This is a genomic window from Salinisphaera aquimarina (genome assembly GCF_042643355.1).
Taxonomy (GTDB): Bacteria; Pseudomonadota; Gammaproteobacteria; order Nevskiales; family Salinisphaeraceae; genus Salinisphaera; species Salinisphaera aquimarina.
In genome coordinates this window covers 342584-399896 of the sequence record NZ_JBHRSS010000004.1, presented here as the reverse complement: position 1 = coordinate 399896, position 57313 = coordinate 342584, and the positions used below count along the sequence as shown (strand labels likewise).

Genomic DNA, 57313 nt, shown 5'->3' with positions numbered 1-57313 from the left:
CCAGCACAGCGACGACCCCACGCCGGTGCTGATCCGCTCCAGCCTGCACCGGTCCGATGGTAGCTGGCTGCCGGCATTTCTTACTTTTCACGCCTTTACCACCCAAGCAGGTGATTTTGCCGGCGCTGTCTTAATCGTCACCCGGCGATCGCTGGGCGACTCCACGGCTATCAGTCTTTCCGAACGTCTGGAAATGGCGCTGTCGGCGGGCGCGCTCGGGGCCTGGAGTCTGGATCTGCGCAGTGGCGCGGCCTGGCGGACCGCGTTACACGACCAGGTCTTCGGCTACGACGACACATTGCCGCACTGGACCTACGAAAAGTTTCTCGAACACGTTATCGATGAGGATCGCCCGGCGGTCAAACGCAAACTTGCGGTCGCGATCGAGACGAATTCGGCATGGACGTTCGAGTGTCGTATCCGCCGGCCCGACGGTGTGATTCGCTGGATATGGGCGCAGGGCCGGCCGGAATTCGATCTGCAGGGCGAGCCGGTGGCGCTGTTTGGCGTGGTCAAGGACATAAGCGAGCGCAAGGCTGCTGAAGAGCAGATCCAGTTTCTGGCCGAATACGATCCGCTGACCCGATTACCCAATCGGCGGCTGTTGATCGATCGGCTCGGGCAGGCTGTACGCGGGGCGCAACGCAGTGGCCAGGCGGGCGCGGTTTTCTTCATCGATCTCGACGACTTCAAGACCTTGAACGATACCCTGGGCCATCACGTCGGCGACCAGATGCTGCTCGAGGTGGCGCGGCGACTGCTGTCCTGCCTGCGGGCACAGGATACCGTTGCACGCTTCGGCGGCGACGAGTTCGTCGTGATCATGGAGGGCCTGGGCAGCAGTCAGCAGGATCTCGTGGCTGGCGTTCAGCAGTTGGCCGACAAGATTCTTGCGGCCATCGACCAACCCTACGACTTCAGCGTGCTCCAGCACCGACGCATGACGTGCAGTATTGGCGCGGTAACGTTTGATGATTCGAACGATACGCCGGACTCATTGCTGCGACAGGCGGACCTCGCGATGTATCGCGCAAAGTCGGCCGGCGGCCATGCGGTGCAGTTCTACGAGCCCGAGATGCAGATTGCGATTGACGCACGGGTGGCGCTGGAAAGCGAGATACAACTGGGACTCAAGCACGGCGAATTCGAGCTCTATTACCAACCGCAGATCGATATCGCGGGGGAAACCGTTGCCGCGGAAGCGCTTATTCGCTGGCGACATCCACGGCGAGGGCTGGTCAGTCCGATCGAATTCATTCCGACGGCCGAGGATTCCGGTCTCATCATGCCGCTCGGGCGTTTTGTGCTGCAGGCCGCCTGCGAGCAGCTGGGTGCGTGGGCCGGCGATCCGGAATTGGCGCAGATATCGATCGCGGTCAATATCAGCGCGCGCCAGTTCCACCATCCCGACTTCGTGGATGATGTCTTTCGGGTGCTCGACAGCAGCGCTATCGACCCGTCCCGGCTGGTGCTGGAACTGACCGAGAGCGTTCTGCTGGACAGCATCGACGACGCGGTTGGAAAGATGGCCATGCTCAAGGCCCGCGGTGTGCGGTTCTCGCTCGATGATTTCGGCACCGGCTATTCGTCGTTGTACTACCTCAAACTCCTCCCACTGGATCAGTTGAAGATCGACCAGCGGTTCGTGGGGGATCTGCTGACCGACGCAAACGACGCCGCGATTGTGTGCACGATCATTGCGTTGGCTCAGTGCCTTGGATTGGGGGTGATTGCCGAGGGAGTGGAGTGCGAGCAGGCCAGCGACTTTTTGCTTGCCCATCAATGCCATCTCCAGCAGGGTCATCTCTTCAGCGAGGCCCTGGAGCGCGAGCACTTCGAAACATTCCTCCAATGCCGAAGGGCTGATGTCTGTTCCCGCTATAACGGCCAGGCCTCGGATTCGGCGCTCTATTGAGACGAGCCGGTCGGGCCCGCCCTCCACAGTCGGGCATGATCCACTTGGGCGGCTGTGCCGGCTCTCCGCAAGCGATGCAACCTATTCAACGTCCCCGCGCGCGAAAGCGCGCACATCGTCCCAGGCCAATGCAGGTTCAAGGAAGTGTCACGGGTCGAGGCTAGACTGTGGTGTGCGACGTGTGAGCCGCCTGATCATCAGCAGGTCCGATATGTTCGAGTTCCAGATCCGCAAGGCCGACATCCGGCAGCATCGCGTAATCCCGATAGATGCGGCTGCTGATGAATCCGGTCTCACCGACGGTGAAGTGCTCGTCCGGGTCGAGCGGTTCGCGTTTACCGCCAACAACATCACCTACGCGACTATGGCGGACCGGCTCGGCTATTGGCAGTTCTTCCCGCCGGCGGGCGACGATGCCGACGGCTGGGGCGTCATTCCTGTCTGGGGATTTGCGTGCGTGATCGCGTCGCGGGCAGGCGATATTCCGGTCGGGGATCGTCTGTACGGCTACTTCCCGCCGGCGACATGCCTGATCATGAAGCCCGTCGGCATAAAGCCCCAACGCCTGATCGATGGCGCGGCCCACCGGTCACAGTTGCCGGCGGCCTACAACAGCTACAGCCGCGTCGCGGCCGAGCCGGGATACGACCGCGCGATGGACGACGAGCGCATGCTGCTGTGGCCCCTGCACATCACCTCGTTCTTTCTCTGGGACGTGCTGCAGGACCGACAATGGCATGGAGCGAGGCAGGTGGTCATCGTGAGCGCGTCCAGCAAGACCAGCATCGGTCTGGCCTATGCGCTAAACGTCGATGTCGATGCGCCGGTCGCCGTCGGCGTCACGTCGGCCTCGAACCTGGATTTCGTCGAGAATCTCGGCTTGTACGAGCGCACGGTCGCCTACGACGCGTTGACCGACATCGACGCCGATATCCCGGCGGTGATCGTCGACATGTCCGGCAATGTCGATGTGCTTGGGCATCTGCATGCCCATCTGGGCGAGAACATGCGCCGTTGCATCAACGTCGGCCTGACCCACGGGTCGGAAACCGGCATGGGCGAGGGCGTGATCGCCGAACGTAGCGAGTTCTTCTTTGCGCCGAGTCATATTCAAAAACGCGTCAAGGAGTGGGGCGCGGACGATTTCGGCCACAGAACATCGACCTTCCTGCGAGACGCGACGGTCGCTACCCGGGATTGGCTGACACTCAAGACGATCGATGGCCTGACGGGCCTTGCCGAGGTCTATCCGGAGGTGTGCGCGGGCCGGATTCCGGCGGATCAGGGCCTGATCGTCAAGCTCTGAGCGTCCGCACGCCACGGGCTGGCCGTTGGCGAGTGAGCTGATCCGCTTGGCGGGCAGAGCCCCGATGACCGCTCAAGAGTCACTCGGCGGTCATCGGGGTTGCAGCGCGGGACGTCGACATAACGCCGATACGGTTTACATGCTGCTGTCGTCGCTGTCGCGCAGCGTCTCGTGGTTGCTCTCATCCTTGCTTTCGTCGTGGGTGACGGGCGATTGGCCCTTGTAGCCACCGGCCGAGTCTTCCTTCACCGGCGACTGCACGCCGTAGCCGTGTTTCTGCGCTTCATAACCGCCGGCCGCGCCCGCGCCGGCCGCCGCCGCGATGCAGCCTTGCAGTGCCAGACATCCAACCAGAGCTGCGGCAACGACCGAAAGACGTATCAGATTACCCATCAACAAACTCCTGAGGTTCTAGGAACATCGTTTGAGTATATAGACCTGGATATGACCCATATCACCGAGCGCGCGACTCGATCGCCCAGCTTCCATGCCGATGGACAGCAGTGCGACGCAAAAGTGCGAGCCCGCCGGCAGGTCTGCTCGCGGGTGTCGACCGGCCGATGGATAGCCCGCCAGGTCTTCTGGCCAGGTTCTATCCCGTCAACGCCCGCGAGACGAAACGAAAGATCGAGATCAGGCGGCTTGTGCCGTCACGCACTGCACCGGCTCGTCGAACAGACCGAGATCGATCGATTGCGCCATGGCTTCGTAGCCCGCGTCGCTGGGGTGCAGATGGTCGCCGCTGTCGTACGCCGGCAGCAGGGTGGTCGGATTGGCCGGATCGCGGACGGCGGCATCGAAATCGATCACGCCGTCGAACTCCCCGCTGTTACGGATGAAATCGTTCACGGTCTGGCGTTTGGTTTCGCCGGCGGCCGTGTAGTAACCCGCGCCTTCGAAAGGCGTCAAGGTGGCGCCGTAGATCGTCAGGCACGCCGTATGCGCGCGGGCGATGATTTCGCGATACCCCTGAATGATGTCATCGGCGGAGACTTCCTCCTGGCCGAGTTCGGGAAAACCGATGTCGTTAATGCCCTCCAGGAGAGTGACGAACGTCGCGCCCGGCGGCGTCAGCACGTCCCGGTCCAGGCGCGAGAGCGCATTGGGCCCGATGATATCGTTGAGTACCCGGTTGCCGCTGATGCCTTCATTGACGATGGTCAGATCGCGCCTGCCGATCTCCTGGAAAAGTTTTTCGGCGAGTTGATCCGGCCAGCGGTTGTTGGCGTCCACCGTCGATGCGAAGCCGTCGGTTATCGAATCACCGAGCGTCACGATTGCACGCGTATCGGCTGTTGTTTCGACTTCGATGCCAGACAGGAAATAGCGTGAAGTAGACGTGCTGGCGACCGGAAACGTCGCCGCCGAGCTGAAATCGCCGGGCGTCGAGACATAGGTCGTCTGAACGCCGAGGGAGTGGCCGCTGGTCGCTGTCGTCATCTCGGGGAGATAAAGACTCACCACGAGTTCCGACAGATCCGGCACGTCCAGGTCGATCGGGTCGCTGAGGATCGACTCGCCCACCGCGACGGTCACGTCCGTACTGCCGTCGAAACGCAGGGTCTGGTCCGTGCCGTCGACGATATCGGCCGCGTCGGCGTGCAGGGCCACGTGGGCGGCGCCGACCGACAGCGGCGCGGTACCGAATGTATTGTCGAGCCGGACGCGGATACGCGGCCCACCCTTGCTGATCCGCGCGATCATGCGAATCGTCTGATCGGTGAACTGGGCCGGCATAACATCCGGCCCACTCAGAAGAATCGGCAGAACCTGCGGGCTCGCGCCCCAGGTGGCCACCCATGTCATCGCCTCCGACGAGTCGGCGCCACCGATATCGACCGATTTCTCGGAATCGCTGCATGCCGCGACCGCGAGAAGTGCGGTCGCCATGACGAGCGCCATCGAAAATCGGCGTCCTGCTGTTTTGGCCATCGTGTCGTTGTAACGTGTCATAAGAAGCCTCTTTTCTAATTAGTATGAGTAACGGCGTCTCGGGTGACCGAGGGTCACGAGTCAACTTATAGTCGCGTCTGTTGGGAAGGACAATCCGCCTGCGACCAATTACCGATGCGTCGCGAAGCGTGTCGGGAATCCGACGTTAATATCGGTGGCTCTGATATGAGAGCGATGAAGAGGGTGTCGTGTGTCCGCTTTGCAAACCGAGCCCCGGTTTCAGGGCGCGTGAGCCTTCACACAAAAGTTTTACGCCTGACCTGCGCGGCGGACGTGATCGGCACAGACCGTCCACGCAAACTGCTGTTAAGGTTTGTCCGATCCCTTGTATGCCGCGCTCCGGCTAGTCCATGCCCATGAGAGAGTTCGCCGACGAACTGCTGCTGCCCAATCGCCGCGAACTGCCTGCCGAGGTCGCATTCCTGCGCGAACACTACCCGGCGCCGCAGTGGCGCGAGCACGAGAATTTCGGCGAGCTGGCGGCCTTCTGGCTGCAGGTGCATGACAGCCTGCGCAGGCACGGCCAGGCGCTGCAGCAGGCCACGGAGGCGTTTCGCGAGGGGCGCTGGGATGTGGCCCGTTTCCAGCAATACTTCGCCCCGCGCCTGGATCATTATCTTCAGCATCTCGAAGGTCACCACCACATCGAGGACGCCCATTACTTTCCGCGCTTTCGCGGGCTCGACAGACGCATGGTGCGGGGTTTCGACCTGCTCGAAAACGACCACGAGATCATCCACGACACGCTGCTTGCTTCTGCAGCCAGCGCGCGCCGCCTTATCGAAGGCATGGTGCGGGGCGGCGATGCACCGCGCTACGCCGCCGATGCCTACACGGAAGAAGCGGACCGTCTGCTGTCGCTGCTCGAGCAGCACTTGTCGGACGAAGAGGATCTGGTCATCCCGGCGATGCTGGAATACAGCGAGCGGCCGTTGCGCTAACGCGGCGCCACCCGGCGCAGCAGCGGTCAACGCTCTGGTTTTTGGGCCTCCTGGCCTGGTCCGGCCGGATGCCGTGACATCAGCGGTGGCGCGGGCATCGTTCCGGGCGCGGCGCCACCCGCGGGTTTCGGGGGATCGACGACCACTCTGTTGCGACCCGCGCGCTTTGCGCTGTACAGGCATCGATCGGCGCGCGAGAGCAGGTCTTCGAAGGTCTGACCGGACGCGACCAGCGTGGCCACGCCGAAGCTTGCGGTCAGGTTCAGAGCCTTGTTCCGATGACGGCAGCCACAGCGTTCGACAGCGCGGCGCAGTTCTTCGGCTATTGCCTGTCCTCGACGCTTGTCGCTGTTGCACAGCAGGATGGCGAATTCCTCGCCGCCCAGACGACCCACGGCATCGCCCTGGCGCACGTTATCCCGCATGGCTGTTGCGATATCGCGCAGGGCGGCATCGCCCGCCTCGTGGCCGTGAACGTCGTTAACCTGTTTGAAGAAGTCGACATCGACCATGAGCAACGACAGGGGCAAGTCGTGTGCCACATGCTCTTGCTTCTCCTGCTCGAAGATCTGCTCGAAGTACGCGCGGTTGGGCAGGCCGGTCAGTGCGTCGGTCATGGCCATGCGCGCGAGACGCCGTTCGGCCTGTTCCCGGCTGGCCTCGTAGAAATGCGCCAGAGCGAAAACCGTGGCTGTTGCCATCGTGACGTTCGCAATGGCGCCGGGCGTCTGCACCAGGCTCGCGCCGCCGAAACGGTGGTAGAACAACGCGCCGGCACAGCCAATGAAGAACAGCGACAATACGGCGCCGAGGCGCCGGCCGAGAAGCAGGTGCGCCAACAACGGTATGACCATCACCCAGCTGTAGACCGTGACCTCGGTATTGGGACTGTAGAACCCGTACATCATCACCGCGTAGAACGGAATGATGAAGGCGATCGTCCATTCGGTGAGACGCCGCGTCCCGCGCACGATCACGATAAGCGTGGCAGCGAATACCGTCATCGCCAGTTCCATGCCCGCAATGATGTATTTTCCGGCCTGCAGATTGATGATTACGTAGGCCGCGCCGAAGAGTGCCGTCAGCGTCACGAGCACCAGCAGCACGGTGCGGCGATGACGCGCCGCAAAGCCATCGTACGAATTGCTGCGAGTATCTCGCATCGCCTGACGCCCCCGCTGTCCCCTATGGCCACCATACACCCGCGGAACCGCGACCGTGGCGGCGCGACAGGCGAGCCCGCACGACCGCCTTCGGTAGAAGACGTGCGGCGAGTAGGCCGCGGTGTCGACAGAGCCGGGCTGCATCCTTTTCGACGCCGCCGAGCAGAGAGGCGGTCAGGCGCGCGTTTGCATGGGACACCGCATCCAGGTGGTTGCCCGGGGTCGGCTCGCTAGACAAAAAAAGCTGTATAGCGCACCCTCCGGCCAGCGCACCCAGCCAGGCTGGGGCGGAGCGACCTCGAACGCCCCATGCCCGCGCTCAATCCTATCTCTTATATGGAAAACAGCCCATGAGTTCCCGTGTCACACCGCAACGCTCCGTCGTTGCGAATGCCATCTATGGTGTTCTGAACCCGATCCCGTTCGGGTTCTTTGTCGCCGCACTCGTCTTCGACATCATCTACGCCCGCACTGCCGTCATCCTGTGGGGCAAGGGTGCCGCCTGGCTTATCGCCATCGGCCTGGTCTTTGCGATCGTGCCGCGCCTGGTCAACCTGGTACAGGTCTGGATCACGTCCCGGCGCAGCGCCACGATGACCGACAGGTTCGACTTTCTGCTCAACCTGCTGGCGATCGTCGCGGCGATCTTCAACGCGTTCGTGCACAGCCGCGACGTTTACGCGATGGTGCCCGCCGGCATCTGGCTATCGGCCTGTACGGTCATTCTTCTGGCCATTGCCCACATCATCATCGCCGTGCAGTACACCGCTTCGAGGAACGCCGTCCATGCTTAAGATCAACCCCCGCAGCGCGCTTGCGCTGGCATGTCTGCTCGTACTTGTTGGGTGCGGCGAACAGGCCTCGTTCACGCCCAAGCAGCAGTCGGGCAGCGACCCGACCCTGCCCGAATCGCAGAATTTCCTGTTTCCGCCCATGAAGGTGCCGAACGGGGTGGGCTGGCAGCAGGGCCAGACGCCCACGGCGGCGGACGGCCTGCAGATCGAAAAGATCGCCAGTGATCTGCAGCATCCGCGCCAGCTCTACACGCTCCCGAACGGCGATATCCTCGTCGTCGAGTCCAATGGCCCCGGTACGGAAGCGGTGACCACGCCGAAGCAGCTGGTCGCGGGCTTCATCAAGGGCCGTTCAGGCAAGGGCGGACACGGCGGCAATCGCATCACGCTGCTGCGTCATACCGATGGCGCGAACGGCGAGTGGGAAAAGCATGTCTTCGTCGACGGCCTGAACTCGCCTTTCGGCGTGCAGCTCATCGGCGATTCGCTCTATGTCGCCAACACCGACGGCATCGTGAAGTTCCCGTACGAGACCGGCGAAACCGAGATTACCGCCCCCGGCGAGCCGTTCGCGGATCTACCGAGCACGATCAACCATCACTGGACCAAGGCCTTGCTGGCCAGCCCGGATGGCAGCAAGCTCTATGTGGGTGTCGGCTCCAACAGCAACATCGGCGAGAACGGACTGGCGGTCGAATACCGGCGTGCGGCCGTGCTCGAAGTGGATGTCGCGACCGCATCCAGCCGTATCTATGCATCCGGCATCCGGAACCCGACCGGGCTGCATTGGCAGCCGCAGACCGGCAAGCTCTGGGCGATCGCCAATGAGCGTGACGAGATCGGCGCCGACCTCGTGCCGGACTACCTGACCTCGGTCCAGGAAGGCGCCTTCTATGGCTGGCCCTATAGCTATTATGGCCAGCACGTGGACACGCGCGTGAAGCCGCAGCGGCCGGACCTGGTGGAGAAGGCCATCAAGCCGGATTATGCGCTGGGTTCGCATGTCGCACCGCTCGGGCTGTGGTTCTCGGCGGACAACGCGCTGCCGGCGAAATATCACGGCGGGGCATTCATCAGCGAACACGGCAGCTGGGATCGTTCGCCGCTGAGTGGCTATCAGGTGGTGTATGTGCCGTTCGAGCAGGGCAAGCCGACCGGTGAGCCGCAAACGGTAATCAGCGGCTTCTACTCGGACGACGAGTCGAAGCTGTACGGCGCCCCGGTGGGTCTGACGCAGGATCAGGACGGCGCACTGCTGGTCGCCGACGATGTTGGCAACAGCGTGTGGCGGGTGACGTCCGCCGATCGCTGAGCACTCTCGGCAGACAGCTAGACGATGAAAGGGGCGCGGTTTTCCGCGCCCCTTTTTTTGTGGGATGTCTCTACGGGTGAAATGCGGTCGATCTGATATCTGTGCGGCCCGAGCAATTGGCGTTCTCGGGTTTCATCAGGAATTCAGGCGAGCTGCAACACGCCAGCCATGAGCACCGGCGCGGCGCCATGCGAAACGCTCGAGCGGGCGGTTTCAGCCGTCGACACGCGTATCCATTCGTCACAAGGCGTGACAACAGATTGAGCCGGCATCCAGTAGAACGCGCGAAAGGCCGGCCGAGAAGGCAACAGCAGAAGCCACATGGCTGCCCGACGCATTGATCGGCAATCGCCTCGGTGCCCGGTGTCAATGCGCCGCTGGCACCGGTCGGTAATCTGTGATATCAAAAATAATCGCCCGCAACCGAATGCGATGAATCACAAGGGCGATGCGTTTATACAACAGAGCGATCCATGCGAGGAGAACATCATGGCTGAGCAAACCCTGTACGAACGGCTGGGCGGCGCCTATGCGATCGCCGGCGCGGTCGATTACCTGATCGATCGACTGCATACCAACGCCACGCTCAACAACGCCAATGACAAGGTCCGGGAATTTCACAGCGATCAGTACAAGGCCGGCTACAAGTTCATGGTCACGGCCTGGAGTATCGAGAAGACCGGCGGTCCGGCCTGCTATCCCGGCCGCGACATGTTCGAGGCCCACAAGGATCTCGGCTTGTCCGACTACGAATTCGACGTCACCGCCCACGAAATACGCAACACGCTCTACCAGCTCGGCGTGCCGCGCCAGGAAGTCAACGAGTTCATGGACATCATCGAAAGCTATCGCCGCAAGGTGGTCGCGGCAGCTGCCTGACCTCCGCTCCCGAGCCGGGGCGGGCCTGCGAGCCCGTCCCATCCTCTATCACGCGGACCGGCGCGGCGGACAGGCCGAATTCCGAGCGCGACGAAGATACGGCTTGGCCGGGTTTGAGCGCCGGCCGATCGGTAAGCGGGCAGGGTCGTTCCTGGCGATTGCTGAATCGCGGGTTGGCCGTTAGCGACCGCGACCTGATCTTCCTTGTTGCCCGGTGTGTATAGCCATGCGAACCGTGAAAGCACCGCGGAGGTGTAGCTCTCAGATCGATTCGTAGCTGTGGACTACTCCATGTCCTCGATATCGAAACGCAGGGGTTGCCTGTCGAACATCTGGTCTGTATTCATGTTCGGCAGAAAACGCGCGAGATAGCTTTCGACCTGGTGATTGGCCCGCATTTCATGCACGAATACATTCAGCAACTGCAGCCATTCCAGATCGCCCTTGCGGGTGGCCATGCCGTAGAAATCCGGCTTGATGGGCGGATCGAGAACAACCATCCGAAAACGGGCTCTGGACTCGTTGGCCTGCAGCCACACTTTCAGAAAGACCTCGTCATGAATCATCAGATTGGCGTCGCCCTTGAACGTTGCTTCGGCGGCATCTTCGTTGGTCGGATAGCCGGTGATCGTTGCATCCGGAAATAGACGCTTGGCGACCGCTGCGGGCGACTTGCCTTCGGTGACCGCGATCTTGAGCTGACTCTCGTTACCGCTACTGCGCAATTGCTCGATCAACTGGTCGGCATCCTTCACGTTCCCGATTCCAAGCTTCGCGGAGTGGCCTATGTTCATCAGCATCGAGGTGCCGGTGTCGAAATAGGGGTCGGTGAAATTCACCTGCCTGGCGCGGTCGAAGGTGATGCTCATGCCCGCGATCACGACATCCACCTTGTCGTCGGTGAGCATGGGTATCAGGTCGGCAAAATTATCGGGGGCCACGATCTCCAGCTCGACGCCGAGTGCGTCGGCCAGTTTCTGCGCGATCCGGATATCCACACCGACGCGCTTGCCGGATTCGTCGACAAACGAGAACGGTCTGAAGTCGGGATTGACGCCGACACGCAGCTTGCCGCTGTCGATTACCTCGTCGAGCCGGGATGGTGTGGCATCGGTTTGCCCCGTGCCGGATTCTGCGGGTTGCGCATGGAGTGGCTGCAACAGCACGCCCGCCGCCAGCACAATGCACAGAAGCGCTTTCGTGAGTTTTTCTTTCAACATAGCTCCCTCTCGAACCGTTCGAACCGCTGGCCGGCGAATACGGGCCATGGATAACCGACAGTGATCTGCAGCCGCTTCTAGATCAGGTCGCGGGCTGCGCATTCGTCTGCACCTCGACCTCATCGAGATCGCCCTCCAGGCCGGCGTTCGGGTCCTTATAGACATCGATGTCCATCTTCCCTTCGCTCTTCGCCACGATGCAGCTCACCGCGGCATCGCCGGAGACGTTGACAGCGGTTCGAATCATGTCGAGCAGGCGGTCCACGCCGAGGATGAGGCCGATACCTTCCAGTGGCAGGCCGACCTGCGAGAACACCATCGACAACATGATCAGCCCGACGCCTGGCACGCCCGCGGTGCCGATGGACGCCAGTACCGACATCAGGATGACGGTCAGGTAGCCGCCGATGCCCAGGTCGACACCGTAGATATTGGCGATGAACACCGTCGCGACGCCCTGCATGATCGCAGTGCCGTCCATGTTGATGGTCGCGCCGAAGGGGACGGTGAACGAGGCCACCGAGCGATCCACGCCGAGCCGCTGCACCACGGTGCGCAGGGTGACGGGAATGGTGGCGTTCGAGCTGGACGTGCTGAATGCGAACACCTGGACGTTGCGCATCTTCTGAAGAAACGTGATCGGGCTCAGGCCGGAAAAGACCTTCAGTAGCACTTGCAGTACCACGAACAGATGGAACAGCAGGATCGCGATCAGCACCAGCACATAGCCGACGAGCTGCACGAACAGATCCAGCCCGAGATTCGCCATGGCCTTCGCGAGCAGGCAGAACACCGCATAAGGCGCGAGCGCCATGATGATCCCGACCATCTTCATCATCACTTCATTCGCGGTTTCCACGCCGTCGATCAGGCTCTTGGCCCGGCTGCCGACCATCAGCAGGCTGATTCCGACGAGGATGGAAAAGAAGATGATCGACAGCATTTCCCCTTCTGCCATCGCATTGATCGGGTTCGACGGCACAATGTTGACCAGTACGTCGGCCAGCGGCGGCGCATCGGCCCCGGAGAACTCGGCCGCTGATTTGATATCCATGCCCGACCCGATGCCCGTCAGTGCCGCTCCGGTAATCGCCACCGCAATTGCAATCGCGGTGGTCAGGAGATAGAGCACGAAAGACTTGCTGCCGATACGCCCCAGCAGACGAATGTCCCCGATGCCGCAGACACCGGCAATCAGCGACAGCAGAACCAGTGGCACCACGAGCATCTTCAACGCATTGACGAACATCTTGCCGACGACGCCAAACACACCGTTGGTGAGAAAGGTATTGACGAAGGACCCGTCGGCGTTCAGACCGAGAAGATTGATCCCCAATCCGACGACAATACCGAGTCCCATGCCGAGAAGTACTTTAGTTGTTAGTGTCATACAGGTACTCCAGATGATTGGCGTCAATGGACGTCAAAAGTCAAAACTGTATTGATTGATATACCCCGAACGACCAGGGGTTGTCTATTCCATATACTGGTTACCAACAGCAAGATTCCACGTGCTGACTTGCCAGAAAAGCGTGAGCGCTTGCGGCCGTAGAACCGGGCGCGGCTGCATCCGCCGACAGCGATCGCGATTCGGTGAAAATACGCCGCGCTGTGCCGATGACTACCGTTTCGATCGCGGATGGTTTCTAGAATAAGCAAAGCACGAGTCGTGCCGCTTTCGAGCAATACGAGCTTGACCTCTTATGACTGGACGAGATCCGATGGTGGACGATCGATAATTACGTGCTCGGCGCCGAAAGTCTCGAGATCGAGGTGCTAGCGGCCGTCCTGCGCCACCGATGAAAGTGGCCCGACGAAGAGCGGCAAATCCGACGACTCGGCGGCATCCGTGATCCCCAGCCTGTTAGTCCTTGATACCGCCCAGGTTGGCGTCGTAGAGCCCAGCAAAATGTGTGCGGCCGATCTGCAGTGCCATTGGTGCCGGAGGAGGCGGGCGTATCGGCGTGGCCTGTCGGCCTGGCCGGGCACAGATCGTCATCTCCACGGTTTCCAACGTCGGCAGATGATGAAACGCTTCGCCCAGCAGACGAAACGCGGCGCTCGCCACGTGGCCGGACCTGTCGGCGAAGTCTTCGGACTGGTTATTCGAGCCCTTGACGAGACGCAGCGCCGCTGGGGCTTTTGCAGGCGGATAGTCGGTCAACGCGTCCGAAGACAGCGTCACGTCCATCAGCAGCGTCGACGGGTCCACTATATCGCAATCGACGTCCGCTCGGCCGGGCCAGTCGATCGCGGTCAATGCCACCTCCAGCGCATACTCCATGGCGAACACATCGCCACGCGCCGCAACCGTGATTGCCGCACTCAGGCAGTTCTCGACGGCAGCATGCGCTCGTCGCTCCGCGCGCCATTGCGCAAGGGCCTTGTTGTAGGAATCCCTTTGAGCGCGCTCGCGTGCACGCCGAATCCGCCAGGCTCGGGGACTAAGCCAGCGGAACGGGTGAACGCTCGATACGGGTGGCTCGGGCCTGGGCTCTTCTGGTATCGCCCGCTCGGTTACCGGCGCGTGGTCGGGTGCCGGCGTATCCAGATAGAGGCGTGCCAGGCGACTTGCCCGGTGCTTGGCAGTATCTTTGCCGCATGCGGCACTCTTGCTGGGCGCAAGCGCGATCGTCTGTCTCGGCACAGCGTTCAAGGGTGGCAGTGTGCCGTGCATGGTTGCTGAACTCGTCACCGATTCGCCTTACCGTCGTCCCATCTGATGCCAGTTCACGGCACTCCGAATCGCCGCGCCCGAGCCTGCTATATGCACCGATTCGGCCGCCCAAAGTAACTGTTATAGTTGACAGATCGCGACTCGGATAGATCGCATCTAGCTGATCTTTATGCAAAATAATTTTCTGTTAATACTTTCGCCGCAGCCACGACAGAGCGCACTGCGAGGGCATTCTGGCTCGTGCCTGCGCCGCGGCCACGAGCCGGGAATTGCCAGCCGATAGACGGGCGCGACATCCGGTAGCTGAGGACCGCGTGAATCAGCGCCCTGTAATCACCGCTGTTGAATAGATAAAATCAACCGGCGCGGCTTCGCGTAGGGGGCAAAATGTGAAAGATCCAAAGTTATTCCTCGAATCTGTCGATGCAGCTCAAAGTATTGACGAACTCCTGGGCGTGATCGACGTGCTGGTACCCACTCTTGGGTTCGACCATTTCTCGTTCTTTGCCAGAAAACCGGTGCCGGTCGCCAATCCCGCGGTCTTGATATTCGATCGCTATCCCGCGGGCTGGATGGATCACTACCACCGACAGAGTTATCTCGAACAGGACCCTGCCATCATCAACGGGGCAAAAACCACGGATGTCATGCGCTGGTCGTCCGAGATGTTCGCCTCGGCGGGCGAGCTCTGGAGCGATATTCAGGACGTCGGCTTTCCCCACGGCATGGCCAAATCCTCGTGGGCGCGGCATGGATCCTACGCGCTGCTCTCGCTGGCGCGCTGCAACGACGTCGTATCCGACGCCGAACTGAACCGGCTTCGGCTACCCGTCACCTGGGCTGCATCGACCATTCATGCCCGTTTCGATTACCTGCTGGACGCGCAATCGCTTTCCGGCCTGGATATCAGGCTTTCCAACCGTGAGCGGGAAATGCTCCTTCGCACGGCCGAAGGGCGCACAGCGGCCAATATCGCCGAACTGCTGGGCCTGTCGAAGCGAACCGTGGATTTTCATATCGCCAACGCCTCGAAAAAACTCAATGCGACATCCAAGCCCCAGGCCGTGGTGAATGCAATGGGCCTGGGCCTGATCGACCCCGGCTGAGCGCCCACGCCACGGGCGACACTCCAAACATCGGACAGGAGTCTTCTCCAGCGCGCGCCCGCGGTCGCGGCTATGTCGGCCTGCGGGAACGGGTCCGGGCGGCGACGGCAGCCGCTGCGCCTGGCCCTGATTGGCCCGGGGTCGCCTGCACGTGTCGTCCGCTGCCACGCCGCGCCGTGCAAGGGCTCGGATGTTTTTACCTCACCCGGTCGCGGCCAGCGCCTGTTCCAGGTCCGCGATCAGATCGTCGATATGCTCGATGCCCAGTGACAGGCGGACCATGTCAGGCGTCACGCCGGCGCTCTGCAGCTCTGCTTCGTTGAGCTGGCGGTGGGTGGTCGCGGCCGGCATCGACGCGCAGCTTTTCGCATCACCGATATTCACCAGTCGGATAAACAGCTTGAGCGCATCGTAGAACTGCACACCGGCCTCCAGCCCGCCATGAATACCGAAGCTCAGGATGCCCGATGCCTTGCCGCCCATATAGCGCTGCGCCAGGGCGTGGTCGCGGTGGCTGGCCAGGCCCGCGTAGCTTACCCAGCTCACACGCTCGTGCGCTTCCAGGTATTGGGCCACACGCTGTGTGTTCTCGCAGACGCGCTCCATGCGCAGCGCCAATGTCTCCAGCCCCTGCAGGAACAGCCAGGCGTTGAACGGGCTCATCGCGCCGCCCATGTTGCGCAGTGGCACCACCCGCGCACGGGTGATGAACGCAGCCTCGCCGACGTCCTTCGCGTAGTTCACGCCGTGGTAGGACGGATCCGGCTCGGTGAGCAGGGCAAAGCGCTCGGCGTGTTCCAGCCAGGGAAAACGTCCCGAATCCACGATCACGCCGCCGATCGTCGTGCCGTGACCGCCGATATACTTGGTCGCCGCATGCACCACGATATCGGCCCCGTGTTCGATCGGGCGCAGCAGCGTGGGCGAGGGCACGGTATTGTCCACGATCAGCGGCACGCCGTGGTCGTGGGCAATTCTCGCCAGCTGTTCCAAGTCCGCCACGTTGCCCGACGGGTTGCCGATCGACTCGCAGTAGATCGCCTTGGTGCGGGCATCGATCAGCTTGGCCATGCCCTCGAGATCGGTCTGGTCGGCGAAACGCACTTCAATGCCCTGGCGCGGCAGCGTATGCGCGAACAGGTTGTAGGTGCCGCCATAGAGTTCGCTGATCGACACCAGATTGTCGCCGGCCTCGGTGATCGTCTGGACCGCGGCGGTGATCGCCGCCATGCCGGAGGCCATCGCCAGCGCGCCCACGCCGCCTTCGAGTGCGGCGATACGCTGCTCCAGCACCGCACAGGTTGGATTCATTATCCGGCTGTAGATATTGCCCTGTACCTTCAGATCGAACAGATCCGCGGCGTGCTGGGCATCGTCGAACGCGTACGACGTGGTCTGGTGGATCGGCACGGCCACGGCGTGCTGTTCGTCGGGGGTATAGCCGGCATGCAGGGCAATGGTTTCGGGTTTCATGGATATGTTTCCTGGCCGTGGTGAATCGCAGCAATATCGATGACGGGCAATGGCTGCAGGCGTAGCCTTCCAGGCCAGCGAGCGCAAGGCCCACAATCGAAGTTAGCACCACAGGCGACGGCAATGTGGATTACGCGGGTGCCGGGAGCGGCGAACGCGTTCTTGCTGCGCACCCCGGATCGGGCAACCCGGAAACGAGCGCTCGCTGCAAGGCCGCTATAGTCCGCGCTGTAACGACGCCATGCCGGGCAGGGCGCAGGCAGCACGTTGGCTGCCTGCGCCTCGGGCTTTCTAGAGCTGATCCGCCCGCGGCGGCTTGCCCACGGCGACGTTGCTGAGGTCTTCCTGCGCCAGTCCGCGCATGAGCGCAAACATCATCCCGAATACCAGGATGAACATCGGCAGGCCGACCACGGTGATGACCTGTTGCAGGGCGGTCAGTCCGGCTTCGCCGGCAAGCACGATCAGCATGGCTGCCAGCACGCCCTCCGAAATGCCCCAGAACATGCGCTGGTGCACGGGGCCGGGATCCGCCTCGCCCGTACAGAGCATATCCACGACCAGCGACGCCGAGTCGGATGAGGTGGCGAAGAAGATCGCCACGATCACTACCGCCAGCCCCTTGATCAGGGTCGCGAACGGGAAGTGCTCGAAGAATGCGAACATGGCCAGCGGCACGCTATCGGCAACCGCGGCCGATAATTGGCCGGCCTGGGCGCCGAGCGCGGCCCGGGCTTCCTCGCCGATGCCGTCGATCTGCATGGCGGACCAGCCGAAGATGGCGAACCAGATCAGGGTAAATATCGACGGCGCGAACAACACGCCGAGCACGAATTCGCGAATCGTGCGGCCGCGCGAGATACGGGCCACGAAAATGCCGATGAACGGCGACCAGGTTACCGTCCAGGCCCAGTAGAACACGGTCCAGCTGCCTTGCCAGCCCCAGCCGCCTTCCTCGTGTGTGTACTCGGCCAGCGCGTCGTTCCAGAACGCCATCGGCACGATATTGGAGATATAAATGCCGAAGGTCTCGATGATCGAGCGCAGCAGGAACACGGTCGAGCCGGTGACCAGCACGAACAGCATAAGGGCGACGGCCATGCCGATATTGATGTTCGACAGCAGCTTGACGCCGGCGTCAAGACCGGCCGTGATCGAGGCCACCGCCACGGTGGTGAGCACCGCGATGATGATGACCTTGGTGGTCACCGAATCGGACACACCGAGCAGCTCGGTCAGGCCGGCATTGATCTGCTGGGTGCCCAGTCCGATCGATACGGCGACGCCGAACAGGGTGCCGAGAATGGCGAACACGTCGAGCGTCTTGCCCACCGGCCCATAGATACGGTCGCCGATCAGCGAATAGAACACCGAACTGAAACGCATCGGCAGATCATAACGATAGATGAAATAGGCAAATGCCAGACCGGGCAGGGTGAAGATCGCCCAGGTGTGCAGGCCCAGGTGATAGATGGCGAAGCCCATCGCATCGTCCGCGGCCTCTGGCGAGAACGGCACGACTTCCGGTCGTGGCGGCGTGGAAAAGTGCGAGATCGGCTCGGCCACGCCCCAGAACATCAGCACCGTGCCGATGCCGCCGGCAAAGAGCATGGTGAACCAGGAGATGTTGCCGTAATCCGGTTTGGCGTCGTTGCCGCCGAGACGGATCGTGCCGAAACGGCTGAGTGCGACCCACAGCAGGAACGCCACCCACGTGGTCACCCCGAATATGAAGAACCAGCCGAGGTTGGTCACGATCCAGGCGCGGCCCGCGCCGAAGGCGTCGCCGATGGGTTCGGGTGCGATCAACAAGGCGATCAGAAACACCACCATGATGCCCGCAGATACAAAAAAGATAGTCGGATCCGTCTTCAGTCCCAGCTTTCTCGCCAAGGCTTCCATGGCCTTCTCTCCCTGATGGCTGTAATTCAACATACCTTTAGCGATCGCGCGGCGCAAAAACGTCCATGCCGCGATCGAAGTGCGCCCGAGACCCAGAGACGGGCCGGGTTGAGTCCTAGCCCAAAAATAATGTTTACCGCACGACGCAGGCGTTGCGCTCGATCTGCCCGTCGTCCAGTGCAGGTCGAATGTTGACGAGGTGGTGGATTGCCAAGGCTTCTCAATAACTTCCGAACAAGAAGCCCAAGGTGGTGACGCGACAGCTCCGAGTGCGGAAGCCGTAGCCTCGGGGCACATGACAGCGATCGACGCGCCGACGGCATGGATGTCACACCGAGCATAAGGGCCGATAGCCAGTAACGCGCTGCAAGTCTGGCGGAGCGAACACCCTGTGGAAGAGTTCGCACCTTTGCGGCAAGGTGCGAGTCGCAGGGCGTAGAAAAACAGGGGCAGGGTCGATGATTGCACGATGGCTTCGGCGCGCCGGCCTGGCGCTCAGCGCGGTCGCTACGACGATCGGTCTAATCTGGTTCTGGAACCTGCGCGACCCGCATCTGCTGCTCGTTCGCGACTACGAACCGCTGCTGCTGTGTGCGTTGCTCGCTCTTGGTTTCATTACCGCGGCCTGCGCGGCACGACAATTCTCGAGAAATACGCTGCAGATCGTCTGCGTGTTGCTCGCCACTCTCACGCTCGTCGATAGCCTCCAGTTCCACCGGCTCCAGCGACGCCTGCTTTCATCGCCGAGCCCAGCGGAAATTGCGCTCAATAAGCGCCTGATCGTTGGCTTCGACGACTACGCCGTGGTCCGTCAGCTCGCGCGCAGCGGCATTGCCGGCGTATTTCTCAGCAGCCGGAATGTCGTCGGGAAAAGCCGCGCCGAGATCAAGGCACAGGTCGCCGCGCTGCAGCGCATCCGTCGCGACGTCGGCCGGCCGCCGTTGATCGTGGCGACCGACCAGGAGGGCGGCCTGGTATCGCGATTGTCGCCGCCGCTACCGTCCATGCCGGCCCTGTCATCCGTGCTTTCGGCCACCAACCCAGCACAGGAGGCCCGAGAATACGGGCGCGAGCAGGGCGCCGCGCTCGCGTCGCTGGGCGTCACCGTCAACTTCAGCCCGGTGGTCGATCTCAAGCCGAACGCAAAACCCGGCACGCTCGACTTCAACACGCGTATCGAAGAACGCGCGATATCGGACGACCCGGACATGGTCCTCCAGATCGCCAGACCATATATTCGCGGGCTCCAAGAGGCGGGCGTGACGGCCGTGCTCAAGCACTTTCCCGGCTTGCGCCGCGTCGCCGCCGATACCCATCATTTCGCGGCCCATCTGCCGACGCCCGCAGCGACACTCGAAAACAGCGACTGGCGGCCGTTCGAGACACTGCCCGCGCAGACCGACGCATGGATCATGCTCGCTCATGTCGTGCTCGACGCGGTCGATGCCGACAGGCCCGTCTCGACGTCCTCGAAAGTCATCGACTCGATCCTGCGCCAACGCCTCGGCTTCGACGGCACGCTGGTCACCGACGACCTGACCATGGGCGCCACCTACAACCGCGGCTTCTGCCAGAGCGTGCGGGACGCGATGGATGCGCAGGTCGATTACCTGCTTATTGCCTATGATTACGACAAGTACTACAGCGTCATCGCCTGCCTGACTAGCGGTCGCAGCGGCACGTAGGCGGGACCCGCACTCGGGGGACAGATTGAACGGGACCAGCTCAATCTGCCCCGATTGTTCTAAAGCGGAAGCGGGGCGCTATCGGCAATTTCGTAGCGGGTCAGCTCAGGTGGCGCGGCGATCAGCTTTGGCAACTCGCGGTTGAGCTCGGCCATATGATCGGTGGTGAAATGCGCGTCCAGCGCCTCCTGTGATTGCCACTGCTCGAAGACGCGAAAAACGTTTTCCTTATCGATGTCGATGTAGAAGTGGTAGCTGATATTGCCGTCTTCTTTCACGGTCTCGTTCGTCAGCCGTCTGAACAGCTCGATGGCTTGTTGGCGCTTGTCGGGCTGCACTTCAGCGGTTCCGGATACAACGATCATTGCGTACTCCTTGTTATTGATTGTCACTGACCCAGCCAGCGTGGAACAGGATTCGCCATGGGACCGTACGTTTTGCTGCATGTCCTCGAATGAGAAAGCACACCCAGCGACAATATTCGGTCGCCTCGCCAAGCCATTCAACAATGCTCGAGCCGACCCCAGGGGCTGTCGGTGCCACGCTCTCGATGTCGACGTTGGTTGCAAAACGAGCAGGCGAACTACTGCGGCCCCGGCTAAAGTAGCAGATACAAGAAATGTCCTCGGTTGTGCCGGTGCACTCTTGCGCTCGGCGGAGCTGACACATACCGGCGTGCCTTCTCTGAGGGCGTTACCTTCGGGGGGGATGTAGGAGCAGCGCCACTCGTGGCGATCACCTGCTTTTGTGGCCCCCGGCATTTGAATCACCTCGCGAATGTGGCTGAGCAAGACCTGAACTGAAATCCTCTTTGGGCTCGCGTTGAAAATGGGAGGCTGCGCCTTCGCGTCCTTTGGTCGCTTGCCATATAGTGATGCCGAGAGGGGCAGCTCGGGGGAATCCAGTCGTGTTGATCAACTGCGTCGCCTACCAGGAAGGCAGAAAACTTCGCGATATCGGCGTTGACGAGATCCACGCGCATGTGGAGCGCCCCGACTGCTTTGTGTGGGTCGCACTGCAGGATGCCGATGCCGACGAACTCGACCGCATGAAGGCCAACTTCGGCCTGCACGAGCTGGCCGTCGAGGATGCGCGCGACGGCCATCAGCGCCCCAAGATCGAAGAATATGACGACTCGCTGTTCGCGGTGATCCATACCGTCGATCTCGTCGAAGATGCCTTCATCTGGGGGGAGGTCGCCGTGTTCGTTGGCGAGCGCTACGTCCTGTCCGTGCGCAACCGCAGCCCACGCGGCTTTCTCGGCGTTCGCGCCCGCTGCGAACGGGAGCCGCATCTGCTGCGCAAGGGATCGGCGTTCGTGCTCTACGCATTGATGGACGCGGTGGTGGATCGCTATTTCCCCGTGGTCGACGCATTGGAGACGGAGCTCGAGGCGTTGGAGGAGCAGATCTTCGTGCGCGGTTCCGAACGCGCCAATATCGAGCGCCTCTACCAGCTCAAGCGTCAGGTCATGCATGTGAAGCACGCGGTGGAACCGTTGATCGAAGCGTCGGCGCACCTGCATGGCGGGCGCGTGCCGGCGGTGTGTCTCGACACGAAAGAGTATTTTCGCGATGTCTTCGACCATCTCTACCGCATCAACGGCGCCCTCGACAGTATTCGTGACACCATCACCACGGCCATCCAGGTGAATCTCTCGATGGTCGCGATCGAGGAAAGCGAGGTGAACAAGCGCCTCGCGGCGTGGGCGGCCATCTTCGCAGTCGCGGCCGTTTTCGCCGGCATCTGGGGCATGAATTTCCGCCACATGCCCGAGCTGGACTGGCGCTATGGCTACCTCGTGGCGCTCGCTGTCATGGCCAGCGTCTGTGGCTTGCTGTACTACCGTTTCCGCCGCGCGGGATGGTTGTAGCGACCCTACCTCGATTTTAGTAGCGTTTCGATCCGAAGCCCAAGGTTTTAGATTGCCGTATTTGTGATGATCTGCGCGGCATAGTCAGCGGGCGTCAGCCCGCGCAATTCTTTCTTCGGGCGTTCTTCGTTGTACTCGCGATGCCAGCCTCGGATGATCGAACTCGCGTGAGCCAGGCTCACGAACCAATGCTCGTTCAAGCATTCGTCTCGAAGTCGACCGTTTAAGGACTCGATGTAAGCGTTCTGGTTCGGCTTGCCGGGTTCAATCTGCTCGAGCTGGATTGCGTCAAATGCGATCGAGGGGCGCCTCGGGATCCCTAGCACCTGGGCGCAGCCGAGCGCGGCGTGACCGGGCAAACACGGGCCAGTCGCCCGACCGGACTTCGGGAATAGAGCGTTGCGAAGCCGGCGGGCTGCCTACTGACGACGGCACCGACGACACAGGCGAACACCAACAGTGCCGCCAATATCGTCAGGACGCGATCTTATCGACTAGGGGCGCGGCGAAAGACAATCACCCCAGCGCGGTGTATGCGCGATTGTGGATTGGTCGACGAGACCCGATAGGCGACGCAGTAACAACGACGCGTGGGTGCCGAGCGTTTCGAGACCCAGGTGTCGGCCGAGCCAAGTGCCGATCCAGGCGGTTGCAGAGACGTCCGCCCAAGCCACGACCTGGCCGTCGCGACCCGACAGTGAGCCAATATGTCAATTTTCCTGAAGATTGAAGTGTCCAGCCATTTCATGGCCACTTCCAGACTAATTGGGCCCGCTAGCTCAGTCTGTCTCCCATCGATCTGCCGGACAGCTGCTCCTATTCTTTGTATTATCCTCCCAGGGACATCAAGAAGCGCGTCATGAACCAAGACGTTATTTTCGACGGATTCAACGGCGTTTCGCGGCTCGATCTGTGGGTTCTCTGTCTCAAGATCACGGCCACCGGTATCACAACGACGCTGCTGATCCTGCTTGCCGTATTCACATTGTCCCTGCGTAAGCATGGCCAGAGCGAACGCTGGGCGGCCTATCATTTCATTTTGGCGAGCCTGTTCGCGACGCTGTACATCGGTGGGGATACGATGGTGCGCATCAGCGTCGCAATGGGCGATGCCCAGGAAGTCCTCATAACGTATCGACTGATATTGAGCGCTATCGTGCTGTCCGTGGCTGCTTATATCAATCTGTCCTGGGCACTGGAACCTGAACGTACTGTTTTCCGTGGCGCGATCCTTGCCGTGTACGGTGGCACCGTCGCCGTTGCCGCCTTGGTATGGGTCAACCATCCCGCTCTTATAATCGCGAGCGATGCCATCACGGTGAAGGGCAGCGCGGTCTACGCCGACTACGGTGCCGGCGCGCCGGTCTTCTTTGCGCTGTGTTTAACGCTTTTCGCGGTCGTATGCCTGCGACTGACACGTCTGGCTTATCGGGTAGGCTCAGCCATGGCATGGCGGCTGACGGTTCTGGCTGTCGTTGTGCTTTTCGCGACCGGCGTGCATGACGCGCTGCGCGAATTGGAAATCGTGTCATCGCCGGTCGGTCTTCTGTCCCTGGCCTATGCCTGCTTCCAGGTTGGTGCCTTCGGGGTACTCGCGATGCACTATTCGAGAACATTGCAGGATCGTCAGCACCAGAACCGGAAATTACGTCGCCTGACAGACGCGGTCACGCGCGACGCCAACTCAGGCCTGTTCACCCGCGGCCACCTGGAAAACAGTCTGAATCAGCTTGGTACAGCGGCGCGGGGCGGACTGTTGTTCATCGATCTCGACCGCTTCAAGATGATCAACGACCGCTTCGGGCACAGCTGTGGCGACGAACTCATCCGTGCCGTGGCCGATCGTATACGCAGTAATATGCGCGACGGCGATATCCCCTGCCGCTGGGGCGGTGACGAGTTCGTCGTGTATCTGCCCGGCACCGACTTCGAGATGCTCCAGGCCCTGACCCATCGTTTGCAGCAGACGTTCAGGACGATCGCGCTCGCGAATGCTGCGGACGCCGAGATCAGCGTGAGCATGGGCTTTGCCGAATTGTCGGACGGCGACTGGCATCTAACCCTCGAACGGGCCGACCAGGCCATGTATCACGCCAAGCACGCGGGTCGCGACCGACTCGTTATCGCCCCGCAACAGATGCCGGCCGACTCCACTCCGGCGGCGCGACGATCCGCTCTGGCAGCTCGTGGTTGAGTTCGGCCATGTGCTCGGTGGTGAAATGCGCTTCCAGCGCGTCCTGCGACTGCCAATGCTCGAACACGCGAAAAACTTTCTCGTTTTCGATGTCGATATAGCAGCGGTAGCTGATATGGCCGTCTTCTGTCACGGCCTCGTTCGTCAGCCGTTTAAAAAAAGCGTGCCGATCGGCCTGGCGCGAAAAGCGACGCTCTGGAGACGACCGCCGCCGCGGTACAAATCAGAGCGCGCTCATTTCCCGACCCGGGGCGCCGGCAGATGCCAGCCGCGGCGCAGCGCCATCAATCGCAGGAAGAAACACAGCACGGCCGCGCCGATCACCGTCGGCACAAACGGCCAGTCCAGGGTGACGCCCAGCACTGTCAACGCAGATCCCGCCAGAGCTGCCGTGGCATAGAGCTCGACCTGCTGGAGCACGGTCGGGATACGTGCAATCAGCACGTCGCGCATTATGCCGCCGCCGATACCGGTCACCATGCCGAGCACTGCGGCCATTACCGGCGAGATACCGAAGTCCAGCGCGCGGATCGTGCCGGTCACCGCGAACATCGACAGGCCCGCCGCATCGAACAGCGCGACGGGGCTCTGGATGCGATCGACCAGGCGATGGCCGAAGAAGACCACGATCGCCGCGCCCAGCGCCATCAGCGCATAACGCGGGTCCGCGATCGCGAGCGGCGGCGTCGCGCCGATCAGCAGATCCCGCGTTATGCCGCCCACCGTACCCGTGGCAAACGCCAGCACCGCAATCCCGAAGATGTCGAGGCGTCTGTGCGCCGCTGCCATCGCACCACTGATCGCGAACACGAAGGTACCCGCCAGATCGAGCACGGAAAGCAATAAGTGCATGACGGTACGGCTCGTTGGGAAAGCAGAAGACGGGAAACCCGCGGATTGTAATGGCGACGGCCCACGCCAGGCCACGACCATCCGCCTCGCCGCCGAGCACGGCCCGCCGCTCGGCACGCCATCGTCTGACATTACCGGCTGATAAGATCACCAATCAGCCGAGCAGAGCAGCCACCACATGACGGGCACAGACGAATTCGCAGGTTCGAAAGCAGAAGCGTTGCTGGATGCCCATGTCGCCTGGGTGATGGAAAGCCTGCAGGGTGATGCGCTGCGGATCGGGCTCGGACGCCGCGTCGACTGGTTACTGGAAGACGCCGCCCGCCTGCGCCTGAGTGATGTCATCAGCGTGGAGTCGGTCCAGCGCACCGCGGTCGACTACGCCGTCGACATGAAAGTGGGCGGCGCGATCCCCGCGCTCGTGGGCGATATCGCGGCCGCGCTCTACGCACATCCCATCGAGGACGAAACCACGCTGGAGGAAGTCCTCCCGGACCGCGAGTTCGAGGAATTGCTCGACAAGCTGCTGGAAATGCAGCATCTGCGCGACGAGGTGATCCACCAATCGGTATCCAATCCGGTCTTCGCCAATCTGGTGGCCCAGCTGCTGTATTCGGGTCTGCGCGGCTACGTGGCCCAGAGTAAACAGCTCGCCGCGCGGGTGCCGGGCGGCCGTACCGCGATGAAGCTGGGGCGCGCGGTGATCGACCGTGCGCCGGCGCAAATAGGCGACGCGATAGAGCGCGGCATCCAGCGCTACGTCAAGCACAACACCAAGGCCGGCATGCGGGCCAGCGAAGCGTTTCTGCACGACGCATTCGAGTCCGAAGAACTGCGCCGCGCCGTGCTCGATTTCTGGGACGATCACAAGCATCGCTCGGTCGCCTCCGTGCGCGACTTCGCCGGCCAGCTGGATATCGACGAACTGTTCGTCATCGGCTATGAATACTGGCAGCGCCTGCGCCGCACGCCGATCTACCGCCAACTCATCGAGAGCGGCGTCGAGGTCTTCTTCGACACCTACCGAGACGCCACGCTCACCGAACTGCTTGACGATATCGGCGTCACTCGCGACATGATGGTTCGCGACGCAATGCGTTTTCTGCCCCAGGTCATCGACGCATTACAGGCGAAGCACATGCTGCAGCCTGCCATCCGGCGGCAGTTCGAGGATTTCTATCGCTCGGACGCGGTCGGGGCCATTCTGCGGTGACGGCCGGAGCTGCAGCCGGTCTTGAAATCGCAGTGATCGCGGTTGGCGTCAAGCCGGCCGGATAACGGTGTCGGGAAAGTCGGGGCCGAATCGGTCCCGGCAACGCGCGCCAACTGGCAAAGACTTGTTCCTGAAGCCGAGTTTCCTCGCAGCACATCTCGCCAGGCTGGTGTCTGCGGTGCAATTCGTGCGGTCGCCTGGAAATTGCCGGCGAATACGCATAGCGTGCACACCGAGACCCATCCCAACCCCGTTACCCAGCAACCAGAACCCCATGAGCGAACAAGACCTGATCGAAGCCAGCCCTTGCAAACTGCGCAACGGCGACTGGGGCTGCAAGACCACCAATCCCGTCAAGGTCGGCGACACCGTGCAGATCGTGACACGCGCCAACAAGCAGTGGCGCGCCCAGATCACGCAGGTCGTCTGGACCGACGACCAAGCCTGGATCTGCGCGACCGAAAGCGAGAACAGCAACAAGAAGCCGAGCGCGTCGCGGGAAAAACCTGCCCCCAGGGCCGCGTCGAAGAAAAGCAGCGCCAAGGCCGCTGATCCATCACAGGCCTCGGACGACCACGTCCCCGCGCCGCCGCGTACCGACGCCATTCCCACCGACGATCTCGATGCCATGGCCGACGCCGCGGCAGAGCAGGACGGCGAATTCGATGACGTGATGAACGCCATGGCGGAGTTCGAGCGGGACGAACGCAGCTAAACGGACGGCGGATGCGCCGCAGAGTTGCGACGCGTGAAACTTGTACCGGCGGGCCCGCGAATGCCTGGCCTGGAGACGTGCTCAGCCCGCGCAGCACTTCTTGAATTTCCGGCCGCTGCCGCAGGGGCAGGGATCGTTGCGGCCCGGTTTGAGCGGCGTCACCGCGTGTTCCCCGTCCAGGTAGAACCAGCGGCCGGCTTCGCGCACGAAACGCGAGCGTTCCTCGAGCAGGGCAAAGCCGGCGTCATCGCGGCAGGCCGCGCGAAAGTGCACCCAGCCCGTATCGCCATCCTCGCCGCTGTCGATCACCTCCAGGCCCAGCCAGCGATCGCCGCTCGGCAGAGTCAGCGTGGCGGGCCGCGTGTCGGCGTGCCAGCTCGTCTTCACGTATGCCGCATCGCCGTTGGCATAGGCGCTATACCGGGCACGCATCAGCGGTTCCGGCGTGGGAGCCAGTTCGCCGCGATGATAAGGGCCACAGCAGCGCTCGTAGGCGCGGCCGGACTGACAGGGGCAGGTCATGACTAACGCAGTGACGAAGGGGTTGATGCGATGAAGCATGCGGTTGATCATCCCGTGCCTCAAGCGATTGTTCATCATAAGCCTTTCGACCCACGGCCTGCCGTGCCTGGGCGCGGTAGGCGCGTCACGGCCCAGGGCATCAGGTAATCGCTTTATCAGACAACCTGGAGGTGCCGGTTTAGCCAACCTGACTTCCAATCCCGTTTTGGTGCCAGTCAATAAGACGAGTGGCCGGAAGCGGCGGTCCGGTCATAGAGCGCAATTGCCAAGCTACCGCATGTCGTGCGTCGACCGAGACGGGGCCCGACTCTCGCCGAAACAATGGTCTACCCGTATGATCTGCGATGTTCTCAATGCAAGGGCTCAGCCATGAAAACTGACTTCGAGAATATTATGGCCTCGGCCACCGACGCCTTGCCCTTCGACACCTCGATACACGTGCGTGCCTTCGTGCTCAAGCGTTCGGCCGGCAATCTTCTTATCTACAACGCAAGCGTTTTGAGAGAGAAAGAATTGCGCGCCGATGGCGTGGAGCGAATCGAGCGTCACTATCTCAACCACTGCCATGAAGTGCAGTTTTTCAAGCCACCGCTCGACGTACCGCTCTACTGCCACGCGGATGATGCGGAAGCGGTCGCCAAGGAGACTCGGGTTTCCGACACTTTTGAGGCGCGGGGAATGCTGGACGACGATTTCGAGATCATCCCCATCCCCGGCCATACGCCCGGCGCGACGGCCTATCTCTGGAACGACGGCCAGGATCGCTTCCTGTTCACCGGAGACAGCGTAAGTCTGAGCGGTGGCGACTGGGTCGCGGCAGTGCTGGAATCGAGCGATCGTGAAAAATACGTCGAAAGCCTGGCCCGGCTGCGTGACGTGGAGTTCGACGTGCTGCTGCCCTGGGCGGCGTCGAAGGATGAACCGTTCTATGCCCGTACCAACAGCCGCGATAGCCGCCAGCGGTTTGACGCCATGATTGCGCGAATTCGCGACGGTCAGAATCACTGAGGCACTTTCGTGCTGAAGCCGTGCTCTGCTCCCTGTCATTTCTCCAGCTAGCCGATAACCCCATGTCCGAAGACCGTATTACCGAACAGCTTGCGTTCCTCGCCGAAATCGATGCGTTGAAGTCAGTCGTGCGCCAGTCTCGAATTGTCGACCGGAGCCGGCGCGAAAATTCGGCCGAACACTCCTGGCATCTCGCCATGTTCGCGTTGGTGCTTGCAGACGATGAGACCGTTGACACTGCCCGGGTCATCAAGCTCCTGCTGGTTCACGACATCGTCGAGATCGATGCGGGCGACGCGCCGATGCACGGTAACCACGACAGCAAGGAGGTGGAGGCCCGAGAAAACGCGGCCGCCGAACGCTTGTTCGGATTGCTCCCGGACGACCAGGCGGCGAAGTTGTCGGCCCTCTGGCGGGAATTCGAAGCGGCCGAAACGCCGGAAGCCAGGTTCGCCAAAGCGCTCGATCGCCTGCAACCGCTGTTGCTGAACACACTCACCGGCGGCGGAACGTGGACCGAGAACCATGTAACCGAGCAGCAGGTCCATGACCGCTATGGCCCGACGATCCAGCGCGGTTCGCCAATTTTGTGGCGCCAGGCTCAAGACCTGGTGCGGCGGCATTTTTCCGATGCCAACGATGGTCTATAACCAGCGAAGCGGTCAGTGTGCACCGGCGTCATCACGGCTGGCGCCTTGTCTTTTGAGTCACTGAGAAAGGAGATACGGCGATCCGACGCTATATTCACTGCGCCCGAAAGAGTCAGACAAAGCAATGCAGGCCGCGCGGGTCCGCGGCGTAACCCGGGTGCCGCTGAATCGAACGAAAAAACCTGTCGACGGCGCGTTTCAGGCCGGCTCAAAAGCGGAGTCGTCCAGCATGACTGCGGCCACCGAGTCAGGCCGGGTCGACCGGCGCCGGTTCGGCACGGCCCAGGCCGATCAGCAGCATCATGGCAAAAAGGACGGCAACGCAGGCCACCAGGTAAGCGTCTGAATACGCGGCCGTGGCGTCGCCACCCCGATACAGGGGATTGACCGCCGCTTCGCCGATGCGTTGGCGCGCCGAGAGCACCGTGCCGAACACGGCGGCCCCCGTGCCGGCACCCATGAAGAAGAACAGTTGATAGATGCCAAAGCCAACGCCCGCGATCCGTGTCGACAACGCCTTGGACGCCGCATTGGCCGCCGGCGAGGTGACGCCGGCATAACCGGTACTGGCGATGACCAGCGCCACGGCAACCAGCCAGGGGGCAGCACCGACGGCAAACGCCGACATGAACAACAAACCGGTCAACAGACAGGACAGGCTGATGCCTAGCACCGGGCGCGGCCCGAATTTATCCGACAGCCGGCCGATAGTTGGCGCAAGCAGGGCGACCGCGAATGCGCCGGGCGCAATCACCAGGCCGGTCTTGAATGCCGATAGGCCCAACTCGTTGATGAGCAGCAATGGCGTCAGGAACAGGCCGCCGCCAATGAAGGCCGCTTGCGACAACAGCGCGATGCCCGAGGCCGACAGGAACTGCAGATTGGCGAACAGTGCGGGTGGCACGAACGGGTGGGCAGCGCTTCGAATACGCAGAGCAAAACCGGCAATCATGACGATTGAGACAACCAGCGTGCCCCAGGCCAGCGGCGCGCCCAGACCCGCGTGGTTGGCTGCGGTCACGCCGTAGAGCAGGGCGGCTGCGCCCAAGGCAAGCAGCAACCCGCCGGGCAGATCGAGCCGCGCGAAGCGGTGCGGTTGGCGTGCACGCTCGGCGTTCAAATCCGGCAGAAAACGCCAGGCCGCGATGAACAATAGACAGACTACAGCCAGCGTACCGTAGAACAACACGCGCCATCCAAAAGCACTCACGCCCAGCCCGCCGATCACCGGACCGGTCGCCGCGCCGAGGCCAACCGCCGAAGACAAAGTGCCGAACACCACGCCGCGTTGGCCGGCTGCAAACAGCCGCGCAACCGACCCGAACGCCAGCGCTGGAATCGCTGCCGCGCCAGCGGCCTGTATCGCGCGGCCGGCGACGAGAAAACCGAAGGTCGGCGCAAGCGCACAGGTCAGCGAGCCGGCGCCGAAGACCACGAGCCCCGCCAGAAATGTGCCACGAAAACTGTAGCTGTCTGACACGCGCCCATACAGCGCGACGCCCGTCGCAAATACAATCGAAAAGGCCGTAATCACCCAGCCGGACGAACTGGGCGCCACGCCAAGATCGCTGCTGATCGTCGGGATCGCCACGTTGACCATGCTGTTGTTGAGCACGCTCGTGAAGGCAGCCAGCACCATGACCAGCAACAGCGGGTTGGCGAGTGGAGACGCAGATGCCGTGTCGGAGAACCGATTCATCTAAGAAACCTCTGACTGAATCGTCACGGTCGCGCCGGAGTACGTTGCGCGTGGTTGGCAAGGAAGGGAGAGCGTAGCGTGCTCATTGCACGGTAGCGAGCCATGACGCCGTCCAGGCGCGCGCAAAGCCCCGGCCCCGAAGGCGTTTGGGACTCAAACGCAATTCGTGGGCTTCAATCAGGGGATCCTGATGAGTCGCACGCGGGAACGGCGCTCACTTTGACACGAAGCCATTCTGGCAGCGAGGCGCCGGGTCGTCCGGCGTATCGCGCCTGGTTATCGCGTGCCGTGTGGATTGACTGAACCACAGCAGGCGACGGTTTGTTTTGCCTGTTCTCGGTGTCGGGACAGCGCTACGTGGCGCTCAAGGTTCTCGGGCTGTCTGCCACGGAGCCCTGGAAGGTGGCGTTTCAAGATCTGATCCCGCGCCCGGAATCGAGCGTTGTCCAAAGACAGTCTTTCCCGAAAATCCAGCCTCGCCTTGAAAAATCGCTCGGTTACCGGCACCTAGGTGGGGTAACGCGGCGCCGCGCGGCCGACAATCATCGACGCGCTTCGCGCCTTTTCACGATTCTGGAGCCCCGTATGACGGATACCGTCAAGAGCATCAACCCGGCCACCGGCCAGACCATTCGCGAGTTCGACACGATTTCGGACGAGCAGCTCAATCAGAAGATCGAGCAGACCCACGAGGCGTTTCTCGACTGGAAACAACGCTCATTCGACGAGCGCGGCGCTCTGATCCGCAAGGTCGGTGAGCTGCTCGCCGCGAACAAGGATCGCCTGGCCCGCTTGGCCACCGACGAGATGGGCAAGCCGATCGCCCAGGGCCCGGGCGAGCTCGATCTCTGCAAGGGCATCTGCGATTACAGCGCCGACAACGCCGCCGACATGCTGGCCGACGAAACCCGCGATCTGCCGGGCGGCCGTGCGCTTGTTTCCCACCAGCCGATTGGCGTGATCTTCGGCATTCAGCCCTGGAACTTCCCGTTCTATCAGGTGGTTCGCTATACGATCGCCAACCTGATGGCCGGCAACACGGTGCTGCTCAAGCACGCGCCCAACGTCTGGGGTTGTGCCGAGGCGCTGGAAGACATCTTCCGCGAAGCCGGCGTGCCCGAGAACGTATTCAACGTGCTCTATATCCACGACGCACAGGCCAGCCAGGTCACCGAACATCCGCGCGTACGTGGCGTGACCTTTACCGGCAGTGCCGCGACCGGCCGCAAGATCGCCGCGGATGCCGGCCAGCATCTCAAGAAAACCGTGCTGGAACTCGGCAGCAACGATGCCTTCCTCGTGCTCGAAGATGCCGATATCGACAAGGCGGTAGACGCCTGCGTCACGGGCCGAATCAACAACAACGGCCAGACCTGCGTAGCGGCCAAGCGCTTCGTGGTCGTCGATGCGGTCTACGACAAGTTCCGCGACGCTTATGTCGAGAAGATGAAGCAGGTCGAGTTCGGCGACCCGTCGGACAAGAACACCGCGCTCGGCCCGTTGGCCCGCGAGGACCTGCGCGACAAGCTGCATGCGCAGGTCAAGGAATCGGTCGCCAACGGCGCGACCTGTACCATCGGCGGCGAAGTCCCCGATGTCGAGGGCTTCTTCTATCCGACCACCGTGCTGGAAAACGTCAGGCCCGGCATGCCGGCCTACGACGGCGAACTGTTCGGGCCGGTCGCCTCGCTGATTCGTGCCAAGGACGAAGCCGATGCCATCCGTATCGCCAACGACTCGGTCTACGGCCTGGGCGGCGGCATCTTCTCCAAGGATGAAGACCGCGCCGTACGCCTCGCGCGGGATCATTTCGACACCGGCATGGTCAGCATCAACGGCTACTTCATTGCCCAGCCCAATCTGCCCTTCGGCGGCGTCAAGGACAGCGGCCACGGCCGCGAACACGGCGGCTTCGGAATGCGTGAATTCGTCAACAGCAAATCGCTGATGATCGCGCAGTAGCACAGGCGTCTATACCCGACCGCCGATTTCGGCGGTGCCTGAAAGCCCTCGGCCCTCGGTCGGGGGCTTTTTCTTGGAAGCCAGGATTATCGGGGGCCAGGCGCAGGTCGGTTCTAACCCGGCTGCGGTGCTGGAATGTGGCCACAGATACCTCCAATCTCACAATTCGCCTGCCTACAGAAGATATTGCCTTGGCCAAGCAATATGCGAAAACCAATGGGTCGAGCGTGACTGAAGTCACCGATCGTTATCTGCGGCGGATTCGTCTACTCGACAGGGAAGTGCCGCGGCCTGTGCTGGACGAAATCACGGGTCTGCTGCCGCCGGGCGTCGATGTAGAGGCCGAGATCGAAGAACGCCGGCAGGGCAAGCACGGACAGTGATTCTGGTCGACCTTAGCCATATCGTCACTCGCAATGTCCGAGACTTCGGCACGTCGCCCGTGCCGGCACTTACGCCAGAGGAATACCTGCTCGATATCCGGCCGTGAGGGTGTCGTCCATGAACTTGGGGGTGCCCGGGAAGACCGGAATCGAGGTGGGGCAGGCGATAGCGGTGTTAATTGCTGTTATTTTCGCCGCTCTCGTGACACACCACTATCGCATCGTTGCGTCTGCAGCGATCACAGCATGACATCATGTGATCCGACGCGCCGAAAATCCCAATTCGGATGGCGTGCCCCAGCCCCGGGCCCGAGCTTTTACGGGCTGGTGGCAATACAACCCCAAATTTGATCGCTCCTTGCTCTATGAAAACACCCAAAACGCTGCTTCCCCTGTTTGATGACGGCATTATCGATACCGTGGTCAGCCGACTTCAGAGCGGTAAGGAAGCGACTGTTTATATTGTGACCAGCGGGTCCGCAACGCGCTGTGCCAAGGTTTACAAACAGTCACAGCAGCGCAGCTTTCACAAGGCCGCGGAATATACCGAGGGGCGCAAGGCCCGGGGCAGTCGCAATGCGCGTGCTGCGGGCAAGCGCACGCAATACGGTCGCAAGGTTCAGGAAGCCGAGTGGAAAAACGCCGAGGTCGATGCCTTGTACAAGTTGTACGGTGCGGATATTCGTGTCCCGAAACCCTTTGGCGTTTTCGACGGCGTGTTGCTCATGGAACTCGTGCTCGATGCCGAGGGGCGTCCGGCGCCCAGACTGGGCGAGGTCGAAATGACGCCCGCGCAAGCGGTCGAATGGCACACGTTCATGATCCGGCAAATCGTGCGCATGCTCTGTGTCGGCCTGATTCACGGCGATTTGTCGGAATACAACGTGCTGGTGGGTCCGGACGGCCCGGTCATTATCGATCTGCCGCAGGCGGTGGACGCAGCCAGCAACAACAATACCTTTCGCATGTTCGCTCGCGATGTAAACAACCTGCGCGCCACGTTCGGGCGGGTAGCGCCTGAGATATTGGAAACAGAATATGCCCTCGAGATATGGGGCTTGTACGAGGCGGCGGAACTCGCGCCGGAAACACCGTTGACGGGGCTGTTTACGCGTGACGAAACGGCGGCCGACGTGGGCGCGGTGCTGGACCAGATCGAAGAAGCGCGGCGCGAAGCCGAAGCGCGTCAGCGTGGGCGTGAGGAAGCGGAGGAAGGCTCTCACCCGTCGTGACGGGCGTTACCGCCAGTTGCGCCAACCCGGTTTTCCGTTGAGTACAAGACAAATTTTGACGCCGGTGGCTTTTCGGGAAGAAGAAAATCGAGGCCCCGTAAAATCAGATGTCATCAGTCGTGAGCGCGAACTCCAACTCGGTTATCGATTCTAGAAGGAATCCCGCTTGATACCCTTTTCCCAGACGAATCCCTACCGTTCGCAACGCAGCGCGACCTATGCCCGGCATGGCATGGTCAGTGCTACGCAGCCGATGGCTGCACAGGCCGGCCGCGATATCCTCGCTCGGGGCGGCAATGCCGTCGACGCGGCGATCGCCACCGCTGCGGCCTTGACGGTTGTCGAGCCCACCTCGAACGGTATCGGCGGCGATGCCTTTGCATTGGTATGGATAGCCGACGCGCAGGGCGGCGGCGCGCTGCACGGGCTCAATGCGAGTGGTCGGTCTCCGCAGTCTTTGACTCGCCAGGCGGTGCTCGATGCCGGGCATGAAGCGATGCCGCGTGACGGCTGGATACCGGTCACGGTGCCGGGCGCGCCGTCGGCGTGGGCGGCGCTGGCCGAGCGCTTTGGCCGACTCGATTTCGCCGAGCTCCTGGAGCCGGCGATTAAGCTTGCTCGGTACGGCTTTCCGGTCTCGCCCGTGATCAGCCAGATGTGGCAGCGTGCCGTGGCGACCTTTAACGCCGAGCCGCGTAACAGTGCGACGGCGCACTGGTTCGAGACGTTCGCCCCGCACGGCGATGCGCCGCAACCGGGCGACATATTCATCAGTGAAGCGCACGCCCGCACGCTGGACGAACTCGCTCACACTCGCTGTGAAAGCTTTTACCGCGGCGACCTTGCCAGGCGCATCGACGAATTCTCGCGCCAGACCGGCGGCTATCTGCGTGCAAGCGACCTGGCGGATCACAGGGTCGAATGGGTCGAGCCGATCTCCACTCGTTACCGTGGCGTGGATATCTGGGAAATACCGCCCAACGGGCAGGGCATCATTGCCTTGATGGCGTTGAATATCGTCAGCGGTTATGGCGATTTACATGCGCGCGATGACTTGACCGTCCTCCATCGCCAGTGCGAGACGATGAAGCTCGCGTATACCGACGGACACAAGTACGTCGCACACGCTGAACATATGCGAACACCCGTGGACGCGTTGCTGAGCGCCGAGTACGCCGCGACTCGTCGTGACCTGATTGGCGAGCACGCGCTCGATCCGTTTCCGGGGGATCCGTATTCGGGCGGTACCGTCTATTTCGCCACGGCCGACGGCGACGGCAATATGGTCTCGTTCATCCAGAGCAATTACCACGATTTCGGCTCGGGCATCGTAGTGCCCGATACCGGCATCAACCTGCAGGACCGCGGCTTCGGTTTCACGCTGGAAGCCGGCCATGACAACACGCTGGCGCCCGGCAAGAAGCCGTTTCATACCATCATTCCGGGCTTCATGACGCGCGACGGCGAACCGATCGGACCGTTCGGCGTCATGGGGGGCTTCATGCAGCCCCAAGGGCATATGCAGGTGGTGATGAACCTTCTGGACTTCGGGCTCAATCCGCAGGCGGCCCTGGATGCACCGCGCTGGCAATGGATGGGCGGACGCAGGATTGCCGTCGAACAGGAATACCCACCGCATCTGGTGCGAGCAATGGCCGAGCGCGGTCACGACATGCACGTGAATCACGACTCGACTCGCTTCGGTCGCGGCCAGATCATCATCCGCGACGCGGCGACCGGTGTGCTGTGCGGTGGCACCGAGCCGCGCGCGGATTCATCCATCGCCGTGCTTTGAATTCTCAACGGACCGCGCAGCAGCCGAGCGGGACCAGCTTTTGGATTGTGCGACGCAGATGAAGTCAGAGCGAAAGACTGATCCCGCACGCGCCACATGTGCTCACGCACGCCATGAAGACAGCCGATTCATCGAATACCGAGATCCAACGCCAGCAGCGCGCGGGAATTCGTCGCAGGTGTAGCAATTTGCTACAATCAGGCCGTCATCCTACAGAGGACACCCGACACGGCCGGCACATCTATACGCGTCTCTGAAGAGCTCGCCCTTACATCCAAGGCCGAGTCGCAACTGATGCAGCGCTCGCAAGCAGGTCAGATTGAATACTGGGCACGTATCGGCCGCGCCATCGAACATTCCGGGCAGTTCGACTACCAGCATATTGCAAGCGCCTTGAAGGGCGAAGTCGCTGTAGATCAGCTGACGTCCTACGAAAAACCGGTCTATGACGAATTGCACGACGAGGCCATGCGCCATAGTTCCGCAACAGAGATACGCGAACACCGGCAGCGTATCCAGGCCATGCGACAAGCGGGTGTGGATATCGAGAGTCTGGGTGATTGATGGCTCGGAGCAGCCAGCCGACGTTGTTTCTGCTGGCAGGTCCCAACGGCGCGGGTAAGTCGACGCTGTACGCCGACCGCATCAAACCGAAAACCAACGCGCCTTTCGTCAACGCCGACCTCATACAAGGGCCTGTTGCCGTTCCACGCGGCACCGCGTTGCGACCCAAAATCGCGCCAGGCAAGGCGCAGGGCGCAGGCCTTGGTCATTCCAAGGCCAAGTCCTGCAACGCCGGATGGCGCGATTTTGGGCTGCAACCCTGCGGGACGAGGTCCATTTTTCCGCAATACGGCGTTGCAGCTCGCTTATGTAGCGCAGCTACACGGCACTCGCCGCGCCTTGTCTTGCAGAAAAATGGCCCTCGGCGCGGGGTCGCGTGGAGCGGCAATAGGCCCTAGAAGCGTGGCAGGCCGAGCGCGGCGGCGCTTCTCCTGACGATGCTTATGCCGCGAGCAAGGAAGCCGCCGCCCAACGCGAGCAATTGATTTCAGAGCGCCGGTCGTTTGTGTCCGAAACGGTGTTTTCGCACCCGAGCAAGCTGACGTTGATACAGACGGCGCTCGATGCAGGTTATCGCGTCGTTCTGTTCCACGTGAATGTACGTCATGCCGACTTCTCGGTGGCGCGTGTCGGGGCCCGCGTCATCATGGGCGGCCATCCCGTACCCGAAGACAAGATTCGGGAACGATACGATCGCAACCCGGCGTTGATCCGCGAGGCCGCTAATCTGGCCAGCGTGACGCATGTCTACGACAACTCTCGGGTTGGTCAGCCGCCGCGGTGGCTGTTGACGCTAGTACGCGGAGAGGTGGTTCGGCAGTGCAGGGATGGGACGTTGCCCGTTTGGGCTGAGGCGTTGTATCTCTAGCAGCTCGATTCGAGCACCGTCGGTAGCTGTTCCGGGCCAAGTGTTGCTTCTCGAGAAAAAAGCAGACCTGATGCTGCGCCGCCGACGCCAGTTGGGACGCGAGCATATGGGGGCTTCTTATCGTTATTTGAGAGTACCTGTCGCTCGGTCTCGCATAAAAGCAAAATGCAAGACCTGATCCGCGCTCGCGCGAGGAAGCGCTTTAGCCGGTAATGGCGAGATGCGCACGCACCGCGGCCGCGATCCGATCCATGAGGTCGCTGGTCGCCGCCAGCCAGGCCTGCATCTCGATAAAGCCGTGAATCACGCCCGGGTAGTGGGCATGATCGACGTCGACGCCGTCATCGGCCAAGCGGGCAGCATAGAGCACGCCTTCATCCATGAGCACATCGGCCCCGGCCGTGATAACGAGCGCCGGCGCCGTGCTTTCCAGTGTGTCCGCCAGAATCGGCGACACCCGCCAGTCGAGCGGGTCGGTATTGGCATCCACGCTGCGCTGGCCGAACCAGGCCATGAGTTCGGCAGTGAGCGGCGGAACGTTCGCGTTGCGACCCTTCGACGGATAGCTGCGGGCGGCCTCGCGCAAGTCGGTGGCCGGGTAAATCAACACCTGCAAGGCCAGGGGCCAGCCGGCGTCGCGCGCCGCAAGCGCGACCACAGCCGACAGATGACCGCCCGCGCTGTCGCCGCCCACTGCGAGCCGATGTACATCGATATCGAACTCGGCCGCGTGTTCGACGAGATAGCCATAGGCCGCGATCGCGTCGTCGGAAGAAGCCGGCAAACAATGCTCCGGAGCCAGGCGATAATCCACCGCGACAAGCTGACAGCCTGCGCGCCGGGCCAATTGTCGACACACGCGATCGTGCGATTCCAGATCACCTAGGACCCAGCCGCCGCCGTGAAAATAGACCAACGTGGGCGCCGCACCTTCGGCCAGCCCGTCCGGGCGATAGCGCCGCGCACCCAGATTGCGGCCGTCGAGCGTCAGCTCGTGCTCAACGGTCTGGCCCATCGGCACCGGCTCGCCGCCACTCTTGGCCAGGGTGTCGATATAGAACTGGCGCGCATCGGCCAGGCCGAGATCGGCGAACGCAATGTCGGCTTCGCGCATCCTGGCGACAACGCCAGCGACTTCGGTGGTTAGCGACATGAGCAATCCTTGTAAAGCAAGCTGAGTTCAGCGGGCTTGATAGCACGATTGTATGGGCTGGTGCACACCGCGAGCTCTATCTCCGGAATTCCGAGCTGTGTTCATGGCACCGTGTTGCGCCTGGAACACGAGTCCCGCGAATCGTGTGCAAAATGCAAGTCCTGATCCTAAATTCCTCTCAAGACCTGGCCCTCGCTCGCGCGTTGCGCGATGACTGCCCGGTGGTGTGAATTGGCTTACCCTTCAATCATGACCGGTATTGTCGACGAACATGCGGAGGAACTGGCGGCGCTGGCGCGCCTGGAGTTGTTCGGCTCCGCCGCCACCGGCGAGTTCGACCCGGAGACTAGTGATCTGGATTTTTTGGTGGAGTTCCAGAATCCGGGGCCTGACGGCAAGTTCAACGACTATTTCGGGCTGCTTGATGAGTTGACCGCGTTGTTTGGCCGCCATATCGACCTGGTCAGCGTGCGAGCGATCAAAAACCCATACTTCATGAAAAGCGTGAACGAGACACGGCGGCCCGTTTATGGCGCGTAGTGTAGCCATGTATCTGCACGGTATGTTGCAGGCGGCACGGGGATTCGTCGGTTCAGTGACGGAAGGACCTACGACGATTATGCGTCCGACCTGATGCTTCGCTCTGCGGTGGAGCGGCAATTCGAGATTATCGGCGAGGCACTGAACCAACTCGGCAAACTTGATCCCGCCACACAAGCGCGCGTTCGCAATTTCCGGAATATCATCGGTTTCCGCAATATTCTGAATACACAGCTATGCGGAACTGGACGATAGCCTCGTCTGGAATGCGGTGACCGATAAGCTGCCGCAGCTGGAAGAAGACGCTTCGAAACTGCTCTGCGAGTTGGATTGAGCTGAGAGTTGGGACCGCTCAGGCTTTGTCTCTCATGCGGGCTGGCGCGGGTTTGGGCTCGGGCCGCGGTGGCCAGAATGTGGCAATGCAAGACCTGACCCCGAGCTCCACTGGCATGGTGGCGAAACGCCACAATCCGGTGATCATCGCGATGGCAAAGCGGCTGGAAAAGAAAGGTCTGGCACCCAAGGCGATCGTCGGCGCGAGCATGCGAAAGCTCGTGCATCTGATCTATGGCGTGATCAAATCAGGACAGCCGTTCCAAGCTGATATCCCGATGGCGCGGCTTGAAATCCAAGAGGGTATCTGACCCCAACTCCTGTGCGCAATGACCCAAACACGCACTTAAATGCCGCGCAACCCCCTAGGGCGACATCAAACTCGTTGAATCTTCATCGCGAGACATAATTCGACGACTCGGTCCGCAACTGTTCTGAGCGGAGATTCGGTCGGCACCTCTAGCAGCGGAACGATACCGGCCGATGGCTCGGCCTTCAGCCAAGCGACAAGATTCGATAAGGTTCGAACGCCGTACCCAGCAACTATTCTGCAGCAATTTTGATCGCAGTTATGGCGATCGTGTTGACAACTCCATTGTTCAATGCAGCGTTCATCGAGCTGGCCATGCCCTACTAAGCGTTCGCCTAACAGCTTCCAGTCGGCAATTGCGTTTTGGTCTGTGTAGGAAAAAATTTTCGAGAGATGGAGACCCGATTTGAGGTCGGAGAATCTCGCGACCGGCAATAAGTCGTTTGCGAGCAGGTATTCGACGTCATTAGCAGCCCTGTGCGCGTGTGGGCTATTTGTGCTGGCGCGAACCATCGCTGGCGGTATTAGGTTTTCAACAGTTCTGGCGTTAATCACTGCTAAGTCGCAGGGCCAGCGACAAGCGCGTATAACGGCGCGACATCTGCGCGCCGTCCGCTTTTCGCTAGCGCCAGGACTGTATTGATCACTATCAGTGACGCATATCGTAAAACGCTTCTCATCAGCCACGTGCGCTAACACATCCGCTGTCGTATCTCCGCCACCGTTTACGAGCTCGTAATTTACGGTTAACTCCTTAAGAAGATCGGCGTGCCTAGACAGAACAGGTGAGGAGAATGCATAGAAAAAGGCATCGTTCAAATTTTCGGCAAGCAATATAGTTCTAGTACAAAGCTGTGAGTCTGAGAACCAACTTAACGGTAGCTTCCACAAATCCTCGGTAAATTCTGGGTCCGCCGTATCCGAGCTAATTTGAACGTAGAATGAAATCTCCTTCTCAAGGTTCGCAATAAATGAAAACTTCGAGAGCATATTGCGAATGCTGCCCAGCGCCCGCGAGCTTAAGTGAGTAAAGTTCAATAGCGCTTTTAACGTGTTGCGATCAGCAATAGCAACATGGGTGCCCTCAGCGCACGATAGAAATAAATTTTCGACGCCGGCGGTCTCTTCATCGGTCAATTCATCTATATTGTTCAATTCGAGCTTTATAAGCATTTGCTATATCGGGTCGAAAAAACCGAACGGCCAATCCTTTAATATGCCATTGTTATCAAACATCACTTTTCGAACCGAGGACAGACTGTTCTGCGAGTTGCCTTCGAAGAGATGAAGGCAAACATCCTTTTCGTTAAGCTTTTGACTGCTTATAAGCTCCCCGATCCGATTAATTAGCCAGGGGCTATGCGTTTCAATAACAATTGAAAGCGGATTATCACGCTCCTTGGCGACCTGGATAGCAGAGGAGATCATGTTTGCGACGCGCGCCTGGAAATCCGGATGTAAGTGAAGCTCTGGCTGCTCAATAACTAGAACACTCGTGTCGTTCTTTCTTAGTAAACGGCGCACTCCTGGAGTAACGTTTGGCCGGTATGCGGAGCTCCAGATTTGGACTGCCAGGGGAAGTACCTGAGAGAGGCCAAATCCGACGTCGGCAATGTTGAAACTTTGTTCCGACTGGCTATCGGTATACTGCAACGTGATATGGCCTGAGCGTGAAACTGCTGATACGTAACCACCGAATATGCTTTTCATCCAAGAAATGAAACTGCGCGTTTCGCCCTTTGTGAGGCTATTTAAATACATAGCTACGTTCGATCCTTTTGAATCGATCTCATCTACGGCTAGTTCTTGTTTTCTGTAGTATCGTTCGGCAACTGCCCGTAATGGCTCGATATAACGAACGCTTTTAAAATAGCTAGAGAGGAAGCTATCTAATTCATTGATAATACCGTCGATTCTAGTCGCGAAAACACGATGTTGAAGCTTAATGGCACGCGAAGAGCGCGGCGTCGCATTTTTAAGTGATGACCGCCAGCTTTGAGGTGCAGCTGGGACAGAAACTAGCCTCTGTGTAAACGTCCCAATGTCCGTCAGAGGTAGATTTCGTGCAATACGTAGCCGGCTATTACGTGTTGTATTTCCATGTACGTGTTGGCTAATTTGCCGGTCCAAATCTCTCCGAGCGTAACTGTTACGGGTTTCTAGCCATCGAGTGAGTTCTTTCCCTTCAACCTTAGACACTCGGCGCTGGTAGTAACGGATTCGTGGTAAGAACGTGCCGGATTGGCTGAGTATTCGAAAGCTATCGTCGGCTGCGACCTCATAGTCTCCGACCTTTATCGAAGTAACCTCTCCCGTCGGGTTTAATTCGATTGTTGTTTTTACGTCATAAATATCGAGAGTAAACGTCTTTAGGTAAGTCTCTTTGGAGTTTGCAGTAGCCCCGAGTAGAATGGATAGCTTCGCGTTGGTATCGCCGACGCTTTCCGATCCTAAATCGTCGAAGGACGAGATCCAGCGTCGACCAAAGTTTGTCGCGCGCCGTGCCGTGAGAGGATATGAAATATTGAATATGAACTCGATTTCCCGATCTGGGAGATCGCGCGTAACAGCTTCGTCGAAAGAGCCGAAATCGACTAATGGCCCGTACCATAATATAGGGCCCTTTGTATTCGCCTCCATACTTTGCCGGAGTAGAGCAAAAACTCGCGCAAATGTGCTTTTTCCGGAGCTATTTCTCCCTACCAACAAGTTTAGGTTGGTTAATGGGATGGCGCCCGTATCGGCCAACGATCGAAGCCCACGTATTCGAACACTTTTTAGCATGTAGTTAAATATTTCGACTTTGGTTCATGGAAATTACTTCGGCAAATTGGGGTCAGGTCTTGCGTTTTGCGCGGTCCCCAGCGCAATAAGTTCTAAACGCGGCACCAGCTGTGTCCGTGGCCCCAAGTCAAAACCCAACCTCCCTCTGATGCCGAAACGCCAGCACATAAACAGCATCGTATCTCGGTTCATAGCGATATAGCGCCATATACCCAGAATCGCCAAAACTAATAACCAGCTCCCGCAACTCCGGCGCATCAAACATAGGGCGCCCGATATCCGGCGCAGTCTCTAGCCGAACGAACTGCCCAATAATCGCCTCAGCGGCCCGTTGTGCGGCCTCGGGCGCCTTCCCCTCGAGAAACCGACGACACCGCGTCAAACCCTGTACCGCGTTCTCGGTAACAATTAATCGTGGCACTCGGGCGCGGGCCTTTCGTCATCGCTACCCCAGGTCGTCAGCCAATCGCTGGTCTCCTGGCCTGTCAGATGCCGACCCGTTTCCTGGTATGTCGTCCAGGCGTGCAAAGCTTCTTGTTTGAACGCTTCGCGCTTTTCCTCGCGCTCGACGTACTGTTCGATGGCTTCGCGCATGATCCAGTGGGATGACCTGCGGCGGCTTTCGGCCAATTGCCGTACCCGGTTTTTCAGCGCGTCGTCTATTTTGATTGATGTGGCCATAGCAGACCTATTGATAGGTAATACCTGTGAATACTTATAGCACGGTGCGAACGGTCGCTTCGAATCATCACTTACGCGGCGCGTCGGTATCCGTGGTTTTGGCGAACGGTCGCGCCGGCCCATGCACGATGACGTCTTGCGACTTCTTCTGCTGATGGGCGATCGCTTGCAGCAATCCGGCTTTGATGCTTTCAAATGCGGTGTTCATTCCTCAACTCCGTAGACGGGTGGCCAGTCCAGATATGCGCGTCACCCGCCGGACAATGGTCTGCTGAAGCGTTTGCTGCGAGGCATAGATATCCAACCGCGCCCGCCCCCGCGTCAACCCTGTATAAAACAACTCCCGAGTCAAAACCGGCACGTCATAATCCGGCAAAACGAGAGTGACGGAATCAAACTCCGAGCCCTGACTTTTGTGAATCGTCATCGCATACACGGTGTCGTGCGCGGGCAGTGCGCTGGGCAAAAATGCACGCAAGCCGTTGTCCCCCTCGAACCAGACACGGATCTGTCCGGACTCGTTGCATAGTGCAACACCCACGTCGCCGTTATAAAGGCCGGTGCGGTAGTCATTTCGTCTAATCATGACCGGGCGGCCGTGGTACCAGGCCATGGCGGGGTTGAAGTCGAAGCGTCGGGCGAGGCGTTCGGTGATGCCGGCGTTGATGGTTTCACTGCCTGCGGTGCCTTTGCGTACTGCGGTCAGCACGCATTGCTTGCCGAGTTCGGCCAGGGCGAGCGTAGGGTCGGTGGCCTCAACTAGGGCGGCGTAGTCGTCGGCCAGCCGATCCATGAGCCGGCTGATGGCCGCAGCGTCGGAAGCGTCGTGATAATGCAGATCGTCGTGGCGGGCGGTGAACAGTTCCTGGGCGGTGGCGACGTCGCCGGCGTTCACCGCGGCGGCGAGGCGGCCGATGGTGCTGTCGGCGTTGAAACGGCGGCTGGTCTGCAGGGTGACGACGTGGTCGGCCAGGACATGCGTCGCCGGTTCCATCGGCTGGGCGATGAGCGCGCCGGCGTCGGCCTGCTGGTCGGCGGTGAAGCGATTGACGCCGGCGTTGCTGCAGATTTCGGCGAGCACGGAGCCGGATTCAACCGAGGCGAGCTGGTAGCGGTCGCCGAGCAGGATCAGGCGGGCATTGTTGCGAATGGCGTCGGCCAGCTTGGCCATCATCGGCAGATCCACCATCGAGGCTTCGTCGACGATCACCACGTCGTAGGGCAACGGGTTGTCGGCGTTGAAGCGCGGTCTGGTGGTCGCACCGCCCAGACCGAGCAGGCGGTGCAGGGTGCGGGCGTTCTGCGGTACGTGGTCGAGAATCGCGTTGTCGAACGCCGGATCGGCGGCCATGTTGTCCAGCCCGTTGCGCACCGATTCGACCATGCGCGCCGCGGCCTTGCCGGTGGGCGCGGCGAGGGCGATCAGCGGCGGCTCGCGGCTCTCGGCACGGGCGGCTTCGATGAGTACGCGCAGCAGGCGCACGATGGTGTAGGTCTTGCCCGTGCCGGGGCCGCCGGAGATGACGGTGAAGCGATGGCGCAGGGCAGCGAACGCGGCTACGGCCTGCCAGTTGGTGGCGTCCGGATCGGCGGCGTCGGCCAGGAACAGGCCGTGGCCGGGTTTCAGGCGGTCGATATCGACCGGGTTTGGCGCGGCGGCCATCAGCTCGCGCAGGCGTTCCGCGAGCTGTGTTTCATAGGCGTGGTAGCGCTGTAGATAGAGCCGGCCTTGGTCGACGATCAGCGGGCGGACCTCGCCGGGGCCGCCGACCAGTGTGCTGGCCTCAAGTGCGGCGGCCAGGTCTTTCTGATTCGTTGCGCTCATCAGCGCGGTCGGGATCCTATCCAGGTCCAGGCAGGTATGGCCCTGGGCGACGGCCCAGCTGGCGAGCGCGAAGGCACGGGCGACGAGTTTGTCGGCGCCGTGGCGGCGGGCCCAGTGGGCTAGGGCGTTGTCCAGGTCGGAGAGGCCGACGTCTTCGGCGACTGCCGAGGTTTCCGGCATCGGTTCGGCGTTCGGTTGGCGCTGCTCGGGGCCCTGAGGCATGGTCGGTTCGTTGTCGAACATGTCGTCGGTGTGGGATTCGTTCATGGGCGGACTCTGTCAGGGCCAGGGCAACGGCGGGTCTTCGCGTTCGAGCGTTTTGAACGAACGGCTTGGGTGAATTCGTGCTTGGGGTTTCGCACTGTTGTGCGAGTCACTTTCATTTGCTTGTCCAAATGAAAGTAACCAAAGCAAAAGACACCCTGTCTTGCGTCGGCGCTTCGCGCCGATACCCTGCGCGGCTCCGGCCGAACGCGGGCCAGCCGGAAACTCGCTGCGCTCAAACATCCGGCTGTCTGTTCCGCGTTCGTCCTCCGCTGCTCGGCGCTGCGCCCAAGGGGCGTGAATACAGACAAACTCGCTGTCGCTCGCGGGAGGTTGTGGCCATCTGTTTGTATCTGGTCCCGTTGCATGGCGACGCAGACGCGCAGGCCCGATGGGTGTCCGGCGTACTGCGCCGGTGCGGCCAGCCTGTTTGAGGATCGCCAAAGCGATCCGAGTTCTGGCCGCATCCCAGCGGGCCGAGCATCGGAGTGCACCGGCGGCAGCCGGCGCCATGCCGGGCGTCTTTTCCTTTGCTTCCTTTCGTTTGGACGAGCAAACGAAAGGGAGTCGCGCTGCAGCGCGAAACCGAACTCAAGTCGAACTCGTGAGCGGATTCGTCGTGTGCTCAGAAGTAGTGTCATGCCGTTGCTCCCCGGTCTACGGCTTGTCCGTCAAACAACGCATCCAGCGTTTCGATCAACGCCACATCGGGCCGGTCCACGAACACGCCGCGTGTGCTCTGGCCGTCCATGGCCCGCACGAACAGATACTGGACACCGCCGAGATGACGATCGGGGTCGTAATCGTCCAGGCAGCTTCGCAAATGGCGATGGAGTGCCACGGTGTAGAGCAGATATTGCAGGTCGTAGTGCGAGGCGCTGATGGCGCCCGCGAGCGCGTCGGCGCCATATGCGCCTGGCGTGTCGCCGAGGCGGTTGGTCTTGTAGTCCAGAATCCAGTACGCGCCTTCGACTTCCACGACGAGATCGATGAAACCCTGCAGCAGGCCGTTGAGCGACAGTGTGGCCGAACGCGCCAGCGGCGCTTGCAGATAACCGGCCGCGCGCGCTGCATCGACAATAGTGGCGAGCCGTTGATCGCCCATGCCGAGCAGAAACCCTATCTCGGCCAGCATGCGATTCGGCGCCACGTCGGCGAGCGGGCCGATCACGGGCAGCGGCGCATGCAGCGTCCGGGCGACCAGTGCGATCGACTGGTCTATACGATTCGTTTCCTCGCGGTCGTCGCCGGTCAGACCCCAGCGGCGCAGTGTATCCGCGGTGCGCTTGCGGGTTTTTTCATCGGCAGTCGCGTCGGGGGCAGGCCAGCCGTGGAACACGGCGTGTTCGAGCAGATCATGAATGGCAGAGCCGAAACCGACGCCCGCCAGCGCGCGGTCGAGGGCGGGCAGCGGTTGCTCTTTACTGCCCGTGTCATTACCCGCGTCGGTGCCGAGTTCGATGGTGGGCGTCGGCGCGGCCCATTCGTCCTCGGCGCCGGGAACTGGGGTGCTTGCGGCAGAAGACGCGCCGGCCGGCGCATGGGCGAGCCGCGAAAAACTCCAGCTGGACCAGGGCGTACGCGGCGCCGGTAGATCCTCGCGGCCGCCGGTCAGGTTGCGGTTCGTGTCGCCGGCGACCATTGGAATCGCACGGCGCGGCGCGTCGGTATCGATACGCTCGATCGACATCACGTTCGGGTGTTTCTTGGCGAGCGCCGCCAGAGTGTGGCTCACGCTGGCGTCGCGGCCGAGCAGCTTGTCGAGCGCGGTGTTCTGCGCGCCGCGACCGGCCTGGTTGCTGGCGCCGTCGCCCGGTTCGCGCCAGGTGATGAACAGCGCATCGGCCGCGCGGGTGAGGGCGACATACAGCAGCCGTAGCGATTCGGCGTGGAACTCGGTGACCGCGCGCGCCTGCGCCTTCTCGCTCGTGCCGCTCAGATCGATCCGCACGCGCTCGGGCGTGTCGCTATCGGCGTCGTGGTAGACGTGGGGCGGCTTGGTGGGGTCTTTCATGCCGGTCGGTGCGCCGAGGAATGCGGCGAACGGCAGGAACACGATCGGATACTCCAGACCCTTGGACGAATGCACGGTGGCGATGCGGACCAGCGCGTCGTCGGATTCCAGGCGCAGCTGGGCCTCCTCGCCGCTTTCCGCGCGCCCATCGGCATCCTTGGCGTCGGCAATAGCGCGATCGAGCCAGTGCACCAGCCCGTCCATGCCGTAGCACTCGGCTTGCGCCTCGGCGAGCAGTTCTCCGATCTGGAGATAGTTGCTCATGCGGCGTTCGCCGTCGGTGAGCGCGAGGATGTTCGGCCCGGCCGCGACGAACGCCGCTTCCAGTGCGGCCAGCACGCCGCGCTCGGCCCAGCGCTGATGGTGCGCCTGGTAGCGCGCCACACGGGTTTGCAGGGCGGTATCGTCTTCGGTGAGTGCGATGAGGTCGGCCAGCCGCGCACCCGCCAGCCGCGTGGTTTCCGCGCTTTTGACGGCGCGCACGTCGTCCGGCCGCGCCAGGGCGGTGAGCAGCAATGCGAGGTCGTGCGCTTCCTCGGTGGCGAAGATCGAATCCCGCCGCTGGCACACGGCGGCGATGCCGTGTTCGGCGAGCGCGATCTGCAGGGTGGCCGCCTGGAAGTTGCTGTTGACCAGAATCGCGATATCGCGCGGTTCCACGGCGCGATTCCAGGCCGGGTCCTCGCTCTGCCAGGCGGCGTCCCCGGCCAGCATCCCGGCCACGGCGGAGACCGTGCGATGAACCATTGCCGTCTCGTCGTCGCCCTTGGTGCCGCTGCCGCCGGTGAACTGCCAGACGCTCAGGGCCGGCTGTGTTTTGTCGCTGTTGTCGCCATCTGTATGGCCGCGATGCACGAGTCGTCGGTCGCCCGGAGCTCGGCCCGCGCCCACGGCCCGAAAACCGATGCCGGCTTCGAGGAATGGTGTGTCCTTCGGTGTCTGGAACAGCGCGGCGATCGCTTCGAGCACGGCCGGCGACGAGCGATAGTTCGTGCCCAGCGTGTATTGCGCATTGCCGGCCGCGCGTGCGGCGGCGAGATAGGCATGAATATCGCCGCCGCGAAAGGCGTAGATCGCCTGTTTCGGGTCGCCGATCAGAAGCAGGGCGGTGTTGTCATTCGGCGCGTCGTCGGCGAGATAGATCCGCTTGAGGCTGTCGTACTGTAGCGGGTCCGTGTCCTGGAATTCGTCGACCAGCGCGTAGGGCCACTGCGCGCGCAGGGCGGCGGCCAGCCGCGGGCCGCGGGATTCGTCGACCAGCGCGTCGCGCAGGGCGAGTACGAGGTCGTCGTAGCTGAACTGGCGCCATTCGATCTTGCGCCGGGCGGCCAGCGCGGCCACAGCGTCGGCCGCGCGTGCGCTGCGCACCACATGGGCGCGTGTCACCAGATCGGCCAGCGGCTCGCCGAGCGTGAGTGCTTCGAAAGCCGTGGCGCAGGCTTTCTTGGCGTTCGAGCTCTTGGCGATGAATTGCCACGGGTCGACCAGCTCGGCCAGCGCTTTCGGCAGCACGGGCGGCTGGCCGGTCTCTACCGCCTGGGCGAGGCGCGTGTCGATCGTGCTGACGAAATCGGCGGCGTCTTCGTAGTTCGCGAGCAGCGTCTGCATGCCGCTTTTCTTGAAGGCACTGGCTTCGAGCGCCTCGGCGATCGCCGTCTCGAGTGCGGCCTTGTCTTCTTGCCAGACGGTCCAGAGCGTTTTTAGCGCCGCGGCGAATGCGTTTTCGTCTGCGCCGTCCACCGTGATGTTCGGCCTAGAGAGGATGGGCGCGATGTCCTTGTGCAACGCATCGGGCGTCGGCCAGACGTCGAGCAGCGACGCGTCGCCTGTAGCACCCACGATCGATTGCCGCCACAGATCGGCGGCGGCTTCGGACTGCACGCTACGATCGTCGACAATCTCGCCGCGGTCGAACGCCTGGGCGGAGTCGAAGGCGTTGTCGGCGGCGGCGCGCTGGGCGAAGCCGTGGATCGTCACGATAGTGGCTTCGTCCACGCCGGCGGCCGCTTCCGTGAGCCGGCGTGCAATGCGCTCGCGCGGCTCGTCGGTCGCGTCGATGGCGCCGGCGATAATGTCGCGCGCGAAGTCATGTTCGGGGTGATCGGCGATCGCCGCGGACGGGTCACGGGCGATACGCGCGGCATCGACGAGCCGGCGGCGAATGCGTTCGCGCAGTTCCTGGGTCGCGGCCTTGGTGAAGGTCATCACCAGAATCTCGCGCACGCTCGCGCCGCGCTCGACGACCAGCCGCAGATACAGGCCGGCGAGGTTGAAAGTCTTGCCCGTGCCCGCACTGGCTTCGATGAGTTGCAGGCCGGACAGCGGCAAGGTGCGCGGATCGAGATCAGGCGGGTTCATGTCGCGTGCTCCGCGGTGGCGACGGCCAGCGGTTCGATCTCTTCGAGCGCTTCGTGCATGGGCTGCGTGATCGCGTCGAGCGCCGCTATAAACGGGTTATCGGCCTCTGCGCCGAGCGGCGCGTCGTCGTCGCCCAGCAGCAGGCGGAAGTAGGGGTTGTTCACGAGATGACTGGCCTGAAAGCTCTGGCTCTCGGAATAGCGTTTCCATAGCGTGCCGAACGGGTCGTCGCCGTCGGGTTTGTAGTCGTCCGCCATATCGGGATGGAAATGTACCGGTGCCTGCTGGCCGGCCAGGAAAATATCGACCAGCACGGCCAGATGATCGCGCGCGGCCTCGGGCGTGAGGTGGGCCTCGAAGGCGACTACGCGATTGTCGTCCTTCTTCGGTGACAGGCCGGCGAGCGTCAGCCCGCGTTCGTGGCCGGCGGCGACGAGCACGAGATAGATGATCCACTGGCGCAGCCGAAAGCGCGTGCGCAGGCGGCCGGTGGTGATTGCGCGTCGATGCGTCGCGCCCACGTCGGGTATGCGTCCGGTAAGACGTACGCCGGAGATGGTGAAATCGACGGCGATGGTCTCGCGCGTCTGGTTTGGGCTCTGCCAGGCGCGGCGCACCGGCAGGAGCGTGTTCACGATGTCGGCTTCGCGTGCATAGGCTCGGGTGGCTCTGGGCGGAGGCGGCAGTTGGCCGCGCGCCAGTTCCAGCGCGTCCGGCGCGGTATCGATGTGTTCGGCGTCGGGGGCGGTATGGTCGAACAGACGACGGCGCAGGATGGATTGTGCCAGTGGATCCAGCTCGATGGGCTCGTGGTCGTCGATGGCCGCGCTGTCGCGTTCGAGCTTCAAGCCGAGCTGGCGCTCGAAAAAGGCTTTGGGCGGGTCGTCGAAGAAGCGCACGAGTGTGTCGAGATCGATCGCGAGGATGGGCTCGTCCAGCGCGAGCCGGCTGTCGTCCAGCCAGGGTTCGGCGCCGCGACGCGCGCCGCGCGCGGCCACCGAGGCATCGCGCCAGTCGCCGGCATAAGTGAATACGCGTGGATCCGCCTCGTCCGGGTCGAAATAGCGGGCCGAGAACGGCTGCATGGGTTGGTGATGTACCAGACGTTTTTCGAACGCGTCGCGCGACCAGCCGTGAAAATAATAAGCGTGCAGAAAGGCCATCAGCTCGCCGACCACCGGTGAGGGCGGCAGGTCTTCGCCGGTGCGCATGTCCTGGCCGATATAACTCAGGTACAGCGCGTCGCGCGCGGCGGTCAGGGCCTGCAGGAACAGCAGGCGGTCGTCGTCGCGCCGGCTCGGATCGCCCAGTCGCGGGGCGTCGAACAACAGGTTGAAGCCGCGGTCGCTGTCCTGGCGTGGGAATACGCCGTCGTTCACACCGAGCACGCAGACCACACGAAAAGGCACGGCGCGCAGCGGCACCAGACCGCAGAAGGTGATGCCGCCGGAGATGAACGGTTGGCGTTCACTCGGGCCGTCGAGCAGCGCGCGCAGATGATCGCGTACGGCGGTCCATTCCAGTGTTGTGTCGCCGGCGCCCGTATTGAGTTGTGCATGGGCGTCGAAGGCGGCGGCCGCGTCCTCGAAGCTCGCGAAGGCGTTGCGCAACGTCTCGATCGCACGGGCTTCGTCGGGCGCATCGCGGGACGGCTCGATCAGCGCATCGAGCATGGCGTTGAGCCGTGTCTGCCAGGCCGCGGGTTCGCACGCCTCGGCAAAGCGATCCGCGAAATCGCCGAGCACGGATACGAAGCGCGCCAGCCCGCCCAGCGCGCGGGCCGTGCCGCCTTCCAGGTCGGACCACGGCGCAACGCCGTCGACGAGCGTGTCGTCGTCGGCCTGAGCCACGCCGAGCAACAGTCGATCCAGGCCGAAGCGCCAGCTGTTCTGCTCGAAGGTGCCGGCGGCCAGAGATCGCCGATGGTCGGCGTCGCGGCCCCAGCGAATACCGCTGGCGTCGATCCAGTCGGTCAGCCGCGCCACATCGGCCTCGTCCAGCGCGAAGCGCCGGCGTACGGCCGGCACGGCGAGCAGATCGAGCAGGCGGCTCGCCTCCCACCGCCAAAGCGGCAGGTCGAACAGGCCGGTGACCGCGGATACGATCGGGTGCAGCGCCGACTGGGCGCGGTCGGCCACGGTGAAGGGCAGCCGCCGGCCATCCGACGCGCCGCCGAATACGGCCTGGATGGCGGGCACGTAGGTCGCCACGTCCGGCAGCATGACGACGATATCTCGTGGTGCGAGCGTGGCGTCGGCGGCCAGCCGGTCGAGTAGCTGGTCGTGCAGCACCTGAATCTCGCGCAGCGGACTGTGGCAGGCATGGATCTCTATAGAGGTGTCGTCGGGCTCCATGCCGGCATCGCTCACGCGCGGTTCGAGGGTGACGATATCGGCCTGCACACGGTGGAGCAGGCTGTCGTCGGCCGGCACGTCGTAGGCCATCGCCTCGCCGAATTCGGGCTCGACCATGCCCGCGAACTCGTCGGCATAGAGCAGGCGCAGCGTGTCGCGCGCCATGCGTCCAAAACCGGACAGCAGCGGATGTTCGGCGGCCTCGGCTTCGCCGGGCAGCTCGTGCAGATCGTCGGGCAGCGCCAGCGCGAGCCGGCGCGCAGTTACATCGCCCCAGTAGGCTTCGCTCGGGTTGGGTAGCAGGAAATGCACGTCGACGTGGCGGGCCAGTGCATAAGCCAGGCGCAGCTGGTCGGGCGCGACCGCAACCAGGCCGAACAGATAAAGGCGCGGCGGGCAGTGGTTATCAATCGCCTGCGCCAGCGAACCGTCGAGCGTGTCCCGGTCCAGTCGGCGGGCCAGATCGGCCACGATCGAAGCGCGATGCGTCTTGCCGAGCGCGTAGTCGTCGACGAGATAGCGCCAGACGTCGGATTGCCAGCCGGCCGTGCCGCTGGGCCGATCGCCGGCCTGCCAGCGCGCCAGCATGTCGCCGCGATAGACCAGATAGCGGTCGAACACGTCGGCCAGCCGGGCGGCGAGCTGCCAGCGGCGGATATCGTCCACGGGGCGACCCAGATAGGCGGCGACTTCCGGGATGCGCTCGGCCATTTGCGGCAGCGCTCGGTAGAGATGCCAAGGCAGGCGGTCGGACTCGAACTCGCGCGCCGCGGCGTGCGCGTCGGGCATGAGGCGTTCGATGAGCTGCCAGAACCACTGGCCGGGCAGCGCGGCACGCAGATTGGCGACCACGCGTGCGTCGCTTTCGGCAATCTGGATCGCCAACCAGCGGCCGATGCCGCGATTGGGCACCAGCACGATGTCCTCGGTCAGCGGCGACGGCCGATAGTTGTCGCGCAGCGCGCCGAACAGTTCGGCCAGCCGGCCCAGGTCGTTGTGGTGGTAGAGATAGAACATATACGGCGCGCCACGGGTCGCTTTGGCTGGCCGCCAGTCTAGCGCGGCCGGTGGGTCAGATCGCGATCCTTTCCGGGGAACGTTTTGCGGACATGCGGTTAGCGGGGACTTCGTCGAGCGATACGGTCCAAAAGGAGCATTGTCGAAGCGCAACGGACACGCTTATATTGCGATCACGACGAATGCGCCGAGGGTGCGCCCACCGTAGGCGTTGCGTATTCGTCACTGATAAAACAACGATATACGAGGAGGGGGCATGAAAAGAACAACAGGGAGCCTGCTGGCTGCAGGTCTGGTCGCGGTGGCGATGCAGGCGAACGCCGCTGATGACAGCATCACCATTGCCCACGTCGCCGGTTTCACCGGCCCGCTGGAGGCCTATACGCAGCAGTTGCAGCACGGTCTGGAACTCGGTTTCGAGTACGCTACCGACGGCAGCAACGAGGTGCTGGGCAAGAAAATCAATCTCGTCACCAAGGACACGCAGCTGAAGGCGCCGCGCGCCCGCGCGCTGCTGGCCGAGGCCTATACCCAGGACGAAGCGACCATCGCCATCGGCGACGTGTCGTCCGGGGTGGCGCTGGCGATGCTGCCGGTGGCCCAGCAGTACGAGAAGATCCTGATGCCCGAGGGCGTGGCGGATTCAATCACCGGCGCCAACTACAACCGCTATATCGTGCGCATCGGGCGCAACAGTTCGCAGGATGCGATTTCCAACGCTACGGCGATCGCCGACGACGGCGTGTGTATCTCCACGCTGGCGCAGGACTATGCCTTCGGGCGCGACGGCGTGGCGGCCTATGCCAAGGCGGCCAAGGCGCGCGGCGCGACGATCGTCAAGGAAGTCTATCTGCCGGCGGAGACCACCGATTTCACCGCCGCGGCCCAGCGCCTGTTCGATTCGCTCAAGAGCGCGGACGGCTGCGACGAGAAATACATCTTCACGATCTGGGCCGGCAAGGGCAATCCGATGGGGCGGATCAAGGATCTGCAGCCGGAGCGCTTCGACATCAAGCTGACCACGGGCGGCAATATCCTGCCGGCGCTGGTGGCCTACAAGCAGTTCCCGGGCATGGAGGGCGCGACGTACTACTACTACGGCAGCCCGGACAACAAGGTGAACGACTGGCTGGTCGAGCAGCATGAAAAACGCTTCGACGGGCCGCCGGACTTCTTCACCGCCCAGGGCATGGCTCAGGCCATGGCCATTGTCGCCGCGATCAAGAAGGCGGGCAGTACCGATACCGAAGACCTGATCGCAGCGTTCGAGGGTCTCGACTTCGATTCGCCCAAGGGCGAGATGCATATCCGGGCGGCCGATCACCAGACCCTGCAGCCGATGTATCACTTCCGTATCAAGGTGGAGGACGGCGTGGACTGGGCAGTACCGGAACTGGTGGAAACCATTCCCGCCGACGCGATGGATATTCCGGTCGACAACGGCTGACAAGTTTTCGGGGGAGAAGCGGAACGCCGGTCGCCCACGGGCGGCCGGTCGTCCGTCCGACGTCGATCGAGAGACACATGCATTCGTCCACGCCACCGGCATTGCTGCAGGCCCGGGAACTGAGCATCCGCTTCGGCGGCCATACCGCGGTCGAGGCGGTCAGCTGCGATTTCGCGACCGGTACGCTCACCGCGATCGTCGGGCCCAACGGCGCGGGCAAGACCACGTTCTTCAATCTGCTGTCGGGCCAGCTGGCGCCGACCTCCGGACGGCTCTGGTTCGACGGCCGCGACATCACCCGCCTGAAGGCACCGAAGCGCGCGCAGCTGGGCATCGGGCGTGCGTTCCAGCTGACCAATCTGTTTCCTGAGCTGACCGTGCGCGAGAATCTCTGGCTGGCGGCGAGTGCGCGCACCGGCGCCGGCTTTGCCATGCATCGTCTGGCCAACAGCTATATGGCGATCCGCGAGCGCGTCGATCACTATCTGGCGCGGGTATCGCTGACCGGGCGCGCCGACTGGCTGGCGGCCACGCTGCCGCACGGCGATCAGCGCAAGCTCGAGGTCGGCATGCTGCTGGCACTGGAGCCGCGCGTGTTCATGTTCGATGAACCGACCGCCGGCATGAGCGTGGACGAGGTGCCGGTAATCCTGAATCTGATTCAGGCGATACGCGACGAACGCGACAAGGTGGTGTTGCTGGTCGAGCACAAGATGGACGTGGTGCGCTCGCTGGCCGACCGCATCATCGTGCTGCACGAAGGGCGTCTGCTCGACGAGGGTGAGCCGGAACAGGTGATCGCCTCGCCGTTGGTGCAGCAGGCCTATCTGGGCGAGGTGCTGGTGCCGGCAGATGCCGGAGCCGCTCCGGAGGGCGACTCACCATGACCACGCCGCTGCTGAGCCTGGACGGCGTGCATACGCATATCGGCCATTACCATATCCTGCAAGGCGTGGATTTGACGTTGCCGCGGGGCGAGCTGACCGTGCTGTTGGGGCGCAACGGCGCCGGCAAGACCACCACACTGCGCACTATCATCAATCTCTGGCAGGCCTCGAAGGGCCGTATCGTCTTCGACGGCGAGGACATCACCCACTGGCGCACGCCGCGGATCGTCAGCCGCCTGGGCGTAGGCTACGTGCCCGAGAACATGGGCATCTTCTCGCTGCTGACCGTGCAGGAGAACATGCGCCTGGCGGCCGCGACCCGGCATATCGATACATCGCGGCTGGAGTGGATCTTCGGCTTCTTTCCGGCGCTGAAGAAATTCTGGAAAACGCCGGCCGGACTACTCTCCGGCGGCCAGAAACAGATGCTGGCGATCGCGCGCGCGATCATCGAGCCGCGCGCGCTGCTGATCATCGACGAGCCAAGCAAGGGGCTGGCCCCGGCGATCGTCAAGGACCTGAGCCAGGCGATCCTCGAACTCAAGCAGACCGACACCACGATCCTCCTGGTCGAGCAGAACTTTGGCCTGGCGCAGGCGGTAGGCGATCAGGTAGCGGTGATGGATGACGGCCGTGTGGTGCACGCATCGAGCATGGCCGAGCTGACTGCTGACACGCCGCTGCAGAATCGTCTGCTGGGCCTGAGTCTGGAGGCCCACGCCTGATGGCCGGTCGGATACAGGCGCGCGACGAACAAGACGGTGCGGGCGCCCGGCTGCGCCAGGTATTGGACGCCTATCCGCATTATCTGCTGCTGGCGGTGGTGGCCATTGCCGCGTTCTTCGCGATGCCGTTGAGCGTGTGGCTGTCGCTGACCGTGGCCGGTCTGGCCATGGGGCTGATCCTGTTCGTGGTGTCTTCGGGCATGACCCTCATCTTCGGCCTGATGGGCGTGCTCAATCTCGCCCACGGCGCTTTCATCACCGTGGGCGCCTATATCGGCGGCAGCGTGTTTCTCATGCTCGTCGGCTGGCCGCCGCTGGCCGCGGTCTCGCATGCGCTGCTGATCTTTCCGGCCGCGCTCGCCACGGTGGCGGCCGCGGCGCTGCTGGGGGTTGTGTTCGAGCGGGTCATCATCAAGCCGGTCTATGACGATCATCTGCGCCAGATCCTGGTCACCGTCGGCGGCGCCATCATCATCAGCGAACTGATCGTGGCTTTCTGGGGGGCGCACGAGATTCCGCTGCCGCGCCCGGATAGTCTGCGCGGTTCCTTTGTGATCGGCGGCGTCGCCTTCGAGAAATACCGCCTGTTCGCGGTGGGCGCGGGGCTGGCGATCTACTGGGGCATGCTGGCGGTGATCCACAAGACCCGTATCGGCCTGCTCATTCGTGCCGGGGTGGAGAACGGCGAGATGGTCCAGGCGCTGGGCTATCGCATCAAGCTGCTGTTCATCGCCGTGTTCGCGGCCGGCGCGGCGCTGGGCGCCT

At 62.2% G+C, this 57313-nt stretch carries 50 protein-coding genes and 3 pseudogenes (2 of these 53 cut by a window edge); 29 read left to right on the top strand and 24 right to left on the bottom strand.

The genetic code is table 11. The features are described 5' to 3' along the window. Both ACFOSU_RS12215 and ACFOSU_RS12210 read left to right on the top strand, forming a co-directional pair. Positions 1-1915, top strand: the 3' portion of a protein-coding gene (locus ACFOSU_RS12215) for a putative bifunctional diguanylate cyclase/phosphodiesterase (RefSeq protein ID WP_380689976.1). The gene continues 188 nt to the left of window position 1, outside the view; 1915 of the gene's 2103 nt are visible here — the last part of the coding sequence; the start codon falls outside the window, past its left edge; its stop codon occupies positions 1913-1915. A gap of 211 nt (positions 1916-2126) precedes the next feature. After that, complete coding sequence (locus ACFOSU_RS12210) at positions 2127-3221, top strand: DUF2855 family protein (RefSeq protein WP_380689974.1); 1095 nt, start codon at positions 2127-2129, stop codon at positions 3219-3221. A 135-nt stretch (positions 3222-3356) separates the two neighbouring features. Here the strand turns inward: ACFOSU_RS12210 and ACFOSU_RS12205 are convergent, their stop codons facing one another. Both ACFOSU_RS12205 and ACFOSU_RS12200 read right to left on the bottom strand, forming a co-directional pair. Then, entirely contained in the window at positions 3357-3614 is a 258-nt protein-coding gene (locus ACFOSU_RS12205; protein WP_380689973.1) for a hypothetical protein, read from the bottom strand. 240 nt (positions 3615-3854) lie between these two features. Next, positions 3855-5111: an SGNH/GDSL hydrolase family protein gene (locus ACFOSU_RS12200; RefSeq protein WP_380689971.1), complete on the bottom strand. Its 1257-nt coding sequence runs from the start codon at positions 5109-5111 to the stop codon at positions 3855-3857. Between the two features lie 413 nt (positions 5112-5524). On the opposite strand from ACFOSU_RS12200, the gene ACFOSU_RS12195 reads away from it, so the two are divergent. Next, positions 5525-6115 (top strand): hemerythrin domain-containing protein, encoded by a 591-nt coding sequence (locus ACFOSU_RS12195; protein ID WP_380689969.1) that lies wholly within the window; start codon positions 5525-5527, stop codon positions 6113-6115. A gap of 26 nt (positions 6116-6141) precedes the next feature. On the opposite strand, the gene ACFOSU_RS12190 is transcribed toward ACFOSU_RS12195, so the two are convergent. Next, on the bottom strand, positions 6142-7278 hold the full coding sequence (locus ACFOSU_RS12190; RefSeq protein WP_380689967.1) for a GGDEF domain-containing protein: 1137 nt from the start codon (positions 7276-7278) through the stop codon (positions 6142-6144). Positions 7279-7628: 350 nt separating this feature from the next. Here ACFOSU_RS12190 and ACFOSU_RS12185 point away from each other — a divergent pair, with 350 nt between their 5' ends. Then, positions 7629-8072, top strand: a complete 444-nt coding sequence (locus ACFOSU_RS12185) for a DUF2231 domain-containing protein (protein ID WP_380689965.1) — start codon at positions 7629-7631, stop codon at positions 8070-8072. After that, the gene (locus ACFOSU_RS12180; protein WP_380689963.1) at positions 8065-9384 is read left to right on the top strand and encodes a PQQ-dependent sugar dehydrogenase; all 1320 of its coding nucleotides are present in this window, start codon (positions 8065-8067) and stop codon (positions 9382-9384) included. The genes ACFOSU_RS12185 and ACFOSU_RS12180 overlap by 8 nt, the downstream gene beginning before the upstream one ends. 143 nt (positions 9385-9527) lie before the next feature. On the opposite strand, the gene ACFOSU_RS12175 is transcribed toward ACFOSU_RS12180, so the two are convergent. After that, a complete protein-coding gene (locus ACFOSU_RS12175; protein WP_380689961.1) occupies positions 9528-9707 on the bottom strand; it encodes a hypothetical protein in 180 nt (59 codons plus the stop codon). 166 nt (positions 9708-9873) lie between these two features. Here ACFOSU_RS12175 and ACFOSU_RS12170 point away from each other — a divergent pair, with 166 nt between their 5' ends. Then, positions 9874-10263 (top strand): group I truncated hemoglobin, encoded by a 390-nt coding sequence (locus tag ACFOSU_RS12170; protein WP_380689959.1) that lies wholly within the window; start codon positions 9874-9876, stop codon positions 10261-10263. 284 nt (positions 10264-10547) lie between these two features. Here ACFOSU_RS12170 and ACFOSU_RS12165 read toward each other — a convergent pair whose 3' ends face one another. From ACFOSU_RS12165 to ACFOSU_RS12155, 3 genes are all read right to left on the bottom strand, one after another. Continuing rightward, positions 10548-11483, bottom strand: a complete 936-nt coding sequence (locus tag ACFOSU_RS12165) for a substrate-binding periplasmic protein (protein WP_380689957.1) — start codon at positions 11481-11483, stop codon at positions 10548-10550. Positions 11484-11565: 82 nt separating this feature from the next. After that, positions 11566-12873: a dicarboxylate/amino acid:cation symporter gene (locus ACFOSU_RS12160; protein ID WP_380689955.1), complete on the bottom strand. Its 1308-nt coding sequence runs from the start codon at positions 12871-12873 to the stop codon at positions 11566-11568. A 474-nt stretch (positions 12874-13347) separates the two neighbouring features. Continuing rightward, positions 13348-14160 (bottom strand): hypothetical protein, encoded by an 813-nt coding sequence (locus ACFOSU_RS12155; protein ID WP_380689953.1) that lies wholly within the window; start codon positions 14158-14160, stop codon positions 13348-13350. Positions 14161-14549: 389 nt separating this feature from the next. Here ACFOSU_RS12155 and ACFOSU_RS12150 point away from each other — a divergent pair, with 389 nt between their 5' ends. Then, positions 14550-15266, top strand: a complete 717-nt coding sequence (locus ACFOSU_RS12150; protein ID WP_380689951.1) for an autoinducer binding domain-containing protein — start codon at positions 14550-14552, stop codon at positions 15264-15266. 201 nt (positions 15267-15467) lie between these two features. Here the strand turns inward: ACFOSU_RS12150 and ACFOSU_RS12145 are convergent, their stop codons facing one another. Together ACFOSU_RS12145 and ACFOSU_RS12140 are read right to left on the bottom strand one after the other, a co-directional pair. After that, positions 15468-16739, bottom strand: a complete 1272-nt coding sequence (locus ACFOSU_RS12145; protein ID WP_380689949.1) for an O-acetylhomoserine aminocarboxypropyltransferase/cysteine synthase family protein — start codon at positions 16737-16739, stop codon at positions 15468-15470. A 291-nt stretch (positions 16740-17030) separates the two neighbouring features. Beyond that, positions 17031-18641, bottom strand: a complete 1611-nt coding sequence (locus ACFOSU_RS12140) for a BCCT family transporter (protein WP_380689945.1) — start codon at positions 18639-18641, stop codon at positions 17031-17033. Between the two features lie 458 nt (positions 18642-19099). Between ACFOSU_RS12140 and ACFOSU_RS12135 the strand changes: the two genes are divergently transcribed. Beyond that, the gene (locus ACFOSU_RS12135; protein ID WP_380689943.1) at positions 19100-20326 is read left to right on the top strand and encodes a glycoside hydrolase family 3 N-terminal domain-containing protein; all 1227 of its coding nucleotides are present in this window, start codon (positions 19100-19102) and stop codon (positions 20324-20326) included. 59 nt (positions 20327-20385) lie between these two features. Here ACFOSU_RS12135 and ACFOSU_RS12130 read toward each other — a convergent pair whose 3' ends face one another. Beyond that, a complete protein-coding gene (locus ACFOSU_RS12130) occupies positions 20386-20691 on the bottom strand; it encodes a putative quinol monooxygenase (RefSeq protein ID WP_380689941.1) in 306 nt (101 codons plus the stop codon). A gap of 542 nt (positions 20692-21233) precedes the next feature. Here ACFOSU_RS12130 and corA point away from each other — a divergent pair. After that, entirely contained in the window at positions 21234-22199 is a 966-nt protein-coding gene (corA, locus tag ACFOSU_RS12125) for a magnesium/cobalt transporter CorA (protein WP_380689939.1), read from the top strand. Positions 22200-22246: 47 nt separating this feature from the next. Here corA and ACFOSU_RS12120 read toward each other — a convergent pair. Further along, a pseudogene (locus ACFOSU_RS12120) lies at positions 22247-22483 on the bottom strand (integrase core domain-containing protein); the annotation flags it as partial. A gap of 575 nt (positions 22484-23058) precedes the next feature. Between ACFOSU_RS12120 and ACFOSU_RS12115 the strand changes: the two are divergent. Continuing rightward, on the top strand, positions 23059-24393 hold the full coding sequence (locus ACFOSU_RS12115; protein ID WP_380689937.1) for a GGDEF domain-containing protein: 1335 nt from the start codon (positions 23059-23061) through the stop codon (positions 24391-24393). Here the strand turns inward: ACFOSU_RS12115 and ACFOSU_RS12110 are convergent. Beyond that, positions 24320-24541, bottom strand: coding sequence for a putative quinol monooxygenase (locus tag ACFOSU_RS12110; protein WP_380690029.1), 222 nt, complete (start codon positions 24539-24541; stop codon positions 24320-24322). The two genes, ACFOSU_RS12115 and ACFOSU_RS12110, sit on opposite strands and share 74 nt — an antisense overlap. Before the next feature lie 86 nt (positions 24542-24627). Then, positions 24628-25245: a trimeric intracellular cation channel family protein gene (locus tag ACFOSU_RS12105; RefSeq protein ID WP_380689935.1), complete on the bottom strand. Its 618-nt coding sequence runs from the start codon at positions 25243-25245 to the stop codon at positions 24628-24630. A 178-nt stretch (positions 25246-25423) separates the two neighbouring features. On the opposite strand from ACFOSU_RS12105, the gene ACFOSU_RS12100 reads away from it, so the two are divergent. Further along, positions 25424-26458, top strand: coding sequence for a hypothetical protein (locus tag ACFOSU_RS12100; RefSeq protein WP_380689933.1), 1035 nt, complete (start codon positions 25424-25426; stop codon positions 26456-26458). Between the two features lie 274 nt (positions 26459-26732). Beyond that, positions 26733-27173 (top strand): hypothetical protein, encoded by a 441-nt coding sequence (locus tag ACFOSU_RS12095; RefSeq protein ID WP_380689931.1) that lies wholly within the window; start codon positions 26733-26735, stop codon positions 27171-27173. 81 nt (positions 27174-27254) lie between these two features. Here ACFOSU_RS12095 and ACFOSU_RS12090 read toward each other — a convergent pair whose 3' ends face one another. After that, a complete protein-coding gene (locus tag ACFOSU_RS12090; protein ID WP_380689929.1) occupies positions 27255-27734 on the bottom strand; it encodes a YchJ family protein in 480 nt (159 codons plus the stop codon). Between the two features lie 354 nt (positions 27735-28088). Between ACFOSU_RS12090 and ACFOSU_RS12085 the strand changes: the two genes are divergently transcribed. Both ACFOSU_RS12085 and ACFOSU_RS12080 read left to right on the top strand, forming a co-directional pair. Next, a complete protein-coding gene (locus tag ACFOSU_RS12085) occupies positions 28089-28703 on the top strand; it encodes an MBL fold metallo-hydrolase (RefSeq protein ID WP_380689927.1) in 615 nt (204 codons plus the stop codon). A 62-nt stretch (positions 28704-28765) separates the two neighbouring features. After that, on the top strand, positions 28766-29353 hold the full coding sequence (locus ACFOSU_RS12080) for an HD domain-containing protein (protein WP_380689925.1): 588 nt from the start codon (positions 28766-28768) through the stop codon (positions 29351-29353). 247 nt (positions 29354-29600) lie between these two features. Here the strand turns inward: ACFOSU_RS12080 and ACFOSU_RS12075 are convergent, their stop codons facing one another. Continuing rightward, positions 29601-31052 carry an MFS transporter gene (locus ACFOSU_RS12075; RefSeq protein WP_380689923.1) on the bottom strand — a complete coding sequence of 484 codons (1452 nt, stop codon included), beginning with the start codon at positions 31050-31052 and terminating at the stop codon, positions 29601-29603. A gap of 585 nt (positions 31053-31637) precedes the next feature. On the opposite strand from ACFOSU_RS12075, the gene ACFOSU_RS12070 reads away from it, so the two are divergent. From ACFOSU_RS12070 to ACFOSU_RS12040, 7 genes and pseudogenes are all read left to right on the top strand, one after another. Continuing rightward, on the top strand, positions 31638-33014 hold the full coding sequence (locus ACFOSU_RS12070; RefSeq protein ID WP_380689921.1) for an NAD-dependent succinate-semialdehyde dehydrogenase: 1377 nt from the start codon (positions 31638-31640) through the stop codon (positions 33012-33014). Between the two features lie 137 nt (positions 33015-33151). Beyond that, on the top strand, positions 33152-33397 hold the full coding sequence (locus ACFOSU_RS12065) for a DUF6364 family protein (RefSeq protein WP_380689919.1): 246 nt from the start codon (positions 33152-33154) through the stop codon (positions 33395-33397). An 8-nt stretch (positions 33398-33405) separates the two neighbouring features. Further along, positions 33406-33504: pseudogene (locus ACFOSU_RS12060) on the top strand (pilus assembly protein); the annotation flags it as partial. 258 nt (positions 33505-33762) lie between these two features. Further along, positions 33763-34629 carry a PA4780 family RIO1-like protein kinase gene (locus ACFOSU_RS12055; RefSeq protein WP_380690027.1) on the top strand — a complete coding sequence of 289 codons (867 nt, stop codon included), beginning with the start codon at positions 33763-33765 and terminating at the stop codon, positions 34627-34629. Between the two features lie 166 nt (positions 34630-34795). Then, the gene (locus ACFOSU_RS12050) at positions 34796-36424 is read left to right on the top strand and encodes a gamma-glutamyltransferase family protein (protein ID WP_380689917.1); all 1629 of its coding nucleotides are present in this window, start codon (positions 34796-34798) and stop codon (positions 36422-36424) included. A gap of 126 nt (positions 36425-36550) precedes the next feature. Continuing rightward, a complete protein-coding gene (locus tag ACFOSU_RS12045; protein WP_380690025.1) occupies positions 36551-36988 on the top strand; it encodes a TA system antitoxin ParD family protein in 438 nt (145 codons plus the stop codon). Positions 36989-37460: 472 nt separating this feature from the next. After that, a pseudogene (locus ACFOSU_RS12040) lies at positions 37461-37856 on the top strand (zeta toxin family protein); the annotation flags it as partial. 202 nt (positions 37857-38058) lie between these two features. Here the strand turns inward: ACFOSU_RS12040 and ACFOSU_RS12035 are convergent. Further along, entirely contained in the window at positions 38059-39009 is a 951-nt protein-coding gene (locus ACFOSU_RS12035; RefSeq protein WP_380689915.1) for an alpha/beta hydrolase, read from the bottom strand. 249 nt (positions 39010-39258) lie between these two features. On the opposite strand from ACFOSU_RS12035, the gene ACFOSU_RS12030 reads away from it, so the two are divergent. The 4 genes from ACFOSU_RS12030 to ACFOSU_RS12015 all read left to right on the top strand — a co-directional run bounded on the left by ACFOSU_RS12030 (position 39259) and on the right by ACFOSU_RS12015 (position 40193). Next, positions 39259-39549, top strand: a complete 291-nt coding sequence (locus ACFOSU_RS12030; protein WP_380689913.1) for a nucleotidyltransferase family protein — start codon at positions 39259-39261, stop codon at positions 39547-39549. 93 nt (positions 39550-39642) lie between these two features. Next, on the top strand, positions 39643-39804 hold the full coding sequence (locus tag ACFOSU_RS12025; RefSeq protein ID WP_380689911.1) for a HepT-like ribonuclease domain-containing protein: 162 nt from the start codon (positions 39643-39645) through the stop codon (positions 39802-39804). After that, positions 39776-39883, top strand: a complete 108-nt coding sequence (locus tag ACFOSU_RS12020) for a HepT-like ribonuclease domain-containing protein (RefSeq protein WP_380690023.1) — start codon at positions 39776-39778, stop codon at positions 39881-39883. Before ACFOSU_RS12025 ends, ACFOSU_RS12020 begins: the two co-directional genes overlap by 29 nt. 85 nt (positions 39884-39968) lie before the next feature. After that, entirely contained in the window at positions 39969-40193 is a 225-nt protein-coding gene (locus ACFOSU_RS12015) for a hypothetical protein (protein WP_380689909.1), read from the top strand. A gap of 65 nt (positions 40194-40258) precedes the next feature. Here ACFOSU_RS12015 and ACFOSU_RS12010 read toward each other — a convergent pair whose 3' ends face one another. The 8 genes from ACFOSU_RS12010 to recC form a co-directional block, all read right to left on the bottom strand. Then, entirely contained in the window at positions 40259-41365 is a 1107-nt protein-coding gene (locus ACFOSU_RS12010; protein ID WP_380689907.1) for a hypothetical protein, read from the bottom strand. 3 nt (positions 41366-41368) lie between these two features. Continuing rightward, positions 41369-42976: a DUF3696 domain-containing protein gene (locus ACFOSU_RS12005; RefSeq protein WP_380689905.1), complete on the bottom strand. Its 1608-nt coding sequence runs from the start codon at positions 42974-42976 to the stop codon at positions 41369-41371. Between the two features lie 127 nt (positions 42977-43103). Beyond that, positions 43104-43397: a type II toxin-antitoxin system RelE/ParE family toxin gene (locus ACFOSU_RS12000; RefSeq protein WP_380689903.1), complete on the bottom strand. Its 294-nt coding sequence runs from the start codon at positions 43395-43397 to the stop codon at positions 43104-43106. Beyond that, positions 43385-43657 carry a CopG family ribbon-helix-helix protein gene (locus ACFOSU_RS11995; protein WP_380689901.1) on the bottom strand — a complete coding sequence of 91 codons (273 nt, stop codon included), beginning with the start codon at positions 43655-43657 and terminating at the stop codon, positions 43385-43387. The genes ACFOSU_RS12000 and ACFOSU_RS11995 overlap by 13 nt, the downstream gene beginning before the upstream one ends. A gap of 67 nt (positions 43658-43724) precedes the next feature. Continuing rightward, positions 43725-43865 (bottom strand): hypothetical protein, encoded by a 141-nt coding sequence (locus ACFOSU_RS11990; RefSeq protein ID WP_380689899.1) that lies wholly within the window; start codon positions 43863-43865, stop codon positions 43725-43727. Positions 43866-43868: 3 nt separating this feature from the next. Next, a complete protein-coding gene (recD, locus tag ACFOSU_RS11985; RefSeq protein WP_380689897.1) occupies positions 43869-45749 on the bottom strand; it encodes an exodeoxyribonuclease V subunit alpha in 1881 nt (626 codons plus the stop codon). A gap of 634 nt (positions 45750-46383) precedes the next feature. Next, entirely contained in the window at positions 46384-50118 is a 3735-nt protein-coding gene (recB, locus tag ACFOSU_RS11980) for an exodeoxyribonuclease V subunit beta (RefSeq protein WP_380689895.1), read from the bottom strand. Next, positions 50115-53489 carry an exodeoxyribonuclease V subunit gamma gene (gene recC / locus ACFOSU_RS11975; RefSeq protein WP_380689893.1) on the bottom strand — a complete coding sequence of 1125 codons (3375 nt, stop codon included), beginning with the start codon at positions 53487-53489 and terminating at the stop codon, positions 50115-50117. The genes recB and recC overlap by 4 nt, the downstream gene beginning before the upstream one ends. Positions 53490-53745: 256 nt before the next feature. Here recC and ACFOSU_RS11970 point away from each other — a divergent pair, with 256 nt between their 5' ends. The 4 genes from ACFOSU_RS11970 to ACFOSU_RS11955 form a co-directional block, all read left to right on the top strand. Continuing rightward, entirely contained in the window at positions 53746-54936 is a 1191-nt protein-coding gene (locus ACFOSU_RS11970) for a substrate-binding domain-containing protein (protein WP_380689891.1), read from the top strand. 77 nt (positions 54937-55013) lie between these two features. Beyond that, positions 55014-55823, top strand: a complete 810-nt coding sequence (locus ACFOSU_RS11965) for an ABC transporter ATP-binding protein (protein WP_380689889.1) — start codon at positions 55014-55016, stop codon at positions 55821-55823. Beyond that, complete coding sequence (locus ACFOSU_RS11960; RefSeq protein ID WP_380689887.1) at positions 55820-56548, top strand: ABC transporter ATP-binding protein; 729 nt, start codon at positions 55820-55822, stop codon at positions 56546-56548. The genes ACFOSU_RS11965 and ACFOSU_RS11960 overlap by 4 nt, the downstream gene beginning before the upstream one ends. Continuing rightward, positions 56548-57313: the 5' portion of a branched-chain amino acid ABC transporter permease gene (locus tag ACFOSU_RS11955; protein WP_380689885.1), read on the top strand. 263 nt of this gene lie beyond the right edge of the window; only the first 766 of its 1029 coding nucleotides appear in the window; its start codon is at positions 56548-56550; the stop codon falls past the right edge of the window. The genes ACFOSU_RS11960 and ACFOSU_RS11955 overlap by 1 nt, the downstream gene beginning before the upstream one ends.

Bases quoted from the DNA above. Each gene is read 5' to 3' on its own strand.
- ACFOSU_RS12210 (WP_380689974.1), top strand. From the start codon at position 2,127: ATGTTCGAGTTCCAGATCCGCAAGGCCGACATCCGGCAGCATCGCGTA.
- ACFOSU_RS12205 (WP_380689973.1), bottom strand. From the start codon at position 3,614: ATGGGTAATCTGATACGTCTTTCGGTCGTTGCCGCAGCTCTGGTTGGA.
- ACFOSU_RS12200 (WP_380689971.1), bottom strand. From the start codon at position 5,111: ATGGCGACCGCACTTCTCGCGGTCGCGGCATGCAGCGATTCCGAGAAA.
- ACFOSU_RS12195 (WP_380689969.1), top strand. From the start codon at position 5,525: ATGCCCATGAGAGAGTTCGCCGACGAACTGCTGCTGCCCAATCGCCGC.
- ACFOSU_RS12190 (WP_380689967.1), bottom strand. From the start codon at position 7,278: ATGCGAGATACTCGCAGCAATTCGTACGATGGCTTTGCGGCGCGTCAT.
- ACFOSU_RS12185 (WP_380689965.1), top strand. From the start codon at position 7,629: ATGAGTTCCCGTGTCACACCGCAACGCTCCGTCGTTGCGAATGCCATC.
- ACFOSU_RS12180 (WP_380689963.1), top strand. From the start codon at position 8,065: ATGCTTAAGATCAACCCCCGCAGCGCGCTTGCGCTGGCATGTCTGCTC.
- ACFOSU_RS12175 (WP_380689961.1), bottom strand. From the start codon at position 9,707: ATGTGGCTTCTGCTGTTGCCTTCTCGGCCGGCCTTTCGCGCGTTCTAC.
- ACFOSU_RS12170 (WP_380689959.1), top strand. From the start codon at position 9,874: ATGGCTGAGCAAACCCTGTACGAACGGCTGGGCGGCGCCTATGCGATC.
- ACFOSU_RS12165 (WP_380689957.1), bottom strand. From the start codon at position 11,483: ATGTTGAAAGAAAAACTCACGAAAGCGCTTCTGTGCATTGTGCTGGCG.
- ACFOSU_RS12160 (WP_380689955.1), bottom strand. From the start codon at position 12,873: ATGACACTAACAACTAAAGTACTTCTCGGCATGGGACTCGGTATTGTC.
- ACFOSU_RS12155 (WP_380689953.1), bottom strand. From the start codon at position 14,160: ATGCACGGCACACTGCCACCCTTGAACGCTGTGCCGAGACAGACGATC.
- ACFOSU_RS12145 (WP_380689949.1), bottom strand. From the start codon at position 16,739: ATGAAACCCGAAACCATTGCCCTGCATGCCGGCTATACCCCCGACGAA.
- ACFOSU_RS12140 (WP_380689945.1), bottom strand. From the start codon at position 18,641: ATGGAAGCCTTGGCGAGAAAGCTGGGACTGAAGACGGATCCGACTATC.
- ACFOSU_RS12135 (WP_380689943.1), top strand. From the start codon at position 19,100: ATGATTGCACGATGGCTTCGGCGCGCCGGCCTGGCGCTCAGCGCGGTC.
- ACFOSU_RS12130 (WP_380689941.1), bottom strand. From the start codon at position 20,691: ATGATCGTTGTATCCGGAACCGCTGAAGTGCAGCCCGACAAGCGCCAA.
- ACFOSU_RS12115 (WP_380689937.1), top strand. From the start codon at position 23,059: ATGAACCAAGACGTTATTTTCGACGGATTCAACGGCGTTTCGCGGCTC.
- ACFOSU_RS12105 (WP_380689935.1), bottom strand. From the start codon at position 25,245: ATGCACTTATTGCTTTCCGTGCTCGATCTGGCGGGTACCTTCGTGTTC.
- ACFOSU_RS12100 (WP_380689933.1), top strand. From the start codon at position 25,424: ATGACGGGCACAGACGAATTCGCAGGTTCGAAAGCAGAAGCGTTGCTG.
- ACFOSU_RS12095 (WP_380689931.1), top strand. From the start codon at position 26,733: ATGAGCGAACAAGACCTGATCGAAGCCAGCCCTTGCAAACTGCGCAAC.
- ACFOSU_RS12090 (WP_380689929.1), bottom strand. From the start codon at position 27,734: ATGCTTCATCGCATCAACCCCTTCGTCACTGCGTTAGTCATGACCTGC.
- ACFOSU_RS12085 (WP_380689927.1), top strand. From the start codon at position 28,089: ATGGCCTCGGCCACCGACGCCTTGCCCTTCGACACCTCGATACACGTG.
- ACFOSU_RS12080 (WP_380689925.1), top strand. From the start codon at position 28,766: ATGTCCGAAGACCGTATTACCGAACAGCTTGCGTTCCTCGCCGAAATC.
- ACFOSU_RS12075 (WP_380689923.1), bottom strand. From the start codon at position 31,052: ATGAATCGGTTCTCCGACACGGCATCTGCGTCTCCACTCGCCAACCCG.
- ACFOSU_RS12070 (WP_380689921.1), top strand. From the start codon at position 31,638: ATGACGGATACCGTCAAGAGCATCAACCCGGCCACCGGCCAGACCATT.
- ACFOSU_RS12055 (WP_380690027.1), top strand. From the start codon at position 33,763: ATGAAAACACCCAAAACGCTGCTTCCCCTGTTTGATGACGGCATTATC.
- ACFOSU_RS12035 (WP_380689915.1), bottom strand. From the start codon at position 39,009: ATGTCGCTAACCACCGAAGTCGCTGGCGTTGTCGCCAGGATGCGCGAA.
- ACFOSU_RS12030 (WP_380689913.1), top strand. From the start codon at position 39,259: ATGACCGGTATTGTCGACGAACATGCGGAGGAACTGGCGGCGCTGGCG.
- ACFOSU_RS12025 (WP_380689911.1), top strand. From the start codon at position 39,643: ATGCTTCGCTCTGCGGTGGAGCGGCAATTCGAGATTATCGGCGAGGCA.
- ACFOSU_RS12015 (WP_380689909.1), top strand. From the start codon at position 39,969: ATGCAAGACCTGACCCCGAGCTCCACTGGCATGGTGGCGAAACGCCAC.
- ACFOSU_RS12010 (WP_380689907.1), bottom strand. From the start codon at position 41,365: ATGCTTATAAAGCTCGAATTGAACAATATAGATGAATTGACCGATGAA.
- ACFOSU_RS12005 (WP_380689905.1), bottom strand. From the start codon at position 42,976: ATGCTAAAAAGTGTTCGAATACGTGGGCTTCGATCGTTGGCCGATACG.
- ACFOSU_RS11995 (WP_380689901.1), bottom strand. From the start codon at position 43,657: ATGGCCACATCAATCAAAATAGACGACGCGCTGAAAAACCGGGTACGG.
- ACFOSU_RS11990 (WP_380689899.1), bottom strand. From the start codon at position 43,865: ATGAACACCGCATTTGAAAGCATCAAAGCCGGATTGCTGCAAGCGATC.
- recD (WP_380689897.1), bottom strand. From the start codon at position 45,749: ATGAACGAATCCCACACCGACGACATGTTCGACAACGAACCGACCATG.
- recB (WP_380689895.1), bottom strand. From the start codon at position 50,118: ATGAACCCGCCTGATCTCGATCCGCGCACCTTGCCGCTGTCCGGCCTG.
- recC (WP_380689893.1), bottom strand. From the start codon at position 53,489: ATGTTCTATCTCTACCACCACAACGACCTGGGCCGGCTGGCCGAACTG.
- ACFOSU_RS11970 (WP_380689891.1), top strand. From the start codon at position 53,746: ATGAAAAGAACAACAGGGAGCCTGCTGGCTGCAGGTCTGGTCGCGGTG.
- ACFOSU_RS11965 (WP_380689889.1), top strand. From the start codon at position 55,014: ATGCATTCGTCCACGCCACCGGCATTGCTGCAGGCCCGGGAACTGAGC.
- ACFOSU_RS11960 (WP_380689887.1), top strand. From the start codon at position 55,820: ATGACCACGCCGCTGCTGAGCCTGGACGGCGTGCATACGCATATCGGC.